This is a genomic window from Blautia sp. MSK.20.85, from assembly GCF_013317245.1.
In the GTDB taxonomy this organism is placed as follows: Bacteria; Bacillota; Clostridia; order Lachnospirales; family Lachnospiraceae; genus Blautia_A.
The window spans coordinates 230,686-272,943 of the sequence record NZ_JAAIUN010000001.1 but is presented as its reverse complement, the minus strand read 5'-3'; the positions used below and the strand labels follow the sequence as shown (position 1 = coordinate 272,943).

Genomic DNA, 42,258 nt, shown 5'->3' with positions numbered 1-42,258 from the left:
AGGATATCTGAGAGGAGCTGTCCTTAGTACGAGAGGACCGGGATGGACGGACCGCTGGTGGACCGGTTGGCTTGCCAAAGCCATGGCCGGGTAGCCAAGTCCGGAAGGGATAAACGCTGAAGGCATCTAAGCGTGAAGCCCCCCTCAAGATGAGATATCCCATTCTTTAAGAAGTAAACCCCCTTGAAGACGACGAGGTAGATAGGGCAGAGGTGGAAGTGTGGTAACACATGGAGCTGACTGTTACTAATCGGGTGAGGGCTTGACCAAGAAACGCAGGTTAAGAATTGATTCAAGAAGTTTGATTAACAATCAACAAGCATGTATGTAGTTTTTAAGGTACAAACCTTAATAAATATTCCTCCTTAGCTCAGTCGGTAGAGCATGCGGCTGTTAACCGCAGTGTCGTTGGTTCGAGTCCAACAGGGGGAGCTTTTTTATTTCCTGTAAACGTGAAGTTTACAGGTTTTTTATATATATCATATCTAAAAAATAGAGACAAGTTTTCTGATAAAAATTCAGGACAAGATAACAATTATAAAAAACGTGTAGATATAAATAACAAACATTTATACCTACACGTTTTTTAGTATAACTTATAACTGGCAAGTCTCCATTCGCTGCTTATTGCTTTTCACAACCCTGCCGAGGAAAATCCCGCTTTATCGAATGAAATTTGTCATAATCTTCGGCTCTGTCTCAGGCGCCTCAATACCTGCCTTTTTACCGGCTTCAATGCATTTTAAGAGCCATGCCATATTATTGCCTACTGTACGCATGATCTGAAGGCCCTCAGCGTCTTTTTTGACGTCATCCGGGGTGTTACCGTGAACCATTGGCCAGTAGTTTCCGGATACAACCGGCATCTGATGGTAGGTGAAATATTTGATCAGTACATCCAGAGTTGCAGTAGTACCGGCACGTCTTGCGGAAGCGACTGCTGCGGCTGGTTTGTGGATCATATCTTTTCCGGCCTTGGAAGCGAATTTATCCATGAATTCAATGATCTGACCGGAAGGAGAAGCCCAGTAAACCGGAGAGCCGACAACAAGGGCATCAGCCTCTTTCATAATGGCTGCTGCGGCAGCAACGTTCTCCGGGGAAGGATCGCCAGCCTGGAAAATTTCTGCCTCCACTCCATTTTTCTTTAAGGTTTCTGCGATTTCTGTAAGTGCTGTATAGGTGCAGCCTTCTTTTCGCGGACTGCCGTTCAGTAATAAAACTTTCATTATTAATATCATCCTTTCATATGAATTTTCAGCGGCTGACTATAGTTGTTCAGGAAAAAACTGCATCAAATCCGGCTCATCGGAGTAAATTGTCCGACGTACATTGGTTTGATGTTTATTTCCTCCGGATTACAATAGTCTCTGGGGCCGCTACACTTTCAATTATATACAGCGGAAAAATAATGTCAATGTTGGAAAAAAACAGAAAAGAATTTTCAAGACAATGCTTCAGAGAGAGAATGAGAACCCTCGGAAAGCCTTATTTTACAAGGGTTTTCGGCCTGTTTTACGGCTTTGTAAAAAAAATTGAAATTTTTCAAAAAAAAGCTTGCAATTATGAAAAAGGTATGGTATTATTTAACTCGTCGCTGAGGGAAATACGAAACAGCGAAAAATAAATAAGAAATATGGCTCCATGGTCAAGCGGTTAAGACACCGCCCTTTCACGGCGGTAACAGGGGTTCAAATCCCCTTGGAGTCACTTAAAACTAAATTGGATATTCATTTGACTCGATTCAACATTTGGTGTTTAATACGCCGATGTGGCTCAATTGGCAGAGCAGCTGATTTGTAATCAGCAGGTTATCGGTTCGAGTCCGATCATCGGCTTTTTGGACCTTTAGCTCAGTTGGTTAGAGCAACCGGCTCATAACCGGTCGGTCCTGGGTTCGAGTCCCCGAAGGTCCATTTTATAAGTTTTATATTTTGCATGGCCCAGTGGCTCAGTTGGTTAGAGCGCCGCCCTGTCACGGCGGAGGTCGAGAGTTCGAGTCTCTTCTGGGTCGTTCATATTTGGGGTCTTAGCTCAGCTGGGAGAGCATCTGCCTTACAAGCAGAGGGTCATAGGTTCGAGCCCTATAGGCCCCATTTTTGAACAATTTAATTGAATATGCGGGTATGGTGGAATAGGCAGACACAAGAGACTTAAAATCTCTCGGGGGCAACTCCGTGCCGGTTCAAGTCCGGCTACCCGCAGTATCAGTAAGATTCCTATTTTCGGGAATCTTTTTTTGTGCCATAAGATTTATTGACAGAAATGGGAAAATATTCCTAGTGTGTTGGTAGGGATATTGACAAGGTTATTTTCCCATGATAGAATCCTGACAGTTATAAAACGAATTATTTTGTCCGATTAACTGAATCAAGTAAGTCCCCTGCTTCTATTGTGGAAAGCAATAAGCTGTGGAGGGGGACTTTGTTGTCGGTACAATATACATGGAAAGAATATAAGGAGAAATCAGAAAATGCTGAATCAGTTTTCAAGAACAGAATTATTAATTGGAAAAGAAGGAATGGAAAAGCTGAAAAATTCCAGAGTTGCAGTATTTGGAATTGGCGGTGTAGGCGGATATACGGTAGAAGCCCTGGTAAGAAGCGGTGTTGGAACACTGGATCTGATCGATGATGACAAAGTATGCCTTACCAATATCAATCGCCAGATTTATGCGACAAGAAAGACTGTAGGAAAATATAAAGTTGATGTGGCCAGAGACCGTATCCTTGAAATCAATCCGGATGCAGTTGTAAATATCCACAAGACGTTCTATGTGCCGGAGACAGCAGATTCCTTTGATTTTTCCCAGTATGATTATGTGGTCGATGCGATTGATACTGTAACTGGAAAACTGATGCTTGTAGAGCAGGCAAAGGCTTCAGGAACACCGATCATCAGCTCTATGGGCGCTGGAAATAAGATGGATCCTACCGGTTTTATGGTGACAGATATTTATAAGACATCTGTCTGCCCGCTGGCAAAGGTTATGCGTCGCGAATTGAAAAAACGTGGAATTAAAAGGCTGAAAGTTGTTTATTCACAGGAAAAACCAATGACTCCTATTGATGACATGGCGATCAGTTGTAAATCTCACTGCATCTGTCCTCCTGGAACGAAAAGAAAATGTACCCAGCGTCGTCAGGTACCGGGAAGCAACGCTTTCGTGCCATCCGTAGTAGGACTGATCATTGCCGGTGAGGTTGTAAAAGATCTGATCAAATAAAATCCGAATATTCCGTAAAAACAGATATTGCAAGTATACCCGTACTGTGCAGTATCTGTTTTTTTATTCCTGATAGTTTGATTGTTTTTGCAAAAGCTGTTCTTTTTATAGAATGTTCAGATTTTTTATGATAAAATATTTTCTATAGATAATTCTGTAAATAAAAGAGAAGGGCAGATAAAGTATGGGGATCGTTGAAAAATTTATAAAAGAGGGACAGCTGACAAGGGAAGAATATCCGGAACTTCTGCACTTATATCAGGATCCGGATTCGGTTCGTCTGCTTCGGGAAGAAGCTGTCCGTATCCAGAAGAAATATTTTGGAAATAAAATATATACACGAGGTCTGATCGAATTTACCAATTACTGCAGGAATGACTGCTATTACTGCGGAATCCGCCGTTCAAACAAGAATGTCAGCCGTTACCGCCTTACAAAAGAAGAAATCCTTATGTGCTGTGAAAACGGGCATGAGCTGGGCTTTCGGACATTTGTGCTGCAGGGAGGAGAAGATCCATGGTTTAATGATGATCGAATGGTGGACATCATCCAGTCCATCAGACAGGGATATCCGGACTGTGCCATTACACTGTCTATTGGGGAGAAATCAAAAGAAAGTTATCAGAAGTTTAAAGAAGCCGGGGCAGACCGTTATTTACTCCGTCATGAGACAGCCAATGAAGAACATTACCGTTACCTCCATCCGGAAAATTTAAGTTCTGCAAACCGGAAACAATGTCTTTATGATCTGAAGGAGCTTGGATATCAGATCGGAGCAGGTTTTATGGTAGGGGCTCCGGGGCAGACGATGGAATATCTGGCGGATGATCTTGTTTTTCTGAAAGAGCTGAACCCTCATATGGTGGGAATCGGACCGTTTATTCCCCACCATGATACGAAATTTGCAGAGGAACCTGCGGGAAGTGTGGATCTGACACTGTTTCTTTTGTCTGTCATCCGGATCATGCTGCCACAGGTACTTCTTCCGGCAACCACAGCTCTGGGAACTCTGGACCCGAGAGGCAGGGAAAAAGGTTTTCAGGCAGGTGCCAATGTAGTAATGCCAAATCTTTCCCCGGTGAAGAACCGTAAACAGTATGAACTTTACGATAACAAGATCTGCACAGGAGAGGAAGCTGCGGAATGCAGGGGATGCCTTTCCAGACGTGTGGAGTCGGTTGGTTATGAGATCGTCACAGATCGTGGGGATTCTCCGATGATGCTTCACTGATTTGGGTCAAATATTTTATGTATCAGTACTTTCTTTTTTGAGTAATTTACGGTAAAATACCAGTGAGATCAGATTGCTAAAAAATTAACAGCTGGTCAGAAACAAGCGGAGTTTTCCTGTATGCGGATAAAACAGGAAAAATTATGGAGTGCGTACAATATGGAAAAAACAGAAAATGCTGTGCGGAGCAGACTTCTGGAAGCGGGAAAGGAAGAATTCAGAGACAGGGGATTTCTGAAGGCTTCTCTTCGTGCGATCTGCAAAAAGGCAGATGTGACTACGGGAGCACTATATTTCTTTTTTGAAAGCAAAGCAGCTCTTTTTGAGGAGATTGTGAAAGAAACGGTGGAAAAGCTCAAAGAGCTTACCGGAGATTTTTCCAATCGGGAAAAACAGCTGCAGCCAGAAGAATATGACAGAATTTTTATGGAATTTATCTGGGAAAACCGGGATATCGCAAGAATCCTTATGGATGGAGCGGAAGGAACTCGATATGACAATTTCCGGGAAGATACCTGTATAAGAATGGAACAGTTCCTCCGGGAAAATCTTCAGAAAAAATGTGGAAAAGAAGTGGATAGTGATCTGGTACATATTCTGGCAGAGACGAAATTACAGGGATACAGTGAACTGCTCAGAGGAGATTATTCAAAAGAAAAGTTTATGGAAATTTTCAGGATGCTGAAGATCTGTTCCTGTCAGAGTTTCCTGGCAGTTGCAGAAGAAATAAGCAGAAAGCAGTAAAGACCTGGCAGCTTTGAGCTGTCAGGCTTTTTTTCTGTGAAAACCATTGCTCATTTGCTCAAAGTATGCTATGATTAACTTGGTTAGTTTTAACAAACCGAGGGAGGTGTAAACAGAATGAGATCAAATGAATCATCGGAAGATTATCTGGAGACGATCCTGATTCTTGGAAATAGGAGTTCGCTTGTAAGAGCCGTGGATATTGCGGCAGAAATGGGCTTTAAGAAACCAAGTGTCAGCGTTGCCATGAAGAATCTCCGCCAGAAAAATCTCATCACAGTAGCAGATAACGGAGATATCCGCCTGACAGAAGAAGGACATAAGATCGCAGACAAAGTATACGAACGCCACCAGCTGATTTCATCCTGGCTGATGATGCTGGGAGTGCACGAAAAAACAGCACTTCATGATGCCTGCAGGATTGAGCATATTATCAGTGAAGAGAGCTTTCAGGCACTGAAGAGAGCAGTTCATGAGCTGAGAGAACAGCAGGAATCTGTAAAAGAAAATGCTGCAGATCAGGCTTAAAAAGATCTGCCACAGAGGACATCAGGAATTGACAACTGAAAAAATAAGAATATAATGGAAATCCAGGTTATAAAATGGAGGATATCAGAAAGATGAAATTACTTTTTATACGACATGGCGACCCGGATTACACAATAGATTCCCTGACCGAAAAGGGCTGGAAAGAGGCGGAATTCCTTTCCGAGAAGATCGCTGCTCTTGATGTCAGGGATTTTTATGTCTCGCCACTTGGAAGAGCAAAGGATACCGCATCCTGCACACTTAAGAAAAACGGAAGAACAGCCACAGAATGCAAGTGGCTCAGAGAATTTGATGTGAAGATCAGAAGACCGGATGTGCACGGAGAAAAGATCATTCCCTGGGACTGGCTTCCTGAGGACTGGACAAAGATCGAGAATTTCTACAGCTTTGACCGCTGGTGGGATAATGATATCCTGCGAGAAGGAAAAATGAAAGAAGAGTATGACTGGGTCACACAGAATTTTGATAAAGTTCTGGCAGAACATGGTTATGTGCGTGAGGGCCATTACTACAGAGCGGAAAAAGCCAACGAGGATACCCTTGTATTTTTCTGTCATTTCGGAGTAAGCTGTGTGCTGATCAGTTATCTTCTCAGCATTTCTCCACTGGTAATGCTGCAGAATTTCTGTGCGGCGCCATCATCGGTGAGCACTATTGTGACGGAAGAGCGAAGAAAAGGAATCGCATCCTTCCGTATGAGTTCTTTTGGTGATATTTCACATCTGTATGCTCATCAGGAGCCGCCGTCTTTTGCTGCCAGATTCTGTGAGACCTATGATAACAAAGAGCAGAGACATGATTAAGGATGAAAAAAGACGGCTGTAATATTTCGGGAATTTTCCGGAATACGACAGAAAATAACGGCCGACAGGATTATTTTGGGAAATGATTAGACTTCGTTAATAAAATTTATAATTTTACGGGGAACGTTTCATCCGCTTTTATCTAGTGCCATTATGTAGCTTTTCAAAAAGCCCGAAACCCTTGATTTTACTGGAAAAATTTATAAAAAAGCTTTTGTCAGTGTTTATCACATATTAAGTTTTGCTCGTGGGGTAAAAATCAGTTTGTGGGGTAAAAATTGGGGTAAGCTGTGGGGTATGAAAACGCAATAGATATGTGTTGCTGCATGGTGATTTAGATGGTACAGAATGTGAGAAACCAATAGAAAAGATATGGTGATTCGGTTATAATAAAGAAAAAGCATCGAAGCAGGAAAGGAGAAAACATTATGCCGGTAACGATAAAGATACTGTTAGATCAGTATACCGAAATATTACGGAAGATATATGGAAGTCATTTAAAGACAGTAATTTTATATGGATCCTATGCAAGAGGAGATTATAAGGCAGATTCTGATATAGACATAATGATTCTCCTGGACTTGTCAGACATGGATATTAAACAGTATCGTCATGAGCTGTCAGGAGAAACTTTTGACTTCAACATGGACCATGATCTTGACATTAAACCGATAGCAAAAAGCCAGCAGCATTTCCAGAACTGGGTCGATGTATACCCGTTTTATGCGAATGTAAAGAAAGAAGGGGTGAAATTATTTGATGCAGCCTAATGAAAAGGGAACACAGAAAGATTTGGTATTGTATCGTATTGAAACCTCTAAAAGTGACATCAAAGCAGCTGAAATCCTTTTAGCAGCCAAAGAGTTCCGTGGAGCGAATAACCGGGCATATTATGGGATTTACCATGCAATATCAGCGGTGCATGCACTGGATGGTAATGCATATAAGAGACATAAAGATGCCCTGGCGAATTTCAATAAGAATTATGTGAAAACGGAGATCTTCCCGAGAAAGCTTGGAAAGAAAATTGTTGAATCAGAAGAAATACGTCACGCCAGTGATTATGATGATTTCTATATAGCAACCAGAGAAGAGGCTGAGGAGCAGATTGAGACGGCAAAGGAGCTGGTGTCACGTGTAGAAGAGTATGTACAGGCAAGATGGAAGAGAAAGTCTGAAAAGTAAGGATGAATTTTTTAGAAGCATTACCCGTAAAAGATATTTTGAAGATTAAAGTGAAGGGCTGGAGCTGTAACAGGTTCCGGCTTTTTTTGTGAAGATGTGACTATAGTTTATCGAAAAATGTCGAATTGATATTATTGCGTTATAACTAGTTTAAAGGTATGATAAAAATAAAATATAATAATATTTGAACAGGAGGGCAATATGAAAAAAAGTAAAATTGCAATGGGTATTATGGTTTTTATTATAGCGGCACTTTTGCTCATAGGTGTACCTATATGTATTAATTTGTGTTTTAAACCAGAAAATAGATGGACGGCCGGAAATGTGTTGACATATTATGGTGCTACGCTTAGTTTTTTAGGAACTGTTATTTTTAGTAGTTTATCCATTTACCAAAATATTCAAATTCGAAAAGAAGCAGATAAGCGTGAAAAAATATTGAGAGACATGGAATTGAAAAAGAATTATCCACTTATTAAGTGTAGGTTGGATGGATATTGTGGGAATTATCAAAATGTAGAAATTTCTTTTTCTAATATATCAGACAATGTAGCAGATAATATAGAAATTAGTCCGTTAATATTTACTAATGCGGAAAATAAGGTAATATCAACATCCGTTAATATGGAACCAAAGATTGATGTTTTGAAAGCGGGAGAGAGGCAGACAGTCCGTTTCTCTAATGAAGGAATTTCTGGTGAAAATATAGAATTACAATTTGATATAAGATGTACGGATAAATTTTCTAATCAAATTGAATATAAGGCAATATGTAAAATCTTTGATTCATCAAAATATAATAGTAAAATATCGGTAATACAAATATAAATATGGAATTGTAAAGTATGGCAGTCTCTCTGGAGGCTGCTTTGCCAATATAAAACAGAATATCGAACACACAATAAAGCACTCAATGCCTTATGACATGATGCCTCTTAAGTAGACAAGGTAAATGACCGGATCTACTTAAGGGGAATCAGGAGAGGTATTGGGCGTTTTTTACGTCTCAGGACTTTGGTTTTCTCTGAGTCTAGGTAGCAACCATTTTTCTGTCCGCATTTGAATATAATCTGAAATATCTTTTCGAAATTCATTATAATCACTGTTAGAAATAAAAGAGTTTTCGTTATTGGTTTCGATATTTTTTACTATAGTAGATGTTAGTATAGCAATATCAGAAGTGATTTTCATATCCAATAAATGACTCATTTCTTTTCGCTTATGAAATTCTTCCAATTCTTCTGGAGATTTACAATTATCCTCGCATAATAAATATTCTGGGCGCACACCTAAAATAGGAGCTATTGAGTAGGCTGCCTCAATCGTCATTGGTCTTCGAAAATTGCGAAAATTGCGGATTTGCTGTGAAGAGTAATGAGATAACTCAGCAAGTGCCGGTGCTTTAATGTTACGCTCTGTCATAAGTGCGTCTAATCTTTGTGCACATTCTACCCCATAATAATTTTTTCGTTTCATAGTAGGAATTCCCCCTTTTTTTAATAGCGAAACAAAGTTTGTTTCGTTATTTTGTTGTGACTAACTAAGAAATTCTAAATCATTCTTAAAGATTCTAAGTCATTCTTAAAAAATTTCAAATTTAGCTATAATATCCTTATAGGAAACAGAAACTGTTGTTTGCAAAAACCGAAACAATATATTATCATAATAGCATAAAGAAACACATAAGGCAATGTGAAATCAGACAGAAAGCAGAGGTATTTATTATGAGAAAAACAACATCATATCCAAACCCATTTTCAGATGCATTAAGTGTTGATACTGCTGGATTGCAGAAAATGCTGAATTCAGGAAGACAGACAGCAACACAGATTGGTATAGCAGCAGGTGCAAGATTTTGTGTTGGCAGAAGAGTGTATTGGAATGTAGCAAAAATCAGAAAATATCTGGACGAAATTTCTGAGTAAGGTGGTGATCTATGGGAGTATATGAAAATCTGCTGCCGGGTAAAGAAAACGCACTGACACCGGAGTACCTTACTGTAAAATGTCACTTTTCCAGTGTCCGAATGCTTCAAAAACAGATCGAAGCAGAACGTAAGGCTGGCAAAGTCATATTATCAAACACCACATCGCCTGGAGGATATTATCTTCCGGCTGCAGGAGACACAATGGAAATCCGGAAGTTTATTCGTACACTTGAGAATCGTGGTGAAAATACATTGCGTGTGTTAGAGAGTGCAAGAGAACTTTTGGTAGAGTTGGAAGGTGATAAGAGTTGACTTTTGAAAGGATTTTATCACACTTTCAAGTTAGGAAATGCGGGACAGGCAAGGCACAATGTATTTGTCCGGCACATGCAGACAGAGAGGCTAGTTTAACACTTACAGATGGTAATGATCGAGCATTGATTAAGTGCCATGCTGGATGTAGTACTGAGGAAGTTGTTATTGCAGCAGGATTAAAAATGTCAGATTTATTTTACGGAGATGGATTGGCAAAGGAAAGATGGCGAGCGTACATAGAGAATCGTGAAAAAAGAAAAATCGAGGCTGTGTACAATTATGCTTCCATTAATGGTGATTATGCTTATACAAAAGTACGATTAGAAGGCAAGAAAATGCTTTTTGGAATCTTGAGTAATGAGCGTTTTGCTTATGGCTTAAACGGAAAGAACAAGAAAACGTTTAATGCAGTATATGGAAGCATACCCAGTATAAAGCGGGCCATTGAGAGAAAAGAACCAGTATTTATTCCAGAAGGGGAAAAGGACGTTAATACTTTAGTTAAAAAAGGATACGCTGCTTTTTCTTGTGGCGGTGCAAATGATTGGAATAAAAATGTATCCGAACTTTGTAAAGACGCAGATGTGATAGTTTTGGCAGATAATGATGATCCGGGAAAGAAATTAGCGTCTACTGTTGTAAGAGACTTAAAAGGTACTGCTAAGAGTATCAAGATAATTATTCCAATGCCAGAGATGTCTAAAGCAGACATTACTGATTATTTCGAAGCAGGACATACTGTTGAAGAATTTGAAAATTTAATAAGGAATGTTGATGATACAGAGAAGATTTGTGCAGATATTCAGCAAGATCAGAAGCAGGATACAGGCAAAAAACGATCTGTAATACAAAAAAGCAAGGACGAAGTAGCTGGAGGTCCGGCATTAGTCTTTAAATTCCTCGACTGTAACTATGATGAAGATGGAAATGTAAAAAGCGTAAAACAGCTTGTACATAATTTTGAAGTCGTTATGGATAAAGACAGTCGTTTCGCCGGGAAAATCCGCCTTAATGAGTTTGCACAGCAACCTTACTTATATGGTAGTGTACCATGGGAAAATGAGAATAATTGCAGAGCATGGAGCAGTCATGATGATTCAGCCCTATTTTCACTGATACAGGCTGATTATGGGCTTAAAAGCCGACAGGACTTTGCAGATGCATTGAAAAATGTTTCTATGCGGAATAAATTCCACCCAGTAAGAGAATTACTGGATTCCCTTACATGGGATGGAAAAGAGCATATAAGAAGCCTGCTGCCGGAATATCTTGGAGCAGAGGATTCTGATTATACATACCAGGTAATGCGCTTATGGATGCTAGGAGCTGTTTCAAGAGTGTATAAGCCCGGAAGCAAATTTGATTATACAATCATATTACAGGGTTCGCAGGGTATTGGCAAGAGCACATTTCTGAAATTGATGGCTTTGGACGATTCATGGTTCAATGATTCCTTAGACAGTCTGGATTCAGACAAGGCAGTGCAGTCTCTTACAGGTTCATGGATAATTGAGCTCGCTGAATTAAAATCACTGGCTCGGACGGCTGGAGGCGTTGAGAGTGTAAAAAGGTTTTTGACCGCAACGCAGGATAAATACAGGATTCCTTATGAGCGGCGGGCAGACACATTTTACAGACAGTGTGTATTCGCCGGAACTACCAATAAAGATGATTTCCTACAGGATGAAACGGGAAATAGGCGTTTCCTAATTGTCCAGACAGGCGTTAAGAAACCATCAAAAAGTCTTTTTGTGCCAGAAATCATGGATACAATCAAGCTGGCTTGGGCTGAGGCTGTACATATTTGGAAAAATGAGAAGCCACAGCTGATACTTCCAGAAGCATATATGCAAGAGGCAAAGGAACTTCAAGAGGCGAATATGGCGGATGATGGCAAGCGGGGGATTATTCAGGAATACCTGGAAGGTAAAACACAGGTATGTGCTAGGGAAATATGGGAAAAAGCGTTAGGGGAAAACGTATCGCCTAGAAAATATCAGATCACAGAGATTAATGATATTATTGCTAAAGTACCAGGATGGAAAAAACTGAAAAGCCCTCGTAATTTTGAAGGATATGGTAAACAGCGCGGATTTCAAAAAACGGTGCTACAAACTGAGAATGAAAAGGCTACAAACTTTTCTGAATTTGTTCCAACATCACGGCAAGAACAGATGGAAATACCATTTGATTGAGAGCTTAATGAAGAATGTAGCTGACTTTGTAGTTAGATTGTAGCTTGCTTAAACCCAGTATTTACAAGGCTTTCTACAATAACTACAAAGACTACATTATATCAAAAGAATTATATAAATATAAGAATATAGGTATAAAAGAGTATATATATAACTTTAAACTCTTTGGGAAGATTGTAGCTGTTGTTTTTGTAGCTTTGGTAGCTACGAATTTTATAGGCGGCTTACCGCCGGAAAGGATAATGAACATGAAAATTTTAACTCAGAATTTGTGTGAGGTTGTTGAGTTCAATTCTAAAAAAATAACAATATTACTGGAGTTGTATAACGAACCTTCATCAAGAGCAGCAATCATTTATGGTGGATTTCTGTCGAAGGCTTTTAAGGTTTTGGGTACATATAAAAATGAGGAGCGTGCAAAGGAGGTTACAGAGGAAATGTTTAAGAAGAACGAAAATAGAGAAAAAATATACATCATGCCGGAGGAGTAACCAGTGAATGATAAAGAAGAATTAAAGCAGATATATGACATCTTCACGGACTGCTGGAGGTTATACAAAAAGCTGTATCCTCCGGGCAGACCTGAAGACGATGTATACTGGCAGGGAGTGGTGAAAGAGATAGAAGTATTACGGAAGAATCATCATCATTCCCGGTTGTGTGAGGACCTTCTTTTAGCAGTAGCAAAAGATCTGGAAAACAAAGCCAAAAGAAATAATCCGGTTGCCAGTATAAAAAAGTAATAATATGGGATTATTGCCGTTAAAGATCATATCACGATATGGAAAATGGTGCAAACTGTGGTAAACATGTACCACAACTGTGGTCAGGTTTGATGGTAAAATATATATAACAGGTAATATTTCATTATTGCGGAGGTGATTTTGGTGGTAGTTATTGGTCTTTTGTTATTTGTGATTGTGTGTGAGCTGGCAGCGATTTATGACAGACAGAATGGAGGTAAGTGACATGGGAAGAAAGAAACAGATTTCAGATCGGAGACGTTTATACACGGAAAGAATGAGGTTGCAGAAGGGGGTATTTAGTTCTCTGGCTAATGCGGCTGGACATATCGGAGAGCTTTATGCGGATTTCGTTCAAAGTGATGAGGTACGTAATTCCATGAAAGCTACAGCAGATAAGGTCACAGAATGCATGGATGGGATTAGGGAGCTTAACGAGCTGGAAAAACAGCTGAAAGCAGAAGAGCAGGAAAGCGAGGATGAGGATTAATGGAGAAAGTAGTAGTTCAGACCGGTGCGAAGACATACCAGATTACTGATCAAGACGGAAATGATCTGGGCGTGTTCAGATTTATTCCTTCAGATGCAGGTATTTTAAAGAGGTATAAAGAGGCAGCAGCGTTTTTTACTGGAATCAATGACAAAATCAAGGACAAAGACTTCGAGGAAATTCTTCCAGATCTGGAAAAGGAAGCCGGGGAGAAGATTGATCTGTTGTTTGGTGCTCCTGTATCAGAGAGCTTCTTCAAGATTACCAGTCCGTTTACAGTCCTGGAAAGCGGAGAGACCTTTGCAGAGCAGATTATCACTGTAATTGGTGGAATCATCGAAAAAGAGCTGGATGCAAGGGAAAAGGCGCAGCAGAAAAGGATAAAAAAGTATACTGACAAATACGCAAAGAAAGAAGTAGCCGAAGCGTAGCTACATAACAGGGCTGTCCTGGTAACGGGATGGTCCTGAGTATATAACGGCATTGGAAACAGGATTCAGTGCCCGAACCTCAAATAGTTTGGAGGCAGATATAACATGGCAGATGGTTCAATTATCATTGATACCAGGATAGATACCGGCGGTGTGTCGAAAGGAATGAACGCTGTAAAGGCTGGAATGGCCAGGATATCCGCGCAGGTATCGAAGATGGGCGATTCAGCAAAAAGTTCTTTTCAGAGGCAGATAACAGCGATAACGGACCTGTATCAGAACTACGAGAAGCAGGAACGTAAAGTATCAGAGCTAAAATCAAAGCTCGAAGAACTGAGCAAGGTTAGAATTGAGACAGAAGAATATAAAAAGCTCAAAGACGATATAAAAGCTCTGGAAGATGAGTTTGAAAAGGTTGAGACAAAACAGCGTGAATGGCTGGATATGGGATTTTCAATAAATTCTGCGCCGCTGAAGAAACTTGACGAACAGATGGACGACATCTGGGCGGATATTGACAGGTTACAGCGGAAACAGAAAGAGATGCAGGCATCCGGAAGGGCTTACGTAAATCCTAAATCTACAGATGCGTATAAGGGGACAGCTGAGAAGTACAATGCGGAATCACAGAAGCTGGAGCACATAAATGGAAGGCTGTACTCTTCATACAATAAACTGAAGAATAAGGTTGCGGAATACCGGCAGAAAAATAGCCGACTTGTGCAGGTAATGCAGAATTTGCAGAAAGCTGCTGCCCGTGTAGGTGTGGTTGTGAAGAATATGGGTTCCGCATTAAGAAGTGCTGGTTCTGCTATCAAGAGCATGGTTTCAGCGATGAAAAAGGCTGTAGAAAACATGTTCAATCTGAACAAGCAGACGGACCGGTCGAGAATGAGCCTTTCCCGGATGCTGGGAATGTCGTTGTTGTTTTCAGGGGTATCCCGGGCGATAAGCGCTGTCAGTGATGGTGTAAAAAGTGGATTTGAAAATCTGGCACAGTATTCTAACAGTACCAATTCGGCAATATCGTCTTTGATGTCCAGCATGACGAGGCTGAAGAACTCGTTTGCTACAGCATTTGCACCTGTCCTCACGGTGGTAGCTCCGATCATGTCAAGATTTATTGATATGATATCACGTGCAATTACTTATGTGGGAATGTTTGCAGCAGCATTAACCGGACAGGATACTTTTGTAAAAGCCGTTGGAGTGCAGGAAGATTATGCGGCAGGACTGGAAAAGACTTCAAAAAATACAAACCAGGCGGCTAAAAATACCAAGAAGGCCAATAAAGAAACAGAAGGATATCTTTCTACTCTTGATGAGATCCAACGGTATACATCAAATAAAAATGATGATTCGGCAGCAGATGGAAATGGCATAGGAGATACCGGAGGGTATACAGTACCTACACCGGCACAGATGTTTAAGAAGGTTCCTGTTGCTAATTCGATCAAAGGAATTGCGGATAAGATTAAGAAATTAATCAAATCGGAAGACTGGGAAGACCTTGGGAAATATATTGCCAGTGGAATAAATAAGGGGCTTAAAAAAGTCTATGAAGCAATCAGCTGGAAAAAGGTCGGTCCAAAGATAACAAAATTCTGTGATGCTTTTACCCGAACATTTAACAGCCTGGTTGATAATGTAGACTGGAAATTATTAGGAAGGACCGTTGGTGCGGGAATTAATACGGTTGTTAATACCTTAAATCTGTTGATAACCGGAATAGACTGGAAAAATCTGGGAAAGAAATTCGCAGAAGGAATTACCGGACTAGTAAAAGAAGTCAACTGGAATAATCTGGGGCAGCTCATAGCAAACCGGTTTATGATTACCTGGGATATCTTTAATGGAATGGTACATAATCTGCCATTTTCACAAATCGGAAAAGCGATAGCGGATGGTCTTAATGGAATCTGTTCAAGAATTTCTTTCCGTGAGATAGCGGATACGCTAGCAACTGGCCTGAATGGAGCATTTACCACATTGTACAGCTTTACCCGGCGATTTGACTGGACAGGTCTGGTAAATAACATTGCTGGAGGAATTAATACTTTTATTTCAGAGTTCGATTGGAAGAATAATGGGCGCAAACTGGAAAATTTCTTGGATAACCTATGCGGGTCGCTGGTCAATATGGCAGAAAAAACAGACTGGGAGGCTTTTGGTCAGGGAATTGGTGAGATGTTGGGACAGATCAACTGGGTGAAGCATCTGAAACAGGTAATAACTGCGATTACCCGGACACTGGGTGGTTTGTTCGATGGTTTGGAGGCAAGCGGAACCGCAGGGAAAATAGCCGCTTTTTTGTGTAAGGCGTTTATCGCGGTAAAGATTGCGGATATAACGGGCATTGGAAGCCTGGTAAAATTTCTTGTTACCACTATTGGAAAGAAGCTGATTACAGAGGAATCAGTACAGACATTAGCGGGAAATATTTCTAATCTGACCAATGGTGCGCTTGCTGGATCTACATCCGGCATTGCTACATTTGCATCTTCTTTGGGCTCTTTAGTTGGGACTGCCGGTGCAATTACACTGGTCACTGCCGGAACGGTTATGCTTACGAAGAAAATTGCTGAGTTAGTAGAAACTGCGCAGGGCGGAAACGGAATTTTAACTCAGACAGGTGGATACTTACATGATTATGCTGGCAAGATGGGCGAAGCTCATGCAATTACAAACAAACAGGTAGAAGAACTGTGGGCTTTAGTAGAAGCAGATGAGACTGCCGGTAAGTCAAACAGTGAGATGTATGACAGCATGGTTCAGAAATTGGGTGAATATGGCGTATCGGCTGAGAAAGCAACGCAGATCCTTGAGCAATATGGAGCGCAAGCCGGAGTGTCAAGTGCATTTGTTGAAGAAATGACAGGTAAGGTACAAGCTCTGGGAAAAGGCTTTTCTGAAAGCTCTTCCACAATAGATACATCTTCAATAACTGTGAAAGAATCAATAAAAGGAATCAGAAGTGTACTATATGATCTCAGTGTATCTTCTAGTGAGTATGCAGGAACATACAGAGGTGTTTTAGAAGTATTTAATAATACAAGCGGATCAGCGGCCAATGCGCAGGATGCTTTTAATATTGTCTATAATGTCCTGAAAGAAGCAGGAGTCCCATTGGATGAGCTGAATAAAAAACTGGCACAGGAGTTTCCTTCCGCAGCTCAGGCGACAAAAAGCAGTGTTGATTCTAGTATTGTTGAGGCTCAGAAGACAGTAAGTAGTTCAACTGGAAAAATGAAAACGGATGCGGAGACTAATCTTGCAGGAGTAAAGAAAGCAGCAGAGGATGCTTCTGGAGGTGTGAATACAACCACAGTGACAAACTGGGGGAATTCGGCATCAGAAGTAAAGAAAAATCTGGATAAAATGAAGCAGACTGCCAATTTAAAGCTTGGCGAGATGCAGAAGACTGTGGAGAGTCATTTTTCAGGTCAGTATAACACAATGACTAAGAAATGGGAAAAGGCTTGCGAGAGAATTGGCCAGTTGATAACTCAGATGGTGCGTAGTACAAAGGATAGTTTAAACGGACTTGCCAGAAATATGAATACGATTGGAAATGAGATGAGCAATAATCTGATTAATGGGATTTCCGGGGCAGTAACAGGAATCGCAGGGATTCTGAATGAAGTAGTTAATAAGGTTAACAGCACGATCAGCAATGTTAATTCTTCTCTTTCCGGTATTGAGAATGCATTTACATTTTCTTACGATGTTACAACCCCTGATGGGAAGCGGAGATGGGGTAAATATTCAATGAATTTACCAAGAGTCAATACAGTTCCATATCTGGCAAAAGGTGCGGTCATTCCGCCTCGAAGTGAGTTTCTTGCAGTTCTTGGCGACCAGAAACAGGGTAACAACATCGAGACGCCAGAAGCTCTGCTCAGAAAGATCGTCCGAGAAGAAACAGCAGGACGGCAGGCAGGCGGTGGAAACTACAGATTTACAGCTCAGATCAATCGCAGAACCCTGTTTGACGAGATGATGAAAGAAGCACAGATGAGACGAGATACAAGCGGTAGAAACCCGTTTGAGATGGCATAGAATAATTCCCTGTCATGCAGAAAGTGTGGCAGGGGAAATACAGGGAGGAATTCAATGCTTACAAGAGAAGCAACTTATGAGGATTATGGATTTTCAGAAGATGAAGATAAGAGATTGGGTGAATTTTGCAAGAATCTTGAGATGCGGGACAAGATATTGCTGTTGCAGTGTGCAGCGGAGGTGTATCCGAACATTGTTGACGAACTATACTGCTGTATCGTAATTGGAATGAGCTATGACAAGATGAATAAAAAGAAGTTTGTTGCGCTTGATCGTAAAGATTTTTATGCGTACCGGAAGAAAACGTTGGCTGTGTTCCGGGCGGCATTACAGATATGTAATAGATATCCGTTTTAAAGGTTAGAGTAGAACCTGTCAAAACCGTCTGTTTTTATGTATTTGAAATATCATTGATTAGTTAGGGGTGATTATTATGGCAAGAGGCATATCAGCAGAGGCACGCGAGGACATCTTGGTGCAGGCGTTTTTAACATGCCCGAATATAAGTGAGATATCTAAAAAGACGAAGATTCCCAGACCTACAATCTATACTGTAATTCACACAGACAGTTTTCAACGTAAGTATTCCGAGGCGAGAAATGAAGCTGTAACGGGAGCAATTGCATACCTGCAAGGAAAACTGGGAGAATGTGCAGCAGTGCTGGTCAATACGGCTATTGATACGGAAGTACCGGCGCAGATCAGAGTAAACGCAGCTAATGCGGCATTGTCACAGTGCTCTCAGTGGACAAAGAATGTAGATATGATTGAACGCCTGGAAGCTATGGAAGAATTGATGTCACGAGTAGAACAGGAACAGAAATCACAGAAGAGGAGTAAATGATAGATTTATGAATCGGACGGGTTTAATCTGATAGAAAGGAGCATTAAATGCCGAGAAGAAATAAGCGTGTAACGATAAGAGCTACGAGTGTGCCGGAGCTGCATCAGTGGTTGAGGGCTTGCAAAAGGGAAAATGCCAGAAAGAAATCACAGGGCCATAATGGTACGAAGAAACAGGCAAAGGATTTGCATATTTAAAGGTGGTGGTGAATTATGGGAAGTCCGTTGATTAAAAGGCTTGATGCTTTATACCAAAGAGCTCAGATGGTAATGAAAGTGCAGGCGGATCATGCTCCGTTTGTGTACATTGCTCCATGGAGTTTTACGAAAGATGAATGTATCGTGAAATATTATCCAGAGGGAACTTACCAGAAGCCAGAGCGGATAACAACTACACTTCATGATGCATTAATGATAGCTCAATATTATTACGAATGTGGGTTGCATGTTCAATTTACAATGAGCCTGTGTATAGAGTGGCTGTTCCTGTATGTGCGTGATGATCCCCGGTATTCTCCGCCACAACAGAAGTCATGGTATACAAAGAATGTTGAAGAATGTCCAGAAATAACAGCCATGTTGGAGAGTGAACAGCGATTTGAAATTATTGGAACATTGCGAAGAATGCCTCAGAATTTCCTTTTTAAGGGATTGCCTGATGATATTAAAGATGATTACAAATTGATGGATTTTTAGACAAAAAATGACGGGAGTATGGGAATTCGTTGACACGATTACGCACGCAAAGGAATTTTGTAACACGATAACGCGCGCGAAAATATTCGGAGATTTCGGAGCCCCTAAAAGAGTAAAATGCGTTAGAACGAAGCCTGAGCGAACCCCGAAAAATAAGACTGTAAATATTATCGAACAAAACAAAAAGGAGATTTTTATGGATGGCTGTAACGAAAATGTAATTGAGTTTATGACCAATGATACCAGAGCAACCTTATCATTCTCACAGGGTCGGTATAAGTCTGTGATCCGTAAGCTAGCAGAGAAGCACCCAGAAGATTGTCAGATTATTGCGGATAACGAGGACGGAAGCATTTGTGCTCATGTTCCAGTATCCTGGCTCCGGATTTCTCCACCAAGGCAGTACACAGAGGAACAGCGGCAGCAGATGGGAGAGCGACTGAGACAGAACAGGTCTGAAAATACAGTAACACAAGGATAAAACAGGGCAAGAAACGCTTGCAGAGTGTTTGAGGTAAAGTTGTAAGGGAGAGCAAATATAAAGGCTAAATGAGCCGATAAAACAGTAGAAGCGATGATGCTGGCAGTTAATAATAATCCTGCTGCCGAACCTGCGGTTCAATAAAGAATCTATTATGAGAAATACGGTCAGGCGTTATTGCTGATTTTTCAGTGTTGCTCCAATCGAAGCCGTGAGAAACGGAAGTAAAACGGCGAGAACAGGGAGTGCTTGAACTGTCGATTAACAGTCGATATATTTGATCGAAGCGGTGAGGAAGCGGTGAGAAATTAATAAATTGATGGAATAAGATGGTATTTTTGGATATAGCTAAAGAAAGGCGTGCAGTATGAACGAACTTGTGTATTTAAAGAACGATGAAGCAGTATGTGACAGCTTGCAGGTAGCTGAGAAGTTTGGAAAAGAACATAAAAATGTTTTGCAGAGTATTGATAATCTCATTGCTGAAAATTCAGCTGTGAAAATAATGTTTAAGATTTCTTCTTACAAATCCGGTAACGGGCAATCATATAGAAAATTTTATATGAATCGTGATGGCTTTTCTCTTTTAGCAATGGGTTTTACTGGAAAAGAGGCTCTTGAATGGAAATTGCAGTATATCCGGGCATTCAACCAGATGGAAAATTTTATTCGTGAAAAATCTACTCAAATGTGGATTGAAACCCGAAAAGCCGGAAAGCTTACCAGAAAGGCAGAGACGGATACAATCCAGAAACTTGTTGAGTATGCAAAGGGACAGGGCAGCAGCCATGCAGAAATGCTTTATATGACTTATTCCAGGCTGGCAAATAAAATGGCAGGAATCAATAAAAGGGACGAAACTACGATGATGCAGCTTAATAACCTGTCTTTAATGGAAAATATCATTTTGCATGAGGTTGATCTGGGAATTATGCGAGGGAAACATTATCAGGAGATATACAGGGATTGCAAGAAACGACTTGAAGCGGTGAAAGATTTGGCATACCTCGAAGCGGTATAAGAAGAAAATAGGGATAGTAAGAGATATGGGTGATTTGCAACGGGAAATTGACAAATCCCGGAAGCTGGCATATAATATACTTATCAAGACAGCCAGTAAGGGAAGTTAAGGTTCCCCGTCCTGGCAAGATATATGTTTAAGACGTAGCCGCCTATTCTTTACCAGAGAGCAGGGCGGCTATTTCTTATGTGTGTATGTAAGGATAGATACAATTAAGCTGGCTGTTGTCAGAATGATCATAAAAATCTCATAATCGCTCATAAGCATTCCCTCCTGTCAAGGCTCAGGATCAGGAAACCACAGCCGCTCTACTGGCTGCCTGGATAAATATACTATATTTGATTTCTATTCTGGGCTTCCTTAATTCTTTGCTGTATTAATTGAACGTTTAAGTCATCCCAATAATTGATGTATACAAGAGTTATATGATTTTCAATGCTGAGTTTGAGCTTTTGCTTGTCGCGCCATTGTTGCTTTTCAAAGCTATCTTTTCCGCCGAAAAAATCAACAGGTTCAAAATGTTGTTTTCCCTGATATTCAAAAGCTAGATGAAGACTTGGAATAAAAACGTCATAACTCAATTGACTATTCCCTTGTTTTAAGAAATCGGCACGATATTGATAGTAAACAGGCTTTTTAGGAAACATTTGGGTTATTAATTGAAACATAAGTTGCTCTGATTTCCATTTATTTTCTGGAATTGAATATTCATGTAAATCAATATCTGCATACATTCCCTTTTCAATGGATTTTAATAATTCTACATCATTATAAGATTTCATGTATACAGTGAGCCAGCAAAATGACATTCCTTTTTCTTCGATACCGAGTTTTCCATTTCCTAAATTTTTCTTTCTCCATGAAGTATCAAAAGTACCATTCAAACGACTGGTTAAAACAGTATGCATATCGGAATTAAAAGTAAATAAATACTTTAATCCTGCCCAGGTGTTGAAGTGTTTTGGGTTAGAACATGTAACGCAGGCAAACAAGAGATCTGAACCAATGTCATATATTTTTTTTAAAGTTTGTTTCGCATTGGTATGACAAATTGCAATCCCATGATAAGGCCCTTCTTTAAGATCGAATAGTGCATAAGAATACGGAATTCCCTCCCATTTGTTGTATAAATCATTTATTTGTAGATTAGGAAACGCAGTATTAATTAGTTCATACTTACTTATGTGATATGGATTTGAATAGCCCAAAATACCATTAAATCCCCAGTAAGAGCACAAGGGGATTGTGCGAGTGTATTTTTTTATTCCGAAATCATAATGTCCAGCATCGAATATTTCTTCAACAACAAGTGAATTAGTAAATTCGATATTTATAGAAATATAAAGGATTAATGTATTTTCAATAATATATAACAATCCATAGTCCCAAACGTTAAAAACTTGATAATTACAATTTTCAAGAAGACTCTTTAATCCTAATATATACGATTCGAAAATTTGTTTGGTATTTGTATCAGGAATCGGCGTTACTATTTGGTATAATCCGCGCCTGATATCTTTATCTATCTCTGAAAAATTAACAGAATTGTTATAGTAATCGACTGATTTTCCGGAATTTACTATAGAAGACGGAACCAGAATATAAATAGGATCAGTATGCGGAATGCCCCATAATGGGAAATTAGTTTTTATAATTTGAGTATGAGAGTATTTCATATTATTAATCGGTTACTTTATCCCCGTTAGGAAGAATAAACGAACTTTGATAGATACATCCTGCTGCTTCTGCTACTTTTTTGAGTTCTGCTGGAGTAAATCCCTCTCGCTTTAATTTTTGGTTAAATGCTTGAGGACTTGAACCATATAAGCGAGCAAGCTCAGATACACTTATACCGAGTTTGACACATAATATTTTGACCTGTTCTGAAACTGCCATAATAATTCACCTCTAATATTTGATGTTTAATATATAAATAAATTATAAACGATAATATTTAAAAAGACAACATTAAAGTGGAAAAAAGAAATAAAATTATTTAAACAAAACTATTGACATTATAAACAGAAATATTTATACTATAATCAGCTCAAGGGAACAGACAACAGCCGGGAAAGCCGAAAGCCCCCAATACTTCAAGCCATATACCTGTGAGAATCGCAATAGGGCATATCAATAGTCAGGAAGATGCTTGAAGGGCTGAGGGACCTTGAAAAGCAAAGGAGGACAGCAATATGAAGTACAATCTCAGCAAGATCATGTTGAAAGCATGGAAAGTTTACCGCAAGACAAAGAATATCAGCTTTGCAGAAGCACTTCACAGAGCATGGTTATCTGCAAAGGCAGAAGAAATCAATGCAAAGAGAATCGAAGATGCGAAACATGCAGCAGGAATCACAGAGGAAACCAATACCTTTGCTAAGTGGAAAGAGCTTGGTTATAAGGTAAAGCATGGAGCATCAGCATTATTCGGATGTTCTTTGATCTGGGGAAGCAGAGGAGATGGGGCAACATACAAAGCCAGTTTCTTTGGAAAGTCTCAGGTAGAAGCAATTTAATAAAAAAGCCCTTACCAGAGCGGCAACTCTGATAAAGGCAAAGTAACCCGACATTCAGCAAAATTGAGGGGCTGTGCGTATTATAACATACTCATTCCCCTCAGACAACAAAAGAAAGGAACGAAAGTATGATATCAGTAATGGACGTTCTTGTAATTTTTTTGAGTGGATTTATATCTGCTAAAGTATGTGATTATGTACACGAATTAGAACGAGAGGAGAATGAAGCATGAGCAAAGAAAAAACATTAAGAATATCAGAAGAAACAGAAGTGATGCAGGCCACAGGTGTTCCGGCACAGGAGACAGAAGAAGTAAGCACAGCTCTTGCAACAGAGATTATCGCAGATCTCAAGAAACAGCTGGAGGAAGCAAAGGAAGAAGCGAAAGAGTGGGAAGAAAGTTGGAATATGTGTCGTGAGCAGGTTCGAGCATTGTCCAGGCAGTCAGATATTATTAGTATGGTGTTAAAGATGGATGATGTAGAACTATTAGATTTAGCTTTTGGATTTGTTAGAGGATGTTATAACCAGCAGATTAAAAAGGAACAGGAGGCAGAAAACAATGGAGAAATGTAATTTAACTCAGGTTCCTTGCAGAAAGGCAATTATGGACGTTGTCCAGGCTAACAAAGATAGAAGATCATTACAGCATACCTATGAGCTGGCAGAACTCTTTCGGATAGCTTGTTCCGGCAATGAAGCATTTATGGAATTATCAGAGGAAGATCAGGAGCGTTTCTGGCTGATTACAGATGCTTTAATGATGAATGATCCGGAAGACCTCAAGAGGGTACATGACCTTGCAAATTATTTGATGGTAAAGCGAATAAAGGACAATGCAAAAGTGGCGGAGGCATAACATGGACTACAAAAAGCAGATAATTGAGATGCTGGAGAAGATAGATAACATTTATTGGCTAAGGTCAATCTATGTATTCATGAAAACGCTGATAGGATAGTGGTACGGAGGTATAGCATGGATTATAAAAAAGAAATTGGAAATCTCTTGAATGAAATCCAGAGCGAGAAATTTCTGAAATTTTTGTATAACGTAATTGTCTCATTTAAGAAGCAGTGGGGGTACTAATATGGATTACAAGAAAGAAACTATTGAGATATTACAGAAGGTAAATGATGATAGCCTGCTTGAATTCTTCTATAGATTCATTGCCAGAGTATTAAAGAACAGGGGAAATTAACATGGACTACAAGAAGAAACTCATAGAGATGTTAGAGAAAGCGGATCACGACCAATTATATACAATATTCAGATTTGTTTGCAGCTTTCTGGGAATTAAATAAGACAATCAGGGGCGGCGGACTGCTGCCCTATTGCCAATAGAAAGACAGGTGATATAATGGCAAGAATACCATCAGGAATGCGAAAAAAAGAAAATGGTTTATTCGAAAAGCGTTTTACCGTGGAGGGCAAGAGATACAGTGCCTATGGTCGTAGCACAAAGGAATGTGCGGAGAATGAACTCAGGATCCGTGAGGAAATTAAGGCAGGTCTGTATAATTCCAACAAAAATATAACACTGGACGCATATTTTGATGAATGGGAGAAGTCCCGGAGAGGAACGATCAAGGACAGCAGCATTAAAATAAACCGGTCGAAGTACAATAACCATATCAAACCAGTACTGGGAAAAATTAAGGTTCAGAAAATAGAAAAGCGTGCAGTGGTGAAATTGCAGCAGGATTTATCAAAGAAGCTGAGTGCATCCATGACTAATGGTGTTATAGTACTGCTGAAAACGGTGTTGAACGCGGCTGTTGATGATGAAATCCTTATGAAGAACCCTACTGCCAGTGTGAAACCATTAAGGAAGGATGACCGGCCAAAAGCGAGTGAGACTATTCACAGAGCATTAACCAGAGAAGAGCAGCAGGCGTTTATGCAAGAAGCCAAGACGGAATGGTTATATGAGTTTTTCTGTTTTTCCTTGTGTACGGGAATGAGACTTAATGAGATCACGGCTTTAAAGTGGCAGGATATAGATTATATCAACAATGTGATCCGGGTAAACAAGACCGTGAGCTGGAAAGAGGGCGGCGGTATTGAGGAGACTTTGCCAAAATCAGATACCAGTAATCGCGATATTCCTATGAATGACACAATAAAAAAAATCTTGCAGATGCAGAAAACCAAAATGTCCATGGTTTACGGGGAAATCCATGCGAGAAAGATGGATAGTAATATCTTTATCGGGAGTAATGGAGCTAAGGCAATAGCATCATCCACGGTATCATCTGCTATAGATAACGTTTTAAAGCGGCTCCGACAGCAGGGTATAGAAATCGAGAGGTTTACGCACCATGCTTTCAGAGATACCTTCGCAACACGGTACATAGAAGAGGGCGGAAACATGCAGACGCTACAGAAAATCTTAGGACATAGCAGCTTGGCCATGACTGCGGACTTATATGCTCATGTTCTTCCGAACACAAAACAGCAGGAAATGCAGCAAATAGAGAATGGATTTATCGGGGTGGCAGTTTTATGACTGCTGCTCCTTTTTTAGAATAAAATGAGCGGATTGGGGTAATAATTGGGGTAAAACTAAAATCTGCATTCCAAGAATCCCGTAAAATCAACATTCTTTGCTATTTTTTAATAAATTTTATAAATTTATTAGAAATTGTACAAATTTCTCTCACATTTATCCTGTATGATATAAACATCTTAAGAGAACAGAAGCTCTTAAGAAAAACTCTTTCCTTTCCCTAAAATATGTATGAAGATAAACCACCGTTCCGTTGGCAAGACAGAGCCGACAGGACGGTGGTTTTGATTTACAGAAAAATGTTGCCGGATGACAGAGGAGATAAAAGTTTCCAATGTTAACCGGCAACGTTTTTTTGTTTTGTTAAGATTACTGGTCGTGTGGATGCAGAGGGCAGTTACGGTCTTCTGTAACGGTTGAAACAGGAATAGATCTCCTGGATCCGGGGCATGGCATAACCACATGAAATATAACTTCCTTCCGAGAAGAATGATAATCCCTGTTTTTTCAGCTGGGAATCCAGATAAGTGACGATCTCCGGCAGAGTACGTTTTCCGTCGATGAGATGTTCACAGGCATACTTCAGAAGCAATGCCAGAGATGCTGTCTGCTCGGAGTCGATCAGCTGCTCCACATAGCGGAGGTCTACTTCGGTTTTTCCAAGAGAGAAGCCGTCTTTGCCATGAACTTTGGTTTTCAGTCTTTCCGGCTGTCCGGGACGGCTGTGGCGGGATGGAGCCGCTTTGGACCTGGTCATGATGCGATGGCTTTCCGTCAGACGGAACGCAGGTGTTTCAACGTCTGAGAGAGGATATTCCTGACAGAGCTTTCCGGTAATTTCTGTGATATCCACGGGATGATAATTATCCATCTGGATCACAGTATCCGCAATGTGGAAAAATGCTCCGGAACTTCCTGCAACCAGAATGGTGGAGATCCCTGCCTTTTCATAGAGATCCCGTGCACGTTCCAGAAATGGAGTGATGGGCTCTTTTTCCCTGCAGATCACACGCTGCATGAAGGAATCCCGTACCATAAAGTTGGTGGCAGAAGTGTCCTCGTCAAGAAGAAACACTTTACTTCCGGCTTCCATACTTTCCACGATCCCGGCAGCCTGGGAAGTGCTGCCGCTGGCATCCTCTGTAGAAAAGCAGAGGGTGTCTTTTTTGTTTGGAAGATCGTTGATAAAAAGAGAAATATCTACGTCTTTGATAAAACGGCCATCCTCAGAGCGGAGCTTCTGGGCAGAGGAATCGGTAATGACGTATTCACGGCCATCACCGGAAATATGGTTGTAAATACCCAGTTCCAGTGCGTTAAGCAAGGTAGATTTGCCATGGTAGCCGCCGCCTACGATCAATGTGATGCCGCAGGGAATGCCCATGCCTGTGATGGTTCCTCTGTGGGGCAGATCCATGGAAATCCGCAGGTTTTCCGGAGAAACAAAGGGAACGGAATTTTTCATCGGGCGGGAAGAGATGCCGCTTTCCCTGGGAAGGATGGCCCCATCGTTTACAAAGGCAGCCAGGGAACGCTTCGCAAGTTCCCGGCGGATATATTCCTGGTCTTCGGCAAGCTCGATCGCTTCTTTCAGACGGTCGGCATCAAGGTTCCGGTAAAAGAACGCTTTATGCACGCAGACCGGGAGAAAATCGAAGAGGATTTTTTCCAGTTCGGGGGAGTTGATGGTTCTGCCATTGGCCGGGAAACCAATGAAAAAACGGGCAGTGATGCCTTTTTCCGTAATCTCGCAGGCGGTACGTGCAAGAACCTCCTGCCCACAGTGACTGACTGAGATCAGGCCGCTTTTTCCGGATCCTTTTGCACGGAAGGTATAATGATTTACCTGCTGTTCAAACTGGCGGTTCAGAAAATCCCCCAGCGTGATGCGGGTCAGGGAATCCTTATAATATTCTTCCGGAAATTTGGTGTCCCGGTGGGAAAGTTTCACGCTGATATGAGACGGAGAGGCAAAAGGATCTCCCTGTACGTGGTCAATGGATAAAATATAACGGTCAAACTGGTATGCACCCCGCAGGGACTTGTATGCGGGATAGCTTTTGCGGTTGATGCTGTGAAGAAGCTCTTTTAACTGAGCAGATGATTGCATGTTGATTCCTCCTTTGCCCTGGCCAGGTCAGACAGGACCAATTCTTAAGAACTACTATAACGAATCATAAAGATTTTGTAAAGAACATCAATTGCGGTGGAAATTCATAAGTGTTTGACCTATAATAGTAGACAGATTGCAGATAATATGATGAGAAACGGTATCTGTCAGAAATTATAAAGAAAGGTGGAACATGAAGATGGAAAGAAGAAATGCGTGGCTCTCCTATAAGGAAGCAGAAGAGGCAGAAATGGAGAAGCTTGCGAAAGCCTACAGAGAATTTCTGGATAAAGGAAAAACAGAGCGTGAATGTGTCGCAGAGATCGTGAAGGAAGCAGAAGCTGCCGGATACGAATCCCTTGAGTCCAAGATCAAAAAAGGCGAGAAGATCAAAGCCGGTGATAAGGTTTATGCGGTAGGAATGAAGAAGATTATTGCTCTGTTTCATGTAGGATATGAAGAACTTTCCGGAGGCATGAGCATTCTCTGTGCACATATTGACTCACCGAGGCTGGATGTGAAGCAGAATCCGCTGTATGAGGATACAGACCTTGCTTATCTGGATACTCATTATTATGGCGGTGTGAAGAAATATCAGTGGGTGACACTTCCACTTGCCATGCATGGTGTTGTTGCAAAGAAGGACGGCAGTGTTGTGGCGGTCAGCATTGGTGAGGATGAGGAAGATCCGGTACTTTACATCACTGATCTTCTGATCCACCTTTCCGGAAAACAGCTCCAGAAGAAGGCGGCTGAGGTTATTGAGGGCGAGAATCTGGATATCCTGATCGGCAGCAGACCTCTTGCGGATCTTCCGGATGATAAGAAAAAAGATGCTGTGAAACAGAATGTTCTGAATATCCTGAATGAGAAATATGGTATTGAAGAGGAAGATTTTCTTTCTGCAGAGCTGGAGATCGTTCCGGCAGGAAAAGCCAGAGACTGTGGACTTGACCGCAGTATGATCGCGGCATACGGACAGGATGACCGCGTATGCGCCTATACTTCCCTTGCGGCAATGCTGGAGATGGAAGAGACACCGAAGCGTACCGGCTGTTGTCTCCTTGTAGATAAGGAAGAGATTGGAAGCGTTGGTGCTACAGGTATGCAGTCCAGATTTTTTGAGAACAGTGTGGCAGAGCTTCTGGATGGAATGGGATGCTATTCCGAGCTTGCCCTGAGACGCGCACTTCGTAATTCCAGCATGCTTTCTTCTGACGTGAGCGCAGGTTATGATCCGGCCTATGCAGAGGCTTTTGAGAAAAAGAACGCAGCATATCTGGGACGCGGTATTGTTCTCAACAAGTTCACCGGAGCAAGAGGAAAATCCGGTTCCAACGATGCCAATGCAGAGTATGTGGCGAGAGTACGCAGGATCTTTGATGATCATGATGTCGCTTTTCAGACAGCAGAGCTTGGAAAAGTCGATTTTGGCGGCGGCGGAACCATCGCTTATATTGCGGCGCTTTACGGAATGGAAGTCATTGACAGTGGCGTGGCTGTGCTGAGTATGCATGCTCCGTGGGAAGTTACCAGCAAGGCGGACGTGTATGAGGCATATAAAGCGTATAAGGCATTTTTACTTGATGCATAAAAATGCGTCAGTTCTGAAGACATTCCGGTGATCTTTTCGTTACAGATCAATGAGCGGGGTTTTCCCGGAAAGGACAGAGCAGTCTGCCTGCTGCTGTTTGGGTGCGGATCATTCCGCCGATAAACAGCAGTATCCCCTGCAGACTTCGCTCTGTATTTTTTAACCAAATCAAGTAAGTCCCCTGCGGGGTTGCGAAAAGCAATAAGCAGTGGATAGAGCTTGCCTGAGACTGGTTTACTTTAGAAGGAGTAGTTTAATTATGGAAGAAGCATTGGTACGGGTAGTGGATCTGTGCAAAGTTTACAATCCCGGAGAAAATGAAGTGCGGGCGCTGGATCATGTGAATCTGGAAATACATAAAGGTGAATTTGTGGCAATTATCGGACAGTCCGGTTCCGGAAAATCTACATTTATGAACATGCTGGGCTGCCTGGATGTCCCCACCTCCGGGAAATATTATCTGAATGGAACAGATGTATCCACAATGAAGGATAATGATCTCTCGGTGGTTCGAAATAAAGAGATCGGATTTATCTTTCAGGGTTTTAACCTGATCGCGAATCTTACCGCAATAGAAAATGTGGAGCTTCCTCTTATCTATCGTGGGATCGACCGGAAAACAAGAAGAAAGCTTGCTGTGGAATCCCTCAAAAAAGTCGGACTTGAGAAGCGTATGGATCATAAGCCAAACGAAATGTCGGGCGGACAGCAGCAGCGTGTGGCCATTGCAAGAGCGATTGCGGCCAAGCCCCCTGTAATTCTGGCGGATGAACCTACCGGAAATCTGGATTCTGCATCCAGCAGGGAAATTATGGAGATTCTGAAGGGAATGCACAGATCCGGAGAAACGTTGATCCTGATCACCCATGATAATGGAATCGCGGCTCAGGCCAAACGGGTGGTTCGTATCATGGATGGAAAAATTGAATCAGATATGATTAATGAGGAATTCGTCGAGGAGGCTTAACAGAAATGAAAAAAGGAAAAAAGATTGTAATCGGTGTAGCGGCAGTGGCAGTTGTGGCAGGCGGTTTTTACGCAGTATCAGGAGGAAGCCGCGGCGAGGCACAGCTTCCTCAGGTTTCGGTTACAAAGGCGGAGACCGGAGATGTGGAAGAAATTGTGGATGCAACCGGAACGGTTGTCAGTGATGAACAGAAAACTTTTTATTCACCGGTAAACGCACAGATAAAAAAAGTATCTTTTGCAGAAGGGGATTCCGTCTCAAAGGGTACAAAACTTGTGGAATTTGAGCTGAAAGATCTGGAGAGAGATAATCAGAAGGCAGAACTGAATGTGAAATCCGGAGAGTATGATTACAAAAATTCCATCAATAAATCTGATGAGGCACAGCAGAAGCAGAATAATGCCAAATCAAAAGTTTCCAGTTTGGAGCAGCAGGTGAAAGATAAGCAGAACTATCTGGCATCACTGAAATCTCAGCTGGCATCTGTGCAGGCGCAGGCAGCAGCAGACGCACAGGCCCAGGCTCAGGCGGAAGCCCAGGCAAAAGCCGATGCTCAGGCAGCCCAGGAAGCGGAAATCCAGAGAGCATATGCAGAGGCGCTTACTACATATCAGAATGAAACGCTTCCCCAGTATCAGAAGGAACTGGGCGAGCTGAATGCCGCCTATATTAAGGCCCAGGGCGAGTATAACCAGGCAGATAATAATTATCAGATGGCTTTTGCCCAGTGGCAGGCAGACCAGAGTGATGAGAACGCGCAGGCACTGGACGAAGCGGAGAACACAAGAAGCCAGGCCGAGATCAATTGCCAGGAGGCAAAAGAAGCTTACGAGGATAAAAAGGCGGCTCAGCCGAAAATGCCGGAATATTCGGATTACAGCAGTGCCGGAGGGGAAGATTTTGTTACAGACGGAACACAGGACGATGGACAGGATCTGACAGACCAGGGAAGTGCATCCGCTGCTTCCACAGGTGCATCTGTGGATACTTCAGGAATTGAGAATGCCATTGATCAGGCAAGTTCTGATCTGGCAGATCTTCAGTCCGATCTTGCCACACAGAAATCCATTGCAGAGGCAGATTCTATCAGCCTTACAAAGGAAGAAAAAGAGAAGCTGAGAGTCAGCAATAATCTTACAGAACTGGATGCCAAATCTGCAAAAGAACTTGTTGCGGAAGGAAAAAAAGGTATCACGGCAGATTTTAACGGCGTTATTTCCAAGTCTGCAGTGCAGCAGGGAGCAGCAGTGACACAGGGAATGGAGCTTTTTACCCTGCAGAACACAGATAAAGTCAGTGTGGACATCAATGTATCCAAGTATGATTATGCAAAGGTAAAAGAAGGCCAGACTGCGGATATTACCATCGGTGATAAGAAATATACCGGCAAGGTAACGAAGATCAGCCATATTGCTACAACAAACGAGAAGGGATCTACTCTGATCGCAGCTACTGTCAGTATTGATAAACCGGATAAAGATATTTTCCTCGGCGTTGACGCAAAGGTGAAGATCTATGCGGAAAAGGCTGAAAATGTAGTAACACTTCCGGCAGGAGTGGTAAATATTGGTAAAGATGGCTCTTTCTGTTATGTACTGAAAGACGGCGTGATCACAAGACAGGACATCACTACAGGAATCAGTTCTGAGGATTCTGTTGAGATCACAGATGGAATCAAAGCAGGCGATGAGGTCATCGAGGATCTTGGTTCTCTGGAAGAGGGAATGACGGCAGAAGCAGCACCTGCAGATGGTGACAGTGCAGCAGAGACAGGGGAGACTGCCAATGAGTAATATTTATGAATACATCAAAATGGCGATCCACAACATCATGGCAAATAAGGGAAGATCGTTTCTTACCATGCTGGGTATCATTATCGGTATTGCATCGGTGATCGCCATTGTTTCCATCGGTGAAGGAACCAAGAATCAGATGAACAGTGAGATCGATGATATCGGCGGCGGCCAGATTGCGGTGTACTGCAGCGATGATGCCACCGCAGATGATGTCTGGATCCAGCCTGAGGATATTGATGCGGTCCGGGATCTGGATGGTGTGGAAGGTGTTAATGTTTCAGATTCCTATACAGGAGAGACAGTAACCGGAAAAGGCGATTTTAATCTTACAGTAACCGGTGAGGCGCAGGACGCCAAACTGGTGGACAATGCTTCTGTGAAGTATGGAAGTTACTTCGGACAGAAAGAGGTTGAAGAGGGAAAAAATGTCTGTGTGATCTCAGATGCCGACGCGAAGCGGCTTTTTGGAACGGATGATGTCGTGGGAATGACACTGGATGTCACCTGTTATGATCTGACCAAGACATTTCGTATCTGCGGAGTTACCACGCAGAAGGAGAACGGTACTTTTGTCAGCTACACTTATGACGGTATGCCTGTGTCCATTAACGTGCCTTATACGGCCATGGACGATTTTACAGGAAGTACCGGTGAGTTCTATCAGATCACAGTTCAGGCAGACAAAAATCTGGATTCCCAGGTGGTGGCAGACCGGATCGTAAATCTTCTGGAAAGACGCCATCATTGTGCCGGAGACGATTATTTCCAGGTACAGAGTTTCCAGGATATCATGAAATCCATGAACCAGATGCTTGGAATGGTCACCGCATTTATTTCTTTTGTTGCGGGAATTTCCCTTCTGGTAGGCGGTATTGGTGTTATGAACATCATGCTGGTGTCCGTCACAGAGCGCACCAGAGAGATCGGTATCCGTAAATCCCTTGGGGCAAAGACTTCTTCCATTATGCTTCAGTTCCTTGCTGAGGCAGCGATCCTGACCATCATGGGTGGCCTGATCGGCATTGTCCTTGGCATCGCAGGGGGACATGTGATCTGTGCGGTGATCGGCAGCAGCATGGGAACCACCATCACACCAGGGATCAGTCTGGGAACTATCCTGGCGGCAACATTGTTCTCCTGTGCAGTAGGTGTATTCTTCGGAATCTACCCGGCAAGAAAAGCAGCCAAACTCAGCCCCATCGAGGCACTGAGAAGAAACTAGAAAACTGTTGCTTTTGCATCAAAAATAGCAATAAAAAATATTTTTGAAAAAAAATAAAAAAACTTTCAAAAAACCCTTGACATTTTATAGGTCTTAGAGTATCATACATATTGTTGCAGCGGTGATACAAAATATCACAAAGGAAAAGCAACAAAGATGTGCGTTTAGCTCAGCTGGATAGAGCGTTTGGCTACGGACCAAAAGGTCGGGGGTTCGAATCCTCTAACGCACGTATGAAGCCTCTGGAATTGTTCCAGAGGCTTTTTTCTAATTATACATTCTGATCTATTAATTCTGTATGCAGATTCCTTTTTTTAACCAAATCAAGTAAGTCCCCTGCGGGGTTGCGAAAAGCAATAAGCAGTGGGTGGGGACTTGCTTGTATCAGGAGGAGAGCAAGCTCCTCCTGATAAACTGCGGAGCAGTTATTTGGTGTAGAGCTACGTAGCGAAGCGGATTGCGAATATCCGCTTGACAAGGAAAAGTGAACAATAACAGAAATACAGAACACCTGAAACACAGGTGAACTTATCAGGAGGAAAAAACAATGCCAGGATATCTGATCAAAGATACAACAAAAGAGGAACGTAAACAGATCGTGGAGGAATCTCTGGGAAATATTTCCGCGAACTGCGATGGCTGTATGGCGAGACTTGCAGATATGTACCAGGATTATATTGACGGGAAGAGGGAAATCCGTGAGATCAATATGGAATTCAATGCCAGATATGTCCGTGGAGATATGGACAAAGAGGAGAAAAAAAGCTGCCCGATGTAGGAAATGGAGATTGACAGTACCATGGACCAAAATGAAGTAAAATATGATAAGCTGCTGAAAATCAAAACTACCGGCCGTGACGATTCCAGGTCGGATCAGTACTGTTATCCATATGAACCAACGCCATACTGTGTACTGGAACGGCTTGCGTATTGTGGGTATCTGGGGAAAAAGAATCATCTGATCGACTATGGATGTGGAAAAGGCAGGGTGGATTTTTTTCTGGCATGGCAGGTCAGGTGCCGGACTACAGGTGTGGAGTACGATGAACGCATGATAAAAGCCGCAGAAGAAAACAGGCAGCGGGCTGTTTCCGGGGCAAAAACCACTTTTATACTGGAAAATGCAGCCCTTTTTCAGGTGCCGGAATCTGCTGACAGATTTTATTTTTTTAATCCGTTTTCTGTGGAAATACTGAGAAGTGTCATCGGACGCATCCGGGAATCCTGGTATGAAAAAACAAGAGAAATGCTGCTGTTTTTCTATTATCCATCTGACGAATATATTTCCTATCTGATGACTGTGGATGAACTGGAATTCCTGGATGAGATCGACTGCCAGGATCTTTTTGACGGAAAAAATCCTAGGGAGAGGATATTGGTATTTCAGATGGGAGAGGAGTAAAACAACATGATAAAACTAATCGCAACCGACGTAGACGGAACTCTGGTAAAAGATGGAACCATGACCATCAATCCGGAATATATGACGGTGATCCGGAAGCTGACCGAGATGGGCATTACCTTTGTAGTATGTTCGGGGCGGCAGTATGACAGTGAGAGGAAGCTGTTTGAACCGTTGAAGGATCTGGTGTATTTTGTTTCGGATGGAGGTACGGTGATCCGGAAGAATGATAAGATCCTGAAGGTGCACACACTTCCAGACGAGACCTGGAAAAGCATGCATCGCATGGTAAAAGAAAAAATGCCGGAATGTGACTGCTTTATTGCCACACCGGAGTGCTGTTATGCGGAGAATGAAAATGAAAGGATGTTCCGCTGGCTCAGAGATTCCTATGGCTATGATATGAGAAAAGTGGACGATCTTTCTTCCCTTGAGGGAAAACAGGTGTTGAAATTTTCCGTTTATCACCCGGAACGATGTGAGGAGCTTTGTGCTCCATATTTTACACCGGCGTGGAAGGATAAGGTAACACTGGCAGCGGCCGGAAAAGAATGGATGGACAGTACTCCGCCGGAAGGGGAGAAAAGTATAGCTGTGGAGTTTATCCGGCAGCGCCTGGGGATTTCTTTGGAGGAAACCTGTACATTCGGAGATAACCTCAACGATATCGCCATGCTCCGGAAAGCGGGAATGAGCTATGCGGTAGCCAATGCCAGAGCGGAAGTGCAGGCAGCAGCCAGGAAAGTGTGCCCATCTTACAGTGAAGACGGAGTGTTACAGATTCTGAAAAGGATTGTTTCTGAAAGCAGAAAATGATAAAGATACATAAAATATGTGCCTTTAGTAAAAAAGAGTAAATAAAAGTCATCGGCCAGGGGTTGACTTTTTAAAACGATTCTGTTAAATTGAAAAAAATAAAAATTTCAATTCCATGAGGGAGTAGTTCGCACGTAAGTGTGATTTGTCAACAGACCCGGTTTTTTCTGAAAAACCTGGCAAATCTTAAAGAATGAGACTCATGTATGTTTTGTTATATTTTATTATAACAGAGCATACATGAGTCTTTTTTATGTCATACTGGAAGCAGATCTCCAGCTCATGGGAAATGAAAACAGAAAGTGAGAAGAAGAAAAATGGAAAATCTGGTAAACAGCTCACCCCTGATCCTTGTATTAGTCTTTCTTGTGATAGGTTTTGCTTTTCTGATGAAAGGCGCGGACTTTTTTGTAGAAGGAAGCTCCAGTATCGCAAAACGACTGAAAGTTCCGCCGATCATCATCGGCCTTACCATCGTGGCAATGGGAACATCTCTTCCGGAAACGGCAGTCAGTGTCACTGCGTCACTGGTCAATAACAATGAACTTGCGGTCAGTAACGTGGTAGGTTCCAATATTTTTAACCTGATGGTAGTTGTTGGAGTCTGTTCCATTCTGACCCCGATCCTGGTGCAGAAGGAAACCATTAAGAGAGATATTCCTTTTTCCATGATCTGTGCGTTCCTCCTTCTGGGGCTTGGAATCCTGGCAGTGGGAGATAAGAGCGGAATGACACTTGGCCATCTGGATGGAATGATCCTGCTGGGATTTTTTGCAGGCTATATTGTGGCAATGATCCAAAGTGCCATGAAAGCCAGAGCAGCAGGAAAAAATGTGGAGATCGAAGGAATTGAAGAACTGGAAGAAGAAATCGGCATCCTTTCCTGGCTGAAGAGTATTCTCTTTATCGTTGGAGGCGCGCTTGCCATTGCTTTTGGCGGAGATCTTACCGTAGATGCTGCCAGCCGCATCGCCATTGATCTGGGAATGAGCCAGACACTGGTGGGACTTACCATTGTTTCCATCGGAACCTCCCTTCCGGAGCTTGTGACATCCGTGGTTGCAGCCAGAAAGAATGAAGTGGATATGGCAGTGGGAAATGCAGTAGGTTCCAATATTTTCAATATCCTGATGGTCCTTGGAATTGCGTCTGCCATCAATCCGGTGGCACTGATCCGGGAGAACATTATCGATATTGTGATATTGATCGTATTTTCCCTGATCGTGTGGATCTATGCCGCAACGAAGCGTAAGATCAGCCGGAAAGAGGGAATTTCCATGGTGTGCCTGTATCTGATCTATGCGGGGTATATTATCTGGAGATAGCTGTCATGGAAGAAATTTTTCAGTATTATACCTACGAACAGTTTTGAGACCTATATAGCAGGTAAGAGATAAGATTGTAAAGATTCAAAATTGAAAGAAAGTATGGATAATTGTGAAGTACTCCGTTCAGCATTCTTGCAGGTGGATGTGAAATATAAGAAATATATAGGGAAGCTCTTTTTATCCGGAAGAGCTTCCCCTTTTTTGGTGGCACCCGGAAATGCTATAAGTAATAGGAAGAATATAAGAGTGAAAATTACATATAAATATAATGATAACGTAAATTGACAATATAAATAAAAATAGGTTATTATGTAGATAACAAAATATAACTATTAAAATTAAAATACGTTATAAGGAGGATAACAATGTTATACGAGTATTTGTGTTCAAACTATAAGCCGAATGAACCTATTTTTGTTGCGGATGTTAGTCTTCCAGTTTCAAATGTAAATCTTCGTCAGATGTTTAAAATACTGTGCGATTCTGGAAAGATCAGGCGATTTGATACAGGCGTTTACTATATTCCAAAGGAGAGTCGATTAAAAGGGGGGGTTCCCCTTGGAGCAGATACTGTGGCGAGATATAAATATATATCGCGAAATGGAAGAGTTGATGGATATTATTCAGGATATACTTTTGCAAATCAGCTGGGTGTTACTACACAGGTGCCATATATGGTGGAAATTGTATCAAATAATGCCAGTGCCAGGGTACGGGAGGTAAATCTGCATGGAAGAAGAGTTCTTCTCCGTAAAGCAAGAGTTCTGGTAACAAAGGAAAATTACCGGATATTACAGTTTTTAGATTTTCTGAAAGATATAGATCAGTATGCAGATGAAAATGACAAGATATTGTCCGATCGTATTAGGAAATATGTTGTTGATGTACAAATTAAAAAAACAGAAATAGATTGTTATATTAAACAATATCCGGATAGAATTTATCGATATATATATGAGATGAGGTTGTATGATGTTTTTGCATAACGATGAAGAACTTTTTAAAGATGTAATCATAGCTGCATCTGTTGATCAAAAGCGTTCGGTAGCAATCGTAGAAAAAGACTATTATGTTACGATGATATTAAAACTTCTGGCGCAGGTTGAGCCTGGATGTGTTTTTAAAGGTGGAACTTCACTATCTAAGTGTCATCATGTGATTGATCGATTTTCAGAAGATATTGATATTACTTTTTCAAATACATTGACACAAAAGGTGGAATTGACGTTATGCAGGTAGATGAACTTTTACCCTACCTAAGAGAAAACCAGGAAACCCTAATCCAGGAGATAAGGAATGGGAAATATAAACCCAATCCGGTTCGCAGGGTAGAGATACCCAAGGAAACAAAAGGCGAGTTCCGAAAACTAGGAGTTCCTACAGTTGTTGACAGAGTTGTTCAACAGGCAATTGCACAGGAACTCTCGCCAATCTTCGAGGAACAGTTTTCGGAGAATAGTTTTGGTTTCAGACCAAAAAGAGGAGCGCATGATGCGCTCAGACAATGCCAAAAGAATGTAAATGATGGCTATGTCTATGTGGTAGATATGGACTTGGAAAAGTTCTTTGACACAGTATGCCAGAGCAAACTCATTGAGGTATTATCACGAACCGTCAAAGATGGAAGAGTGATTTCATTGATACACAAATATCTAAACGCAGGTGTTGTGGCAAATGGAAAGTTTGAGCGTACAGAAGTCGGAATGCCACAAGGTGGACCATTAAGTCCGTTACTTAGCAACATAATGCTTAATGAGTTAGACAAGGAGCTGGAAAGCAGAGGGCACAGATTTGTCCGTTATGCAGACGACTGTATGATTTTCTGTAAAAGCAGAAAAAGTGCAGAAAGAACTTTGGAAAATATCATTCCGTTTATAGAAGGAAAACTTTTCCTAAAAGTAAACAGGAAGAAAACAAAGGTGGCTCATATCAGCAAGGTCAAATATCTAGGCTACACCTATTACAGATATGAAGGGACTACTAAAAGAAACTGACGAATGGGCAAGGCGTAGAATCAGGGCGGTCTACTGGAAACAATGGAAGAAAATCAAAACGAAGTACCGAATGTTAAAAGCATTGGGAATGGAACATTGGAAAGCAAAGGAACTTGCATGTAGTAGAAAAGGTTATTGGAGAATGGCAAAAGTTTTGAACCAAATCTTTTCAAAGAAAATAATAGCCAAGCTAGGATACAGCTCCATGCTTGACTATTATCTAGTAGTCTGTGAAAACTAAAGAACCGCCGTATACGGAACCGTACGTACGGTGGTGTGGGAGGACGGTAAATAAAATAATTATTTACCTCCTACCCGATCATAGAAATGTTTTTCACGTGGATTCATCTGGTTTCAGAAGAACAGTCTTTTTTCTGGGGGTGATGCGGTGTCATATCATCGCTGTCTGTCATCAGATATTTCCGGATAGCGAAAAGAATGGCGATACCGACGATCCCGATCAGTGTCTGCGTCGGATTGAGATGTTCCACAACCATCTGCCTTGCTGTCGCAAAAAGCAGGACTTCAACAACGGTCTGGGCGGAATGGCGGCAGAGCATTTTTACAAACTCCACACCAACTACAAGGGAGAGAGCCTGTGACAGGAAACTGGTAAAAAAACTGGTATCCATATCCATGACGGAGGTACCGGCAGTTGTAAGGATCAGCCGGAGTCCGGCCAGGGCGATCACGACAAGGATCACGATGGACAGCACGACCTCTGTGTAGCGGGCTACGTTGTAGATCAGTTCATTGAAATGTTTGCGGATCTTGTGATTGATGGCAGTTCTGTCTTTCATAGGTGATTATCCTTTCTTTTTTGAAGCAACCGGATGGTCGATGAAACGGGTTGCAAAATATCCGAATGCGCAGGTGATCACGATCATACATGGCAAAAACAGCCAGAAGCGCTGCTGGCTCATGGTGTTGAACCATGGAGCATTGGCCTGAAGGATCATAATGACAGGCATATGCCACAGGTAGATTCCGTATTGGTTTCGCGCCACGAAGTACAGTGGGCGAAGAATCCCGAAATTCATTTCCGGCAGGATGGAAAAGCCCACGAGCAGTATTCCAAGCAAAACCGCAAGAATGGAATGAGCCGGATAACCAGTCGGAGCCGTTCCGTAAAGGCCGTGGTTGTGATAGTAAAAAATCCATGCCAGGATCAGTATGGTACTTGCGAGAGAAACAGGAAGTCCAAGTGTAAGACGCTTTTCCTGTATACGGTTTCCGGCATGTTTCCAGAATGCGGCAGCCGCCATGCCCAGTACAAAATTATCCAGTGCGGTGAATACCTGACGCTCATATACGAAATATACGGAGGTATCGGAAATTCCGGAAGCATGGAGATACCGGACAACTGCAAACCGGCAGATAACGGTAAACAGAATGGACACAATGGCAGATACAAGCCAGTTTTTCCGGACGGCTTTATAAAGGAACGGGGCGATCAGATAAAACTGAAAGATCACACCCATCGTCCACAGTGCTCCATTGATGGAACCGTGTGTCACCGGGGAAAAATTCTCCGTAAAGGTGTAATAGGCAAGGATATGCCGAAACCCTTCATTGCTGAACATCTGTGTTGACATAAAAATCAGAAGAACTGTAACGCAGACGTAATACTGAGGCATGATACGGATGCAGCGTTTTTTCATAAAAGCCCGCCAGCCAGGGAGACAGCCTCTTTCTTCCGAAGAAGAGAGGGAAAGATAGATCCCATATCCGCTGAGCAGGAAAAACAGAGTCACGCCCACTTCGCCTCCAAGTGTCAGGATCGTGTGAATGGCTGTATGTGCCTGCCACGGCTGCCCGGACAGAACATAGCAGTGGTACAGCATAATGTAGAGGATCGCTCCTGCCCGGAGCAGATCGATGTTTTTAATACGTTTCATGATGATTCCTTTCAAAATAAATATGTTTGCCCTGCAATCTGACAGGACAAACAGAGATAGATTCAGTATATCATGAACCGGTGGGAATGCAAAGGGAAAACACCGGGCAGAAAGCAATTACGGTAAGGTTGCGGATATTTTTCCGGACTGATATAATCAGGTGGGAGGAAAAGACAATGATAAACTGTTTATTTGTGGGAATGGGAGGCTTTATAGGTTCTGTGTGCAGATATCTTCTGGGATTACTGCCAGTGGAAAACAGTCAGGGATTTCCGGTAAAAACATTGATCATAAATGTAACAGGCGCATTTGTAATTGGGATTGTTGCTGCAGCCGCGGCAAAAAATACGTCTCTGGATCCAGGACTCGTACTGTTTCTAAAAGTGGGAATCTGTGGCGGGTTTACCACATTTTCTACTTTTGCATATGAGACAGGGATTATGATGGAAAAAGGTCAGATTGGCCTGGCGCTTCTTTATGTGATTTTAAGTGCAGTTTTTGGCGTGCTGGCTGTTTTTGCCGGACAGATGCTTGTAAAATAAGGATGAAACAAAGGTGTGAAATGAAAGATCAGGAGGAAACGGAAAACATGGAAGAACCAAGAATTGACAAAACCATCTATACGGGAAGACCGGAAAATACGGAAGGACGCCTGGAGAAAGAAATCGCAGTGTACGATTTTCTGGACAGTCTGGGAATTGAATATAAGAGGGTAGATCATGAGGCGTTGATGACTATGGAAGCCTGTGAGGAAGTGGATCATCTTCTGGAAGCGAAAATATGCAAAAATCTGTTTTTGTGCAACCGTCAGAAAACGGATTTTTATCTTTTGCTGATGCCGGGGGAGAAGCCGTTTAAAACGAAATTCCTGTCCAAACAGATCGGAACAGCCAGACTTTCTTTTGCAGATGGAGAGCAGATGGAGGAATATCTCAACATTACACCGGGGTCATTAAGTCTTATGGGACTGATCTTTGACAGGGAAAAAAGAGTGCACCTGGTGATCGACAGGGAAGTTCTGGATGAGGAATACTTCGGATGCCATCCGTGTATCAATACATCCACTCTGTTAATGAAAACCAGTGATGTAAAAGAAAAAATCCTGCCGGCGCTGAACCACGAATATCAGGTGGTAGAGCTGCCGACAGAGTAAAGATCCAAAGATCAG

Annotated in this window: 47 protein-coding genes, 8 tRNA genes and 1 rRNA gene (1 of these 56 only partly in view); 48 read left to right on the top strand and 8 right to left on the bottom strand. The window is 41.9% G+C overall.

Annotation, left to right across the window (positions count from 1 at the left end; translation table 11 throughout):
• Together G5B12_RS01230 and G5B12_RS01225 are read left to right on the top strand one after the other, a co-directional pair.
• Window positions 1–270, top strand: a 23S ribosomal RNA gene (locus G5B12_RS01230); the annotation flags it as partial.
• An 89-nt stretch (window positions 271–359) separates the two neighbouring features.
• Window positions 360–432, top strand: a tRNA-Asn gene (locus G5B12_RS01225).
• A 230-nt stretch (window positions 433–662) separates the two neighbouring features.
• On the opposite strand, the gene G5B12_RS01220 is transcribed toward G5B12_RS01225, so the two are convergent.
• Window positions 663–1,229 (bottom strand): flavodoxin family protein, encoded by a 567-nt coding sequence (locus G5B12_RS01220; RefSeq protein WP_021976337.1) that lies wholly within the window; start codon window positions 1,227–1,229, stop codon window positions 663–665.
• A gap of 409 nt (window positions 1,230–1,638) precedes the next feature.
• Between G5B12_RS01220 and G5B12_RS01215 the strand changes: the two genes are divergently transcribed.
• The 14 genes from G5B12_RS01215 (at window position 1,639) to G5B12_RS01150 (ending at window position 8,566) form a co-directional block, all read left to right on the top strand.
• A tRNA-Glu gene (locus G5B12_RS01215) sits at window positions 1,639–1,710 on the top strand.
• A gap of 55 nt (window positions 1,711–1,765) precedes the next feature.
• Window positions 1,766–1,838 (top strand) — tRNA-Thr (locus tag G5B12_RS01210).
• 4 nt (window positions 1,839–1,842) lie between these two features.
• Window positions 1,843–1,916, top strand: a tRNA-Ile gene (locus tag G5B12_RS01205).
• A gap of 24 nt (window positions 1,917–1,940) precedes the next feature.
• Window positions 1,941–2,014: transfer RNA gene (locus G5B12_RS01200), tRNA-Asp, on the top strand.
• A gap of 9 nt (window positions 2,015–2,023) precedes the next feature.
• A tRNA-Val gene (locus G5B12_RS01195) sits at window positions 2,024–2,096 on the top strand.
• Window positions 2,097–2,120: 24 nt separating this feature from the next.
• A tRNA-Leu gene (locus G5B12_RS01190) sits at window positions 2,121–2,204 on the top strand.
• 269 nt (window positions 2,205–2,473) lie between these two features.
• Window positions 2,474–3,226: a tRNA threonylcarbamoyladenosine dehydratase gene (locus tag G5B12_RS01185; RefSeq protein ID WP_118169487.1), complete on the top strand. Its 753-nt coding sequence runs from the start codon at window positions 2,474–2,476 to the stop codon at window positions 3,224–3,226.
• A gap of 184 nt (window positions 3,227–3,410) precedes the next feature.
• Window positions 3,411–4,457, top strand: coding sequence for a [FeFe] hydrogenase H-cluster radical SAM maturase HydE (gene hydE / locus G5B12_RS01180; RefSeq protein WP_118169485.1), 1,047 nt, complete (start codon window positions 3,411–3,413; stop codon window positions 4,455–4,457).
• Between the two features lie 159 nt (window positions 4,458–4,616).
• Window positions 4,617–5,201 (top strand): TetR/AcrR family transcriptional regulator, encoded by a 585-nt coding sequence (locus tag G5B12_RS01175; RefSeq protein ID WP_174087608.1) that lies wholly within the window; start codon window positions 4,617–4,619, stop codon window positions 5,199–5,201.
• Between the two features lie 117 nt (window positions 5,202–5,318).
• Window positions 5,319–5,729: a metal-dependent transcriptional regulator gene (locus G5B12_RS01170; protein WP_119248197.1), complete on the top strand. Its 411-nt coding sequence runs from the start codon at window positions 5,319–5,321 to the stop codon at window positions 5,727–5,729.
• 92 nt (window positions 5,730–5,821) lie between these two features.
• Window positions 5,822–6,553: a histidine phosphatase family protein gene (locus tag G5B12_RS01165; RefSeq protein ID WP_021976790.1), complete on the top strand. Its 732-nt coding sequence runs from the start codon at window positions 5,822–5,824 to the stop codon at window positions 6,551–6,553.
• A gap of 428 nt (window positions 6,554–6,981) precedes the next feature.
• Window positions 6,982–7,323 carry a nucleotidyltransferase domain-containing protein gene (locus G5B12_RS01160; RefSeq protein ID WP_174087607.1) on the top strand — a complete coding sequence of 114 codons (342 nt, stop codon included), beginning with the start codon at window positions 6,982–6,984 and terminating at the stop codon, window positions 7,321–7,323.
• Window positions 7,310–7,738, top strand: a complete 429-nt coding sequence (locus tag G5B12_RS01155; RefSeq protein ID WP_174087606.1) for a HEPN domain-containing protein — start codon at window positions 7,310–7,312, stop codon at window positions 7,736–7,738. Before G5B12_RS01160 ends, G5B12_RS01155 begins: the two co-directional genes overlap by 14 nt.
• Before the next feature lie 201 nt (window positions 7,739–7,939).
• Entirely contained in the window at window positions 7,940–8,566 is a 627-nt protein-coding gene (locus tag G5B12_RS01150) for a hypothetical protein (RefSeq protein WP_174087605.1), read from the top strand.
• Window positions 8,567–8,737: 171 nt separating this feature from the next.
• Here G5B12_RS01150 and G5B12_RS01145 read toward each other — a convergent pair whose 3' ends face one another.
• The gene (locus G5B12_RS01145) at window positions 8,738–9,214 is read right to left on the bottom strand and encodes a helix-turn-helix domain-containing protein (RefSeq protein ID WP_174087604.1); all 477 of its coding nucleotides are present in this window, start codon (window positions 9,212–9,214) and stop codon (window positions 8,738–8,740) included.
• Between the two features lie 248 nt (window positions 9,215–9,462).
• Between G5B12_RS01145 and G5B12_RS01140 the strand changes: the two genes are divergently transcribed.
• The 13 genes from G5B12_RS01140 (at window position 9,463) to G5B12_RS01080 (ending at window position 20,939) form a co-directional block, all read left to right on the top strand.
• Window positions 9,463–9,663 carry a hypothetical protein gene (locus tag G5B12_RS01140; protein WP_174087603.1) on the top strand — a complete coding sequence of 67 codons (201 nt, stop codon included), beginning with the start codon at window positions 9,463–9,465 and terminating at the stop codon, window positions 9,661–9,663.
• Window positions 9,664–9,674: 11 nt separating this feature from the next.
• Entirely contained in the window at window positions 9,675–9,977 is a 303-nt protein-coding gene (locus G5B12_RS01135) for a hypothetical protein (protein WP_174087602.1), read from the top strand.
• Window positions 9,974–12,175, top strand: a complete 2,202-nt coding sequence (locus G5B12_RS01130; protein ID WP_174087601.1) for a virulence-associated E family protein — start codon at window positions 9,974–9,976, stop codon at window positions 12,173–12,175. The genes G5B12_RS01135 and G5B12_RS01130 overlap by 4 nt, the downstream gene beginning before the upstream one ends.
• Before the next feature lie 248 nt (window positions 12,176–12,423).
• Window positions 12,424–12,666 (top strand): hypothetical protein, encoded by a 243-nt coding sequence (locus G5B12_RS01125; RefSeq protein WP_174087600.1) that lies wholly within the window; start codon window positions 12,424–12,426, stop codon window positions 12,664–12,666.
• 3 nt (window positions 12,667–12,669) lie between these two features.
• Window positions 12,670–12,918, top strand: a complete 249-nt coding sequence (locus G5B12_RS01120; protein ID WP_118071021.1) for a hypothetical protein — start codon at window positions 12,670–12,672, stop codon at window positions 12,916–12,918.
• A 226-nt stretch (window positions 12,919–13,144) separates the two neighbouring features.
• On the top strand, window positions 13,145–13,408 hold the full coding sequence (locus tag G5B12_RS01115; RefSeq protein WP_174087599.1) for a hypothetical protein: 264 nt from the start codon (window positions 13,145–13,147) through the stop codon (window positions 13,406–13,408).
• Window positions 13,408–13,839 carry a hypothetical protein gene (locus tag G5B12_RS01110; protein ID WP_174087598.1) on the top strand — a complete coding sequence of 144 codons (432 nt, stop codon included), beginning with the start codon at window positions 13,408–13,410 and terminating at the stop codon, window positions 13,837–13,839. The genes G5B12_RS01115 and G5B12_RS01110 overlap by 1 nt, the downstream gene beginning before the upstream one ends.
• A 105-nt stretch (window positions 13,840–13,944) precedes the next feature.
• Window positions 13,945–17,898 (top strand): hypothetical protein, encoded by a 3,954-nt coding sequence (locus G5B12_RS01105; protein ID WP_174087597.1) that lies wholly within the window; start codon window positions 13,945–13,947, stop codon window positions 17,896–17,898.
• A 54-nt stretch (window positions 17,899–17,952) separates the two neighbouring features.
• Entirely contained in the window at window positions 17,953–18,255 is a 303-nt protein-coding gene (locus G5B12_RS01100) for a hypothetical protein (protein ID WP_174087596.1), read from the top strand.
• A 76-nt stretch (window positions 18,256–18,331) separates the two neighbouring features.
• Window positions 18,332–18,742, top strand: coding sequence for a hypothetical protein (locus tag G5B12_RS01095; RefSeq protein WP_174087595.1), 411 nt, complete (start codon window positions 18,332–18,334; stop codon window positions 18,740–18,742).
• Window positions 18,743–18,954: 212 nt separating this feature from the next.
• Window positions 18,955–19,437: a hypothetical protein gene (locus G5B12_RS01090; protein ID WP_174087594.1), complete on the top strand. Its 483-nt coding sequence runs from the start codon at window positions 18,955–18,957 to the stop codon at window positions 19,435–19,437.
• Between the two features lie 196 nt (window positions 19,438–19,633).
• Complete coding sequence (locus tag G5B12_RS01085; RefSeq protein ID WP_174087593.1) at window positions 19,634–19,918, top strand: hypothetical protein; 285 nt, start codon at window positions 19,634–19,636, stop codon at window positions 19,916–19,918.
• 367 nt (window positions 19,919–20,285) lie between these two features.
• The gene (locus G5B12_RS01080; RefSeq protein ID WP_174087592.1) at window positions 20,286–20,939 is read left to right on the top strand and encodes a Rha family transcriptional regulator; all 654 of its coding nucleotides are present in this window, start codon (window positions 20,286–20,288) and stop codon (window positions 20,937–20,939) included.
• Between the two features lie 332 nt (window positions 20,940–21,271).
• Here the strand turns inward: G5B12_RS01080 and G5B12_RS01075 are convergent, their stop codons facing one another.
• Both G5B12_RS01075 and G5B12_RS01070 read right to left on the bottom strand, forming a co-directional pair.
• A complete protein-coding gene (locus tag G5B12_RS01075) occupies window positions 21,272–22,615 on the bottom strand; it encodes a hypothetical protein (protein WP_174087591.1) in 1,344 nt (447 codons plus the stop codon).
• A gap of 4 nt (window positions 22,616–22,619) precedes the next feature.
• Entirely contained in the window at window positions 22,620–22,835 is a 216-nt protein-coding gene (locus tag G5B12_RS01070; protein ID WP_055066188.1) for a helix-turn-helix domain-containing protein, read from the bottom strand.
• 296 nt (window positions 22,836–23,131) lie between these two features.
• On the opposite strand from G5B12_RS01070, the gene G5B12_RS01065 reads away from it, so the two are divergent.
• The 4 genes from G5B12_RS01065 to G5B12_RS01050 all read left to right on the top strand — a co-directional run bounded on the left by G5B12_RS01065 (window position 23,132) and on the right by G5B12_RS01050 (window position 25,963).
• Window positions 23,132–23,455, top strand: coding sequence for a hypothetical protein (locus G5B12_RS01065; protein ID WP_118048735.1), 324 nt, complete (start codon window positions 23,132–23,134; stop codon window positions 23,453–23,455).
• Between the two features lie 229 nt (window positions 23,456–23,684).
• The gene (locus tag G5B12_RS01060; protein WP_174087590.1) at window positions 23,685–24,032 is read left to right on the top strand and encodes a hypothetical protein; all 348 of its coding nucleotides are present in this window, start codon (window positions 23,685–23,687) and stop codon (window positions 24,030–24,032) included.
• Window positions 24,019–24,315, top strand: coding sequence for a hypothetical protein (locus tag G5B12_RS01055; protein ID WP_174087589.1), 297 nt, complete (start codon window positions 24,019–24,021; stop codon window positions 24,313–24,315). The genes G5B12_RS01060 and G5B12_RS01055 overlap by 14 nt, the downstream gene beginning before the upstream one ends.
• A 499-nt stretch (window positions 24,316–24,814) precedes the next feature.
• Window positions 24,815–25,963: a tyrosine-type recombinase/integrase gene (locus tag G5B12_RS01050; RefSeq protein WP_174087588.1), complete on the top strand. Its 1,149-nt coding sequence runs from the start codon at window positions 24,815–24,817 to the stop codon at window positions 25,961–25,963.
• 397 nt (window positions 25,964–26,360) lie between these two features.
• On the opposite strand, the gene G5B12_RS01045 is transcribed toward G5B12_RS01050, so the two are convergent.
• Window positions 26,361–28,073: an ABC-ATPase domain-containing protein gene (locus G5B12_RS01045; RefSeq protein WP_174087587.1), complete on the bottom strand. Its 1,713-nt coding sequence runs from the start codon at window positions 28,071–28,073 to the stop codon at window positions 26,361–26,363.
• A 199-nt stretch (window positions 28,074–28,272) separates the two neighbouring features.
• Here G5B12_RS01045 and G5B12_RS01040 point away from each other — a divergent pair, with 199 nt between their 5' ends.
• The 13 genes from G5B12_RS01040 (at window position 28,273) to G5B12_RS17960 (ending at window position 39,433) form a co-directional block, all read left to right on the top strand.
• Window positions 28,273–29,667: an aminopeptidase gene (locus tag G5B12_RS01040; RefSeq protein WP_021976788.1), complete on the top strand. Its 1,395-nt coding sequence runs from the start codon at window positions 28,273–28,275 to the stop codon at window positions 29,665–29,667.
• 259 nt (window positions 29,668–29,926) lie between these two features.
• Window positions 29,927–30,634, top strand: a complete 708-nt coding sequence (locus tag G5B12_RS01035) for an ABC transporter ATP-binding protein (RefSeq protein WP_021976787.1) — start codon at window positions 29,927–29,929, stop codon at window positions 30,632–30,634.
• Window positions 30,635–30,639: 5 nt separating this feature from the next.
• Window positions 30,640–32,427 (top strand): efflux RND transporter periplasmic adaptor subunit, encoded by a 1,788-nt coding sequence (locus tag G5B12_RS01030; RefSeq protein WP_174087586.1) that lies wholly within the window; start codon window positions 30,640–30,642, stop codon window positions 32,425–32,427.
• Window positions 32,420–33,652: an ABC transporter permease gene (locus tag G5B12_RS01025; protein ID WP_021976785.1), complete on the top strand. Its 1,233-nt coding sequence runs from the start codon at window positions 32,420–32,422 to the stop codon at window positions 33,650–33,652. The genes G5B12_RS01030 and G5B12_RS01025 overlap by 8 nt, the downstream gene beginning before the upstream one ends.
• A 158-nt stretch (window positions 33,653–33,810) precedes the next feature.
• A tRNA-Arg gene (locus tag G5B12_RS01020) sits at window positions 33,811–33,884 on the top strand.
• A 315-nt stretch (window positions 33,885–34,199) separates the two neighbouring features.
• Window positions 34,200–34,430 carry a hypothetical protein gene (locus G5B12_RS01015; protein ID WP_021976784.1) on the top strand — a complete coding sequence of 77 codons (231 nt, stop codon included), beginning with the start codon at window positions 34,200–34,202 and terminating at the stop codon, window positions 34,428–34,430.
• Window positions 34,431–34,451: 21 nt separating this feature from the next.
• The gene (locus G5B12_RS01010; RefSeq protein ID WP_118062076.1) at window positions 34,452–35,054 is read left to right on the top strand and encodes a class I SAM-dependent methyltransferase; all 603 of its coding nucleotides are present in this window, start codon (window positions 34,452–34,454) and stop codon (window positions 35,052–35,054) included.
• A gap of 6 nt (window positions 35,055–35,060) precedes the next feature.
• Window positions 35,061–35,870, top strand: coding sequence for a Cof-type HAD-IIB family hydrolase (locus G5B12_RS01005; protein WP_174087585.1), 810 nt, complete (start codon window positions 35,061–35,063; stop codon window positions 35,868–35,870).
• A 317-nt stretch (window positions 35,871–36,187) separates the two neighbouring features.
• Window positions 36,188–37,195, top strand: coding sequence for a calcium/sodium antiporter (locus tag G5B12_RS01000; RefSeq protein ID WP_174087584.1), 1,008 nt, complete (start codon window positions 36,188–36,190; stop codon window positions 37,193–37,195).
• Window positions 37,196–37,563: 368 nt separating this feature from the next.
• Window positions 37,564–38,184, top strand: coding sequence for a DUF6088 family protein (locus G5B12_RS00995; RefSeq protein WP_021976779.1), 621 nt, complete (start codon window positions 37,564–37,566; stop codon window positions 38,182–38,184).
• On the top strand, window positions 38,168–38,437 hold the full coding sequence (locus G5B12_RS00990) for a nucleotidyl transferase AbiEii/AbiGii toxin family protein (protein ID WP_244096013.1): 270 nt from the start codon (window positions 38,168–38,170) through the stop codon (window positions 38,435–38,437). Before G5B12_RS00995 ends, G5B12_RS00990 begins: the two co-directional genes overlap by 17 nt.
• Window positions 38,428–39,192: a group II intron reverse transcriptase/maturase gene (gene ltrA / locus G5B12_RS00985; RefSeq protein WP_330426511.1), complete on the top strand. Its 765-nt coding sequence runs from the start codon at window positions 38,428–38,430 to the stop codon at window positions 39,190–39,192. Before G5B12_RS00990 ends, ltrA begins: the two co-directional genes overlap by 10 nt.
• A 70-nt stretch (window positions 39,193–39,262) precedes the next feature.
• Window positions 39,263–39,433: a hypothetical protein gene (locus G5B12_RS17960; protein WP_330426510.1), complete on the top strand. Its 171-nt coding sequence runs from the start codon at window positions 39,263–39,265 to the stop codon at window positions 39,431–39,433.
• A gap of 103 nt (window positions 39,434–39,536) precedes the next feature.
• Here the strand turns inward: G5B12_RS17960 and G5B12_RS00980 are convergent, their stop codons facing one another.
• Window positions 39,537–39,992 carry a transporter gene (locus tag G5B12_RS00980; protein ID WP_174087583.1) on the bottom strand — a complete coding sequence of 152 codons (456 nt, stop codon included), beginning with the start codon at window positions 39,990–39,992 and terminating at the stop codon, window positions 39,537–39,539.
• Window positions 39,993–39,998: 6 nt separating this feature from the next.
• Window positions 39,999–41,090, bottom strand: coding sequence for an acyltransferase family protein (locus tag G5B12_RS00975; RefSeq protein WP_174087582.1), 1,092 nt, complete (start codon window positions 41,088–41,090; stop codon window positions 39,999–40,001).
• Between the two features lie 176 nt (window positions 41,091–41,266).
• Between G5B12_RS00975 and crcB the strand changes: the two genes are divergently transcribed.
• Both crcB and G5B12_RS00965 read left to right on the top strand, forming a co-directional pair.
• Complete coding sequence (gene crcB / locus G5B12_RS00970; protein WP_021976774.1) at window positions 41,267–41,632, top strand: fluoride efflux transporter CrcB; 366 nt, start codon at window positions 41,267–41,269, stop codon at window positions 41,630–41,632.
• A gap of 47 nt (window positions 41,633–41,679) precedes the next feature.
• Entirely contained in the window at window positions 41,680–42,243 is a 564-nt protein-coding gene (locus tag G5B12_RS00965) for a prolyl-tRNA synthetase associated domain-containing protein (RefSeq protein WP_021976773.1), read from the top strand.
• An 11-nt stretch (window positions 42,244–42,254) separates the two neighbouring features.
• On the opposite strand, the gene G5B12_RS00960 is transcribed toward G5B12_RS00965, so the two are convergent.
• Window positions 42,255–42,258: the 3' portion of a glycosyltransferase family 2 protein gene (locus G5B12_RS00960; protein WP_021976772.1), read on the bottom strand. 938 nt of this gene lie beyond the right edge of the window; 4 of the gene's 942 nt are visible here — the last part of the coding sequence; its start codon lies off the right edge, out of view; the stop codon is at window positions 42,255–42,257.

What these genes read in the sequence shown, in the direction of transcription:
- crcB (WP_021976774.1), top strand. Translation starts at nt 41,267, where the DNA reads ATGATAAACTGTTTATTTGTGGGAATGGGAGGCTTTATAGGTTCTGTG.
- G5B12_RS01030 (WP_174087586.1), top strand. Translation starts at nt 30,640, where the DNA reads ATGAAAAAAGGAAAAAAGATTGTAATCGGTGTAGCGGCAGTGGCAGTT.
- G5B12_RS01070 (WP_055066188.1), bottom strand. Translation starts at nt 22,835, where the DNA reads ATGGCAGTTTCAGAACAGGTCAAAATATTATGTGTCAAACTCGGTATA.
- G5B12_RS01075 (WP_174087591.1), bottom strand. Translation starts at nt 22,615, where the DNA reads ATGAAATACTCTCATACTCAAATTATAAAAACTAATTTCCCATTATGG.
- G5B12_RS01080 (WP_174087592.1), top strand. Translation starts at nt 20,286, where the DNA reads ATGAACGAACTTGTGTATTTAAAGAACGATGAAGCAGTATGTGACAGC.
- G5B12_RS00990 (WP_244096013.1), top strand. Translation starts at nt 38,168, where the DNA reads ATGATGTTTTTGCATAACGATGAAGAACTTTTTAAAGATGTAATCATA.
- G5B12_RS01170 (WP_119248197.1), top strand. Translation starts at nt 5,319, where the DNA reads ATGAGATCAAATGAATCATCGGAAGATTATCTGGAGACGATCCTGATT.
- G5B12_RS01135 (WP_174087602.1), top strand. Translation starts at nt 9,675, where the DNA reads ATGGGAGTATATGAAAATCTGCTGCCGGGTAAAGAAAACGCACTGACA.
- G5B12_RS01160 (WP_174087607.1), top strand. Translation starts at nt 6,982, where the DNA reads ATGCCGGTAACGATAAAGATACTGTTAGATCAGTATACCGAAATATTA.
- G5B12_RS01125 (WP_174087600.1), top strand. Translation starts at nt 12,424, where the DNA reads ATGAAAATTTTAACTCAGAATTTGTGTGAGGTTGTTGAGTTCAATTCT.
- G5B12_RS01105 (WP_174087597.1), top strand. Translation starts at nt 13,945, where the DNA reads ATGGCAGATGGTTCAATTATCATTGATACCAGGATAGATACCGGCGGT.
- hydE (WP_118169485.1), top strand. Translation starts at nt 3,411, where the DNA reads ATGGGGATCGTTGAAAAATTTATAAAAGAGGGACAGCTGACAAGGGAA.
- G5B12_RS01095 (WP_174087595.1), top strand. Translation starts at nt 18,332, where the DNA reads ATGGCAAGAGGCATATCAGCAGAGGCACGCGAGGACATCTTGGTGCAG.
- G5B12_RS01055 (WP_174087589.1), top strand. Translation starts at nt 24,019, where the DNA reads ATGGAGAAATGTAATTTAACTCAGGTTCCTTGCAGAAAGGCAATTATG.
- G5B12_RS01110 (WP_174087598.1), top strand. Translation starts at nt 13,408, where the DNA reads ATGGAGAAAGTAGTAGTTCAGACCGGTGCGAAGACATACCAGATTACT.
- G5B12_RS01165 (WP_021976790.1), top strand. Translation starts at nt 5,822, where the DNA reads ATGAAATTACTTTTTATACGACATGGCGACCCGGATTACACAATAGAT.
- G5B12_RS01150 (WP_174087605.1), top strand. Translation starts at nt 7,940, where the DNA reads ATGAAAAAAAGTAAAATTGCAATGGGTATTATGGTTTTTATTATAGCG.
- G5B12_RS01015 (WP_021976784.1), top strand. Translation starts at nt 34,200, where the DNA reads ATGCCAGGATATCTGATCAAAGATACAACAAAAGAGGAACGTAAACAG.
- G5B12_RS01035 (WP_021976787.1), top strand. Translation starts at nt 29,927, where the DNA reads ATGGAAGAAGCATTGGTACGGGTAGTGGATCTGTGCAAAGTTTACAAT.
- G5B12_RS01100 (WP_174087596.1), top strand. Translation starts at nt 17,953, where the DNA reads ATGCTTACAAGAGAAGCAACTTATGAGGATTATGGATTTTCAGAAGAT.
- G5B12_RS00965 (WP_021976773.1), top strand. Translation starts at nt 41,680, where the DNA reads ATGGAAGAACCAAGAATTGACAAAACCATCTATACGGGAAGACCGGAA.
- G5B12_RS01050 (WP_174087588.1), top strand. Translation starts at nt 24,815, where the DNA reads ATGGCAAGAATACCATCAGGAATGCGAAAAAAAGAAAATGGTTTATTC.
- G5B12_RS01085 (WP_174087593.1), top strand. Translation starts at nt 19,634, where the DNA reads ATGGATGGCTGTAACGAAAATGTAATTGAGTTTATGACCAATGATACC.
- G5B12_RS01140 (WP_174087603.1), top strand. Translation starts at nt 9,463, where the DNA reads ATGAGAAAAACAACATCATATCCAAACCCATTTTCAGATGCATTAAGT.
- G5B12_RS01005 (WP_174087585.1), top strand. Translation starts at nt 35,061, where the DNA reads ATGATAAAACTAATCGCAACCGACGTAGACGGAACTCTGGTAAAAGAT.
- G5B12_RS01185 (WP_118169487.1), top strand. Translation starts at nt 2,474, where the DNA reads ATGCTGAATCAGTTTTCAAGAACAGAATTATTAATTGGAAAAGAAGGA.
- G5B12_RS01010 (WP_118062076.1), top strand. Translation starts at nt 34,452, where the DNA reads ATGGACCAAAATGAAGTAAAATATGATAAGCTGCTGAAAATCAAAACT.
- G5B12_RS01175 (WP_174087608.1), top strand. Translation starts at nt 4,617, where the DNA reads ATGGAAAAAACAGAAAATGCTGTGCGGAGCAGACTTCTGGAAGCGGGA.
- G5B12_RS01060 (WP_174087590.1), top strand. Translation starts at nt 23,685, where the DNA reads ATGAGCAAAGAAAAAACATTAAGAATATCAGAAGAAACAGAAGTGATG.
- G5B12_RS17960 (WP_330426510.1), top strand. Translation starts at nt 39,263, where the DNA reads ATGTTAAAAGCATTGGGAATGGAACATTGGAAAGCAAAGGAACTTGCA.
- G5B12_RS01220 (WP_021976337.1), bottom strand. Translation starts at nt 1,229, where the DNA reads ATGAAAGTTTTATTACTGAACGGCAGTCCGCGAAAAGAAGGCTGCACC.
- G5B12_RS00975 (WP_174087582.1), bottom strand. Translation starts at nt 41,090, where the DNA reads ATGAAACGTATTAAAAACATCGATCTGCTCCGGGCAGGAGCGATCCTC.
- G5B12_RS01000 (WP_174087584.1), top strand. Translation starts at nt 36,188, where the DNA reads ATGGAAAATCTGGTAAACAGCTCACCCCTGATCCTTGTATTAGTCTTT.
- G5B12_RS01145 (WP_174087604.1), bottom strand. Translation starts at nt 9,214, where the DNA reads ATGAAACGAAAAAATTATTATGGGGTAGAATGTGCACAAAGATTAGAC.
- G5B12_RS01025 (WP_021976785.1), top strand. Translation starts at nt 32,420, where the DNA reads ATGAGTAATATTTATGAATACATCAAAATGGCGATCCACAACATCATG.
- G5B12_RS01045 (WP_174087587.1), bottom strand. Translation starts at nt 28,073, where the DNA reads ATGCAATCATCTGCTCAGTTAAAAGAGCTTCTTCACAGCATCAACCGC.
- G5B12_RS01090 (WP_174087594.1), top strand. Translation starts at nt 18,955, where the DNA reads ATGGGAAGTCCGTTGATTAAAAGGCTTGATGCTTTATACCAAAGAGCT.
- G5B12_RS01115 (WP_174087599.1), top strand. Translation starts at nt 13,145, where the DNA reads ATGGGAAGAAAGAAACAGATTTCAGATCGGAGACGTTTATACACGGAA.
- G5B12_RS01065 (WP_118048735.1), top strand. Translation starts at nt 23,132, where the DNA reads ATGAAGTACAATCTCAGCAAGATCATGTTGAAAGCATGGAAAGTTTAC.
- G5B12_RS01040 (WP_021976788.1), top strand. Translation starts at nt 28,273, where the DNA reads ATGGAAAGAAGAAATGCGTGGCTCTCCTATAAGGAAGCAGAAGAGGCA.
- G5B12_RS00980 (WP_174087583.1), bottom strand. Translation starts at nt 39,992, where the DNA reads ATGAAAGACAGAACTGCCATCAATCACAAGATCCGCAAACATTTCAAT.
- ltrA (WP_330426511.1), top strand. Translation starts at nt 38,428, where the DNA reads ATGCAGGTAGATGAACTTTTACCCTACCTAAGAGAAAACCAGGAAACC.
- G5B12_RS00995 (WP_021976779.1), top strand. Translation starts at nt 37,564, where the DNA reads ATGTTATACGAGTATTTGTGTTCAAACTATAAGCCGAATGAACCTATT.